Here is a 55785-nt window from a genome sequence, read left to right as displayed (position 1 = left end):
AGGTACATAGGGTGGCTATATAATTTTTCTTGTGGTTTCATCGAGCGAACGGGTCGAGGCGGCGGAGGCGCTGGACGGGATCACCCGCTTTGTCCTCCGGCAGACCGCAGCGCTGCGTGAACTGAGTTTCACGGCGGTGAGCACATTGTCCACGCTGGATAACTCTGGGCGTCATAGGTTGACCGAGCTCGCGCAACAGCAGGGTGTCAGTCAGCCCTCGATGACGACGATGATCGCGCGTTTGCAACGGCAAGGGCTGGTGTGTCGCGAGACCGATCCGATGGACGGCCGGAGCGTGTTAATCGCGATCACCCCGAAAGGGCGAGAGCTGCTGGCGCGTCGCCAGCAGAGTCGGCGAGCATTCTTGTGCAGTCTGATCGGGGATCTGGATGAGTCAGAGGTGCGTGCGCTGGTGGCGGCGGCCGCCGCGTTGCGGAAACTGGTTGATCCGGAAGCGGTGCCGATGGCGCTCGCGGCTGCGAGGGCTGCGATGACCGAATCCATCGACCACGGAATCGACCGCGGCACCGTTGCGGACAGGTCCGGGGAGTCGGGTGCGGCCGGGCGAGATCATGCCGGATCGCTCCGTCGGCGGCATCCCGGTCGCCGTGAGCGGGATGCTGGACGATGCGGGGGCAGTGCCGGTAGCGGTGGTATCGAATGACCAGCCGGACGGTCGAGACGAATGCAACGGAACAGACGACTGGACGAAGGCCCAGCTTCTTGCGGCAGCCACGGTCGGTGTGGGCGGTCGCATTTGCTTGTGTCGTTTCGTTCATGGGGATCGGGCTGGTCGACCCGATCCTGCCGACGATGGCATCCCAGTTGCATGCCTCACCATCTCAGGTCTCGTTGCTGTTCACCAGTTACCTGTTGGTGACCTCGGTAGCGATGCTGGTCACTGGTTGGGTTTCGAGTCGAATTGGCGCGAAGAAAACCCTGGTCACCGGGCTGATCATCATTGTGGTGTTCGCAGCGCTGGCCGGGTTGTCGAGCGGTGTTGACGGCATCATCGGCTTCCGCGCTGGCTGGGGACTGGGCAATGCCCTGTTCATCGCGACCTCGCTGGCGGTCATCGTGGGCGCGGCCAGCGGCGGGTTCGAAGGCGCGATCATGCTTTACGAGGCCGCACTCGGCTTCGGCATCGCGCTCGGCCCCCTGGTCGGCGGTTTGCTCGGTGGGGTCAGCTGGCGTGGGCCATTCTTCGGTGTGGCGGTGTTGATGGCGATCGCCCTGATCATGGTCGTCACCTTGCTGTCGCCAACGCCGAGACCAGCGCAACGGACACCTCTGTCCGCACCGGTCAAGGCGTTACGCCACCGTGGTCTGTTAACCGTTTCCTTGACGGCGCTGCTGTACAACTGGGGATTCTTCACCATCCTGGGGTATGCGCCGTACCCGATGCACATCGGTGTGCACCAGCTGGGTTTCGTCTTCTTCGGCTGGGGCCTACTGGTGGCGATCTTCGCGGTATTCGTCGCACCGCGGGCCGAACGTGCGATCGGTACGGCGCGGTCGTTGTACTTGACTTTGGTGCTGATGGCGATCGACGTCGCCGCGATCGCCATCTGGGTCGAGCGCCCGCTCGTGGTGATCGTCTGTGTAGTCATCAGTGGCGCGTTTATCGGTATGAACAACACTTTGGTCACCGCGACCGTCATGAGCGTATCGCCCGTCGCTCGGCCAACCGCCTCCGCGGCCTACAGTTTCGTGCGCTTTCTTGGTGGTGGTTTGGCCCCCTGGGTAGCCGGAATACTGGCAGCAGCCTACGGCGACCATCTTCCCTTCGGTATCGGAGCCGGCGCGGTACTACTCGGGGCAGTCGTACTCGCGACCGCTCACCGGCTGATCAATTCCGCCGGATACGAGAAACAAAGTGAACCCGAAGAACCCCACAGCCCGGGAGTGGCGCCCCAGGGGGTCTACGGGGCGGGAGAAGCACGGTCGCCATCGGAAGGCAACGTCGTCTACGGCCATGTGCGCGATGCCCGACTCACACCGTTGACCGGGGCTACCCTTACGCTGATCAACCACGATGGTCGACAGCACGCGCTCGGTGTATCCGGTTCGGACGGCCGTTACGCCCTCGTAGGTGCCCCGGACGGATCCTTCGTACTCATCGCGTACGCACACGGCATGCGTCCCGAAGCGAAAGCCGTCCAGTTGCGAGGCGAACCCGTCGCGCTCGAACTCGAACTCGACGGTGCAAGTGTGCTGCAGGGAACTGTCGTCGCTGCAGGCAAGAAATGGGACTCCGTGACCGTCACCTTGGTGGACACGCAGGGAATGGTCACCGATACCGACCGAACCGATCGAGACGGCCGTTATCATTTTCAAGGCGTGCTCGGCGGTGATTACATCGTCACCGCAGCCCCTGTCGACAAACCACCAGCCGTACAGACCGTGACGGTGCCCGAGGCAGGTACTGTCACGGTCGATATACCCCTGCAGGTCCGCACCTCGGTCACGGGCTTCGTCCGCCGCGCCACCGATGCAGCCCCGGTCGCCGAGGCGCTGGTGACTTTGGTCGATGACACAGGCAATATCCACAACAGTGTCATCAGCAATGACAGCGGCGCATACCACTTTCCCGAAGTCGACGAGGGGAACTACACCTTGATCGCCTCAGGGTATCCGCCGGTGAGAAGATCGCTGGCCGTTCGTGCCAACGACACGAATCAACTCGACATAATCCTGCAACACAGGCTGCACCGCACAAACAACACTCCAAAAGGCTCGGTGGATGTCCCGCACCAGGAATCCTGAACGGTAGCAGGGTCCGCCGCCGCGCGCCGTGTGCTGGCGACCGCTGTGGAGGAACTGGCCAAGGTGCGTATCGGTCGCGACCAGCCGAGCACCTCCATCCGGTGGATCGCGGCGACCGCGACGCTGTTCGGCCGTATCGTCGGGGTGCCCGGCGTAGGAGCTTTCACCCCGGTATTGCGCGCATTGGCGAATGAAACCGTGCTCGTGGAGACGTAATTTTGCATTGTGGTGGTCGGCCAGGGCGCCACCGACGGCAGCGCCTCATACTTGCGTGGATGGCGGGGCCGCACCCGCCGGGACGCCGGACGGCCGGGTGTGCGCCGATACGCACGCCGACCGGCAGGGCGACTCGATCCGGCACTGACAAGGCGATCACCACCGGCCGCGTTACGGTCGCCACGGAAACATGGCCGGTTGGAGCGGTGTCGGTTTGTTCACCGTATTCGGGGTCGTGGAAGACCTTGTTGTTGAGCTAGGCTAACTACCTGTGGTCGTCGGTGTAGGTACGCTCTGAAATGCTGGTAGGAATCGGTGTTGTAGGAACCAGGGCCGATGTGAGGATGGTGGCGATGAGCATCGCTTCCGGGAACGGCGTGTGGATTGGCTGACCGCGGCGCGGCAAGGGGCAAGAGCACTGGGCAAACTGTGCTCACCGACGGGGGCAGGGGTGTCGGTGGTGCACAGGGTGGTTGGCGGCGGTTACGGGACTGGCCGGTTCGTCGGCGGCTGGTTGCGCTGATCCTGGTGCCCACCTTGGTGGCTCTGGGTTTTGGTGTGTTCGGGGTCGTCGGTGCGGTTGGCAACGCGCTCGGCGATCGGCATACCGAGGCGCTGGCTCGCCTTGGCGGCTCACTGACCGCTGCCGCGGCGCAACTCGAGGCCGAACAGACTGCTGCCGCTGCCTTCGCGGCGACCGGTCGACCGGCGAACGGGAAGGGGGCACTGCGGTCGGCGTATCGGGGTGTGGACGATGCGTTGACCGGCGAGCTGCGTCGTGCTGACCTCGGGGTGGGTGGGCGCTACCCGGCGCCGGTGCGGGCGCGGGCAGGCACGGCGGCGTTTCGCATCGGTGAGTTACCCAGTTTGCGCAGCACTGTGGAGCAAAGTCGACTGCCAGTCAATGTGGTGATTCAGAAATACACCGACATCATCGCCGATTTGCTGGCGGTGGATGACGAGATCGCCGCGGAGACCGCCGATCCGGGATTGTTGTCCTCGGTGCGGGCACTCGGGGATATTTCCAGGCTGAAGCTGCAGGTGGGGATCCAACGCAGCCTGGTGGGCTCGGCGTTGCGCGCGAAAGGGTTCGAGCTCGGCGGGCTGGCCGAGTTGAACGCGGCCGTTTCGGCGCAGCAAAGCGCTTACCAGCAGTTCCAGGTCGCTGCGACCGGGGCAGAGCAGCAGCGGTACGCCTACGTCGTGACCGGGCAGGATATCGACGAGACACAGGCGATGCTCAATCAGGTCACCAGCTCTGATGGCCGGTGGATCGCCGGTGCGCCGGGCAACGCTGCGCAAACGTGGGCGGGCGCGGTGTCCGGCACACTTGACAAGGTCCGTGTGGTGGAGCGGGGCTTGATCGGGTCGGTCAGCGATCGGGCGGCGGAGCTCGCCGGGACCGCTGTGCGCAACGCGATCATCGCCGGGGTGGTCGCGTTGGCGGTGTTGTTGGTCGTGCTGTTCGCGACGATCATGGTGGCACGGTCGCTGGTTCGACCGTTGCGGAGCCTGCGAGGCGGTGCCATGGCGGTCGCCGACCAGCGGCTGCCCGCGTTGGTGGCCCGCCTGTATTCGGACCAGCCCGGTGATGTGGCCGAGCATGTGGCACCGATCGAGGTCGACTCGGTCGATGAGGTGGGCCAGGTGGCACGTGCCTTCGACGAGGTGCATCGGGTCGCGGCGAGGCTCGCGGGTGAACAGGCGCAGCTGCGCAACCAGATCAACGCGTTGTTCGTCAGCCTTTCGCGGCGCAGCCAGACCCTGGTGGAGCGCCAACTCGAGGTGATCGATGGTCTCGAGAAGCAGGAGCAGGACGCGAACCGGTTGCGGAGTCTGTTCCGGCTCGATCACTTGGCTACCCGGATGCGGCGTAACGGCGAGAACCTGCTCGTGCTCGGCGGCGAGGAACCGAGCCGGCGGTTCACCGAGGCGATGCCGTTACTGGATGTGGTGCGTGCGGCCGCCTCCGAAGTCGAGCGCTACGAACGAGTCGAGGTCGAGCCCGGGCTGCCGGACGTGTTGATCAGCGAGTCGGCGGTGACCGATGTGGTGCATTTGCTTGCCGAGTTACTGGATAATGCGACGACTTTTTCCCCACCGGACCAACCGGTGCAGGTCCGCGCATACCCGGCGGATGCGCAGGGCGGTGTCGCGGTGGAAATCCTCGACTACGGCATCGGCATCGCTGAGGATGAGCGGGCGCAGCGCAACGCGGATCTGGTGGACCCACCGGTCATCCAGCCCGGCGTCTCGCGGCACATGGGGCTGTTCGTGGTGGGGCGATTGGCGCACAAGCACGGCGTCGACGTGCGGTTGGTGCCTGGCCAGCAGCGCGGGCTGATAGCGCTGGCCATACTGCCTGCCACGCTGGTCACCTCGCGGCAACCGGTGCCGCTCACGGAACCACCATCGCAGGCTTGGCCCGGGCAACCGGCCCCCGGGTGGCCGGGCCAGCGCTGGGTGCAGGCGATGTCGGCAACCGGCGCGGCCGCGGGCAGCTGGTTCGGTGACGAGCCATTGCCTGCGATCGATCATCCCAGCAGCGCCAGCGGCGAGGCAGGACCGCGCGCCAGCGCGTCGCAGCACGCATGGCGGGCACCGACCTCGAGGGGGCGAACCTCGATGGGGTTACCGCGCCGCGAGCCGGGCAGCAACTACGTGCCCGGCTCGATGGTCGGACCATCATCCGAGCAGGTAAGCCGACCAGGGCAGGCCGGCCACGGGGAACCGACGTCTCGACACGAGCAGCGCGAGTCTTGGGAGCAGGGCCCGGACGCGTTGCGAAACCGGTTCGCTGCCTACCAGGCTGGCGCGCGCCGTGGACACGCGGAAGCACACCGCGCCGGGTCGGCGCAGCCGGTGTCGCGGCCGTTACCGGTAATGGGCGCTCCCATGAATCATCCGAGCGCGGCAGGACGGACTTCGATGGGGCTGCCGCGCCGTGATCCGGGCGCCAACTACATTCCCGGATCGGCGGGATCCGATCACGTGGCCCTGAACGAGCGCGCGCGACCGCGGGCGCAAGACCGACCGAGCTGGGAACAAAGTCCGGAGGCGTTGCGGGAGCGTTTCGCGGCGTTGCAATCCGGCTCGCGGCGCGGCTATCGGGCGGCGGCTGCGCCAACCACGCCGCCGGGTTTGCGGCGTGATGAGGAAACGGGGAGTAGTTGAGCGACCAGGAGCGAGTTGTCCGGTTCGGCAACGTGCCGGTGTGGAGAGGAGAACCCTGTGCAGGAAGCTAGAACCGCGCCTGCGGACTTGAACTGGCTGGTCACCGACTTCGTCGAGCGGGTCCCGGGCGTCGCGCACGCCGTGGTGGTCTCCTCGGACGGGTTACCGGTCGCGGTCTCGGTGGAGGTGCCCGGTGACCGGGCCGACCAGCTCGCGGCCATCGCTTCGGGCCTGGCCAGCCTCACCGCGGGCGCGTCGCAGGTGTTCGACGGGGACGGGGTGACTCAGACGGTGGTCGAAATGCGCCGCGGCACGCTGTTGCTCATGGCCGTCGGGGATGGGTCGTCGTTGGCTGTGCTGGCCGCCCCATCGTGCGACCTCGGGCTGGTCTCCTACGAGATGGCAGTACTGGTCGAACGCGTCGGTCGGGCGGTGAACCCGTCCCATCGTGCCGAGCTGCCCGACACGTGATGACACCAGGTGAGCCGTCATCGAACCGGGCCAGCCCGCTGGTGCGGCCCTACGTGCTCACCGGCGGTCGCACCGCCGATGAGGTCGTCATGCCACCGGAGACGCTCGTGCGCGCCACCGGACGCAGTCCGGCCGCCTCGTTTTCGGCGCCGTCTGCGGCAGCCTTGTCCGCCTTGCGTGAAGGCATCAGCGGGCCGGTCTTCGAGCCAGGTGACGAGGGCTTCGCGGTCGAGCAAGCGGGCTCGTTCGGCGCACCGGCACACCGGCCACTGGCTGTGGTCGGGGCGCGCACGAGCGACGATGTGCGTTCGGCGGTCGAGTTCGCCGCGGAACACGGCCTTCCGGTCGCGGTCCAGTCCACCGGGCACGGCAACCTGAGCAATACCGATGGCGCGTTGCTGATCAGCACCCGTCGGATGCGCCGGTTGGAGATCGACCGGCGGCAACGCAGCGTCAAGGTGGCAGCGGGTGTCATCTGGCGGGATGTTATCGACGAGGCGGCACCGTACCGGCTGGCACCGGTCTGCGGTTCGGCGCCGAGTGTCGGCGTGATCGGCTACACGCTCGGCGGCGGGCTCAGCCCCCTCGGGCGTACCTACGGGTTCAGCGCCGACTACGTGCGCAAGATCGAGGTGGTCACGGCCGACGGCTACCGGCGGCTCGTCGACGGTGACCACGAGCCGGATCTGTTCTGGGCGATGCGCGGTGGGAAAGGCAACTTCGGCGTGGTCACCGCGATGGAGTTCGGGCTGGTCGACGAACCCGAACTCTACGGTGGCGGGTTGTACTACGACGGCAAGGACGCCGAAGCGGTGCTGCGCAGCTACGTTCGCTGGGCACCGCTTCTGCCGGCGACCATGACCACCTCGATCGCGTTGCTGGGCAGTACGGCCGGTTTGCAACTGCCTGGCGCCTCGGCCGCGTGTCCGCTCGTGCATCTGCGCATCGCACACATCGGCACGGTCGAACAAGGATCCGCACTGCTGACACCGATGCGTTCGGTGGCGACCCCACTGCTCGACACCGTGGCCCAGCGACCGTTCACCTCGATCGCCGAGGTCCACGAGGACCCGACGACGCCGATCGCCGCCGACAAGCGCGGCGGAGTTTTGACTGAGCTGACCGACGATACGGTCTCTGCGCTGCTGACGACCATGAATACGAGCGCAAAACCGGTGTTGTTCGTCGAACTACGTCAACTCGGTGGCGCGTTCCACCGCTACGGGTCGGATATCGGCAGCGTCGGGCATCGTGACGCCGCTTACTCCGTCTATGTGGTCAGCGCCCCGATCGACGCCGGTAGCAGCGTCAGCGGCAGCACACGCTTGCTCGAGGCCATCGCACCGTGGGCCGCCGGTGGGGTACCGGTGAACTTCCTCGGTTCGGCCAACGCCCCCGCTGACGTGGCGCGAGCGTGGGATGCCGACACTCACCATCGGCTGATCGGCATCAAACAAGCCTGGGACCCGGACAACATGTTCCGCTTCGGCTACCCGCTGATCGCGCCGCCCCGCCAGGTGTCTCCCGAAGCCGCCGAGCTACTGCGCCGATGTCAGGAGGCGACCTCGGTGGCCGAACTCGCCGCCAGCCTCGGGCTGCCGCTTGGCGTGGTGCGCGTACTGCTCGCCGACCTCGTCGAAGCGGGAATGGTCAACACATACCGGTTCGACCCCGAACGAGCCGCAGACACGCAGCTGTTGGGAGAGGTGCTCGATGAACTCCGCAAGCGAGTTTGAGCCGATGCGCGGGCGACCGCACGATGACGGTGAGCCGACACCGGTCAAGATCGTGGTCTCCGGCGGGTTCGGTGTCGGTAAGACGACGTTCGTGGGCGCTGCGTCCGAGATCGCGCCGGTGCGCACCGAGGAAGTGCTCACCGACCGCAGCGTCGGTGTCGATGACCTATCCGGCACCGTCGACAAGGCCACCACGACCGTCGCGATGGATTTCGGCCGGATCTCGCTGCGCGAGCAACTGGTCCTGTACCTGTTCGGCACACCCGGACAGCAACGATTCTGGTTCATGTGGGACGACCTGGTGCGCGGCGCGATCGGCGCGGTCATTCTCGTGGACACCAGGCGCCTGATCGACTCGTTCCCGGTGATCGACTACTTCGAACGCACCAATATCCCGTTCGTCATCGCCGTCAACGGTTTCGACGGCGATTTCCCTTACGCGCACGAACATCTGCGCGAAGCGCTCGCGCTCGACGCGCGCCGCCCGATGGTGGACTGCGACGCGCGAGACACCACCTCGGCCACACGGACGCTGATCGCCGTGGTCGAACATGCGCTGGCCAACCGGCACACCGCGGCCCCGGTCCCGGCACCCGGTAGGAACGGATGATCCCCATGCACCGACACGACGCCGTCGCGCAAGGCGAACAACCCGACGCGGGTGCCGAACACCGGGACACGATCCTGCTACTGATCCAGGCGCTCAATGCCCGCATCAGCGGGCTGGACAACGACCCGGCGCCCCCAGGCTGGTGGTTCACCCCGCCCGCGCACTACTTTCAGCAAGGAACCGAATGAGCAGCACCTCCCGGCCCCACTACCGCTCACGCGCCGCCAAACCCACCCTGGCGCTGCTGGCCTGCCTACTGCTTGCCGGCGCGACCGTCGCTTGCGGCAGCCACAGTCACCGCGCGGTGATACCCAGCGGCGAGGACACCGACGTGCACGTGTCTGCTTTGTCTACCGCCGACGATGCGCCGCTCTACATCGCGCAGCAACGCGGCCTGTTCACCGCCCAGGGCTTGCACGTCACCATCGACACGGTGTCACAGTCCAACCTCGCCATCCCCGAACTCAACCAGGGCAAGGCCGATATCCAGGCGGGCGGGAATCTCGGCACCTACTTCCAGGCCGCCGACCGCGGCCAGATCGACCTGCGGGTCGTGGCCGAAGCCGGGCTCGCCGCGACCAATCAAACCGGCGTGGTCGTACCGCCAGACTCACCCATCGACACGCCCGCCAAACTCGCCAACGCGACCGTCGCCATCAACAACCCCGCCCCCAACATCCAAAGCGTCACCCTTGACCGCGTCCTGCGCAGCATGAACATCGACCCGTCCGGGACCCGATACATCGGCATGCCGTTCGAAGACGCGCTGACAAAACTGCACAACCACCAGATCGACGCCGCCTGGTTCCCCGAACCGTTCGTCACCCTCGCCGAACAACAAGGCGCACGCACCGTGCTGAGCCCGTGCAGCGGCCCGACCGCGAACTTCCCACTGGACGGCTACTACGCCACAGCCAGCTACACCAAACACAACCCACACACCGTCGCCGCGTTCCGCCGCGCCATCCAGCAAGCCGCCGGACTCGCCTCGAGCCGCGAACTCGTGGTCGATACGCTCACCAACTACGTCAAAATCCCACGCTCGATCGCGTCACTGATCACGTTGCCGAACTACCCCACCACGTTGCAGCCGCGGCGCCTGCAACGATTGCTGGACCTGATGTACCGCGAGCACGCCATCTACCACCGGCTTGAGGCGGCCCAACTCACCGCGAGGTGACCGCGACACGGCGATCTCAGTACAACGACTGCAGCATCATGGCCTGCGCCCACAGGCAGCCACCACAGTCTGGCTCAGAAAGCTGAACTCCGGCTCGTCGCACATCCGACGCGCCACATCGAAATCAGCGCGCGCCAGCCCAGCCTCGAGCATCTCCGCGCCCAGCTGATCAAACGTCAACTGCCAGGTACGTGCCGCAGTCGTCGCGCCGGAACAAATCCGCGAATGCCCCTGGGCGGTCACCTCGCCGAGCCCGCAGGAGCGCAGCTCGCTGAACAGACTCCGTCCATAGTGGAGATCCATCCCATGGCCCTGCAGCACTTCGTCATGCGCCGCCATCGTCCGCATAAACGCGCCCGCATGCTCATGCGCCGGGTCCGCGGCCACCGACACGAAATCCATCTCCTCGACCACCACCCAGCCACCAGGGCGCACGGCCGCCACCATCTCGCCAAGCGCCCGGCCCCTCTCGGGCAGATGCGCCAAAACCAGCCGACAATGCGCCAGATCAAAGCGCTCGCGCGGCAGTGACTCGGTCGCCAAATCGTGGCGACGTACCTCCAGATTCGGCCCCGCCAACGGCTCGAGGAACCGCGTGTCCATGTCAGTGGCCAGCACAGCGCCGGAATCGCCGACCTGCTCGGTGAGCCACATCGCCACCGAACCACCACCGCCACCGGCCTCGAGACACGACCACCCGGGACCCACCCCACGCGCGGCAAGACAATCCCGGGTGGCCGGATCGAGCCACTGCTCAAGCGAAGACAACCGAGCACGCGCGTCATCCCAATGATTGCTCAACGCGTAGCACGACGAAACCGTCATCGACACCTCCACAGGCCGTCTCTGCGTCAGCCGGGCAGATCCCAGCCTGGGCCAGCATCATCCTGGGCACCGCAAACGACTGTACCGCGCGCGGTATCAAGGCGTGCCTGGCCGTCTATGTAAATGACCGTGGCGGTCTCAGAGGATGCGGATCCGCCCCTCGAAGTATATGAGGAATGCTTGCAGCGCTCGCTTCCAACCTGAGCCGCGTTCGGCCGACGGCAATTCTTGAGGTTGCCGACCGCGAGGTAGAGCACCGTGACCATGGCCTGTTCGAACGGAACCGGCCCTGTTGCGGACCACCTTGCGCAGCCGGAAGTTGAGCGACCCGACCAGGGCGGTCCACGGCGAGCCACTGTGCGACCCGCCCACCCATCGACGCGTCGTACACGTGCGCGGTCCCGAGCCCGGGCGTGTCGAGGACCGCCACTGCATCACGTGCGAATCGGCGGGTGCTCCAGTCCCGGTCGGTCCATGATCTCGGAGAGGCTTGGCGGTTTGCGAATACCGAGCGAGCGGATACCCCGGACCGCGTCGACCAAGTGCTCGGCGAACACGTCGCGAGCCTAGTGGTGCGTCTGTGATTTGGCTTGGTGGTTTGTAGGATGTCGGTATGGTCGCTGCGGCGTTGTCGATGGCGGACGAGCAGCGTGTGGCGTTGGGGCGGATGGCGGGGTCGTCGAGGTTGCCGCATCGGCAGGTGGTGGGGGCGCGGGCGCTGCTGTGGGCGGGCGACGGCGTAGCCAACGAGGTGATCGCGCGACGGTCGGGTGTGGACTCGGATACGGTGCGGCGCTGGCGTTACCGGTTCGCCGAGTCCGGTGTCGCGGGCGTCGGGCGTGTCGCTAAGGGGCGAGGACGTAAGCCCAGTCTGCCGGAGCGCACGGTCGAGCGCGTCTTGCACACCACAGCGCACGAAACTCCCCCTGGCGGGGCGACGCACTGGACCACCCGCTCGATGGCGGCCTGGGTTGGTATCGGGAAGGACTCGGTGGCTCGTATCTGGGCCGATCACGGGCTGAAGCCCTGGAAGGTGGATACCTTCAAGATCAGCAATGATCCGCAGTTCGAGGACAAGCTGGTCGACGTGGTTGGGGTGTATCTGAACCCGCCAGCCCGGGCGGTGGTGTTTAGCTTCGATGAGAAGACGCAATGTCAAGCCCTGGATCGGACCCAGCCGTCGTTGCCGCTCAAGCCCGGCCGGGCGACGACGATGACGCATGACTACAAGCGCCACGGCACGATCGATCTGTTCGCCGCGATGAACATTGGCACCGGCGAGGTGCTCACCGACCTGCGTCAGGGGGCACACCGGCGCGGACGTGTTGCGGTTCTTCAAACGGATCGACCGCAGCGTTCCGCGCGGACTCGGGGTACATGTGGCACTCGACAACCTCTCCGCGCACTCCACGCCGGAGATCCAGAAATGGTTGGCACACAAGGACCGTCGCCGCTGGCACCTGCACTTCACCCCCACATCGAGTTCGTGGCTGAACCTCATCGAGCGCTGGTTCAAAGAACTCACCGACAAGCGCCTGCGCCGGGGCGTGTTCACCAGCGTCTCCGACCTCAAGCAGGCCATCACCGTCTGGGCCGAGCACTGGAACACCTCCCCGAAACCCTTCGTCTGGAAAACACCCGCCGAAGAGATCATCACCAAGACCCAACGCGGTCGCACGACCCTCCACCAAATCAAAACCCAGACAGACCACTAGCGGGCAGTGCGGTGCCAACGCGGTACCGTAGGTGTCTGCCATCGCCGCGATCCGGCGAGTCGCGGAGATCCCGTCGGCATGCGACACATCCTGCTGTACCACGGCGACACCGGCTTCGAGCGCGTGCCGGAAATCTCAACGCGAGTACAACCGCTCACCGGTGGCGATCGGTACCGGTGAGCATCGCACGAGTTCCGGCAGGCGGGCTCCGAGCTCAGGAACCACCGGTTCCTCGACGAAGAGCGGGTTGAACGTCTCGAGCCGGGGCAACAACCTGCGTGCCATCGCCAGCGAGACCCGGCCGTGGAAATCGATCGCCACGTCCCGATCCGGGGCCGAGTGTATCCCGTACGGCGGCCACCCGACCCACCACAGCGGTGACCGCGGACACCGTGTCGATGTGTTCGAGGTCGGATGAGGCGTTCATCTTCACTGCGGTGAAACCGGCCACCACTTGTGCGGCCGCCGCTTCATGCACCGAATCGGGTTTATCGCCACCGATCCAGGAATAGACCGTACCCGCTCACGTACCGGACCGCCAAGCAGCTCGTGCACCCCGGCACCGCGGACCTTGCCCGCGATATCCCACAGCATCTGGTCGATGCCGGCGACGGTCGAGGACAGCACCGGGCCGCCACCATAGAAACCGCCCTTGGTCAGCACCTGCCAGTGATCCTCGATCCGCAGTGGCTCGGTCCCGGCGAGGTAATCGGCCAGCTCAGCGACGGCGGCCGCCACCGTCTCCGCCCGGCCTTCCACTACAGGCTCACCCCAGCCGGTCACGCCGTCGTCGGTGTCGATCCGCAGGAACAGCCACCGCGGGGGCACCAGATAGGTCCGCAGTCCGGTGATCCTCATGCCGCACCTCTTGATATCTCACCCCTGAGCAAAGTGACCGAATGCGGCGGGCAGACCCATTCGGTCGTCGCGGGATCGATCGGCTCGCGGTTTGGCAGTACCCGCTCCGGATGGTCGAAATCGTTGACGGCGTACAGGTCGTCATCGGTCAATGTCCAGCTTTCCCGCCAGCGCACGGCGCCGTGGAGCCGCACCCTGATCGGCGTGTATCGATGTCGGTTCACCAGTGACACGGCGCACCGCCCCTCGTCGACGGCGGCGACCGCGTCCAGGTACGAGGCCCGTGCGGGCAAGCCGGCCGAAACCGGGACATGTCCCGGTTCACCCGGCCGTGGCTCGGGCAGCTCGGTACTCGGCGAGCGGACGTCCAGCTCGATCACGCGCCCTCGCAGCCACGAGCGGTACTGCCGGAAAACGTGGTAGAGCGTGGTTCGCACCAGCTCGCTACCGCGCACATTGAGCACACCGTTGCCGTTGACCAAGAACACGTAGTTCGCCATGCCAACCACCGGGGAGAGCCGGATCATGGAGTTTAGCGCCCCGGCGACGAACACCGCGTCCTGTACGTTGCGTGGGCTCGCCCGGTTGAGCCGATAACCGCCCGCCCCGTCCGTCTCGAAATGCCGGATGTTCCATTCGTCCACAGCGATCCGCACTGGTTCGGCACCGCTGGTCCGATGAAAGTCGTCCAGCACCGCAGCCATCGCGCGGAGCCTTGCTTCGAAATACACTGGGGTGAACGCGACGTTGAGGTACTCCGCACCACTGACCCGATCGGTCGAATAGCCGTAGACATGGTTGGTCAGGTAACAGAGCTTGGCGCCCGCCGCATCGAGCACCGTCCGGTCCCATCCCGGTTCCCCGCCCTCCGAGGAACCGATACCGAGCAGCTCGACCGAGGGGTGGTGACGGAGCGCGAAGTCCGACCAGTTGGCCAGCTTCAGCCCGTACGCCTGGGCCCCCATGGTGCCGGCTTCCCAGGCACCCCAGGTCTCGTTGCCGATCCCCCACAATCCGGTTCGGTACGGCGCGAAACGCCCGTTCGCCTTGCGTCTCAAGACATCCGCGGTGTCCTCGGTCCCGGTACAGTAGTCCATCCAGCGCAACGCCTCGTCCAGGGTGCCGGTACCGAGATTCACGTTGAGGTAGGACGAGGCGCCGATCTCCTCGCACCAGGTCAGGAACTCGTCGGTGCCGAACTGGTTCGGTTCGAGCCCACCCCAGTGCCAGTTCCGCCGCACCGGCCGTTCGGCTCGCGCACCGATTCCGTCCTGCCAGTGATAGACATCCGCGAAACACCCGCCGGGCCAACGCACCACCGGCACGCCGAGTTCTACCGCCGCCGCAATCACATCCCGCCGCAACCCGTGCTCGTCGGCCTGCGGTGACTGCTCGTCCCAGATCGCCGGGTAGATACAGTCCTCGAGATGTTCCAGATACTGGCCGTAGATAAGCGGGCTGATCTCGGCCTTCGGATCGCCGAGGACCACCTCGGCGGCGAACGGTTCCTGGCCGGTCACACTCACCTCCGTACGTCCTCGGTCACCGTGGTATTCGGCGAGCCGCCCACTTCGTCACCGATCCGGTATCGTCGCTGGGCGCCGAGCAGTGCGGCGCCGAGGCCGCTGACCGCGTACAGCACCAACATGTAAATGGCTACCAGCCATGGACTCTTCCCGCCGGCCTGATAGAGCGCAGTCGCCACCAGTGGGGCGGTGCCACCGATCAGCGCAGCGGACAGTTCGCGGCTCAACGCTACCCCGCTGTAGCGTAGTTGGGTCGGGAACGCCTCGGCCAGCAAGGCGGGCTGGGAGCCGAGCATCGCGCCGTCCCCGACCGTCAACATCAGCAGGATCGCCATCGTGACACCGAGCGCGGTACCGGTGTCCAACAACCAGAAAAACGGGAACGAGGTGAGCGCGCAGAACAACGCCCCGGACAGGTACACCGCGCGTCGATTCACCCGGTCACACAACGCGCCGAAGATCGGTGTGACCACCAGTCCGGTGGTATTGGCTACCAGCAAGGCATTCAGCCCGATGCTCTTGTCCGCGTGCACCTGCTGGGTCAGGTAGGTCAGCGAGAACACCGAGGGCACGTATCCTGCGACATTCGGCCCGATATTGGCGAGAAACGACAGGAACAGTGGCTTCGGCGCAGTACGCACCAATTTCAGCATGGGGACCTTTGCGATCCCGCCACGTTTCCTCGTTGCCTCGAATACCTCGCTTTCGGGTACTCGCAACCTGATGATCAATCCGAAACCGACGACCACCAGGCTGGCGAGGAACGGCAACCGCCATCCCCAATACAGGAAATCCTCTTCCGAAAGGGAAGAGACCAAGGCTAATATACCGGTCGCCGCGATATTTCCGAGGCCGATGCCCATCGCGGGAATGCTGCCGAACAAGCCTCTTCTTCGCTCCACGGAATGTTCGGTGGTCAACGCGATCGCCCCGGCGTACTCCGCGCCGGCACCCATCCCCTGCACCGCGCGCAGTATCACAAGCAGCACCGGCGCCCAGAAGCCGATCGACCCGTAGGTCGGCAGCACTCCGATCAGTGTGGTCGCGGTACCCATCAGCACCAGGCTGATCATCAACACCGTGCGACGCCCGATCCGGTCCCCCAGGTTGCCCAGCAGCACACCTCCGAGCGGCCGAAAGAAGAAACCGACGGCGAAGGTGGCGAACGAGGCGAGCGTGCCGAGCACCGAATCATCGCCGGGGAAGAACAGCCGGGCGAACACCAAGGCCGAGGCGGTGCTATAGAGGTTGAAGTCGTACCATTCCAGCACCGTGCCGATGGTGCCGGCGGAGAGAACTCTCTTGTTCATCCGGTTGGTCCCTCTTTCGTCGACGACATTGTCGAACGTGCGACACTCCGCCTCTGGCCAGTAGCCCAGGGGCGTGCGCCACACGATTCGTGCCCGGCCAGGTCACCCCTTAAGTACCAGCCGCACGCTGAGCACCAGCTCCACGTTGCCCCCCGGATTCCCGACGATGCGCAGCCAACCACCGAAATGGCCGACCTTGACGCTGGTCAGCTGGCCCTGCCGGATCTCGAGCACACTTCCCTCGTCGCACCATCGCATCCCGTCCGGCGAGATCTGAACCCTGGCCGAATGCGAGCCGGGATCCCCGCTTTCGCCATGCGCCAGCGCGAAGAAGATCGCCTCCTTCGCCCACGCGGTCTCGTACGGTTCGGTGGCATACGCACCACACAGTGGGCTCTGCCGCTCCAAGATCGCGGTATGACTCTCGATCACGATGTCTCCCGTTCCACCGACAGCAGCACCGAATCCAGATACAAAAAGGACCGGTTGTCCACATCGGACTCAACCCAGAAGCCCACATTGAGCATTTGCCAGAGGTTGGGCCAGGCCGGCATCCTGATCGGCGCCAGCTCACCGTGCGGGAGCACTCGGTCATTGCAGCGCAGCTCGGTGAACCGCCGGGTAACCAGGTCGAAGCCCACCCGCAGGTAGTGCCAGTTCTGCTTCGTCGGCAACTCGTTGTAGCACAGCCGTTGCCCGCCGCCCGGCACGTCCAACCAGCCGTCCGGACCGAGATGGAAATGCGTTCGGGTCTCCCCGCTGAGCTCGGTCGTGGCGGGCCGGTCCCGCTTGTACTGCCACTTGCGTTCCCCCGCACCGCCGGTCGCGTTGGCGTAGCGCAGGTGCGGCATCACGCGTTCGGCATTGTCCTGCAGGTCGAGGAACACGCCGAACGAGCGCACATCGTGTTCGGCCAGCCGCATCCTGGACGCCTCCGGTTTGACGGTGAACCAGGCCTCCAGCCTGATCGGCACCGGTTCGGTGAAAGTCATCCGCTTGATGCCCACCGAGATACTGCCCGGCACCGGCCTTGTCGCCAGTTTCATCGCGTAGCTGCCGTGCAGGGATCCGGCGGAGCCGGTGTCCCACATCGTCAGGTTCGACAGCATCGGCGGCCGGAAGTCACGCTGCTGCGGCAGCAGCGTGCCAAGTGAACGCTCGTAGTTGCCGGTCATCAGTGTCCAGCCATTCAGGCCGGCGTCGAAATCGTCGTGGAAAAGGATGCGTGACAACGGATCGAAGGCGCTCATAGCCGGATCGGTCTCGCGCATGGCCCGTCGCAGTTGACTGAGGTTCACGGTTTCGTGCTTTCTGTCGTCTGTGGAGTGGGTGAGCAACCTGGTTCGAGCAGTACCGCCCTGCCCGGTGCGGCATCGGCGCCGACGAGAGGCAACGGCAGGAACAGCAGCTCGTACTCGCCTCCGACCGCCCCACTGAGCGCGAGCCCTTCCAGCACACGGATTCCGCCACCCAACAGGATGTGATGGGTTTCCGCGCCCGGTGCTCCTGCCGCCTCCACCGAGAGGAAGTCGACGCCCACCAGCCGGACACCGGCCTGCGCGAGATACCGCGCACCCTCGGCGGAGATTCCAATGTAGTCTTCGGTGAACCGGCTCTCGGCCAGCAGCCCACGTTCGGAGTTGGCGGTACGCAACAACAATCGCTCTCCGGCCCGCGGGCCGTGCGTGGCGAGCTCGGTCGGCCCGATCTGCCCGCGGGCATCACGCAGATCCAGCACCCGACAAGGTCCGAGGAAATCCGTGAGCTCCAGTTCGTCGACCGTCTGCCCACCGGCAAGGTGGTGCACTGGCGCGTCGACATGCGTCCCGGTGTGCACGTGCAAGCGCCAGGTGCTGTTGGTAGTGCGCTCACCGGCGCTCGTCCTGGAATGCCAGGTGACCTCGGTAGGGAACCGATCATGCCAGGAGACACTGTCTTCGGAGATCGGTGATGAGATGTCGATGATCCTCATTTCGCGACCACGCCCCCGTCGACACTCAGCGCGTGTCCGGTGACGAAACCGGCTTCCGGCGCACACAGCCACAGCACCGCATTCGCGACCTCTTCCGGGGTCCCGATCCGCCGGAGCGGAGTGTTCGCGGTGTATTCGGTTTCCTTGGCCGGTTCCCGCGCCAACACCCTTTCCACCATCGGCGTGCGGATGTTGCCCGGGCACACCGCGTTGACCCGGATCCCGCTGTCAGCGACCTCGAGCGCGGCGCTTTTGGTCAGCCCGATGATCCCGTGCTTACTCGCCACATACGCGGGCGCACCGGGAACGCCGACCAGGCCGACCATCGAGGACATGTTCACGATCCCACCGCCATCCGGTCCGAACAGCGGGATCTCGTACTTCATCGACAGCCAGACTCCCTTGAGGTTGGTGTCGATCGTGCGATCCCAGTTGTCCTCCGTGCACTCGGTGACGCCCGCCCTGCGCTGCTCGACACCCGCGTTGTTGACCGCGAAATCGAGCCTCCCGAACCGCTCGCGGACCACCTCGAGCAGCTGGCGTACCGAATCCTCCGCCGCCACCGAACACTCGACGAACTCCGCTCGCACACCGTGCTCGCGTGCTCGCGCCGCGACGGCCCCACCGCCGTCACCGTCCACATCGGCCACGATCACATCGCCACCCCTCTCTGCGAAGGCCAGCGCCGTCGCCGCGCCGATACCCGAAGCGCCACCGGTCACCAGCGCGACCTTGCCTGTCCAGTCCCATACCGGAGTCATTTCAGGATCACCTTGCCCGTCCTGCCTTCGTCGAACATGCGGTAGGCCCGCTCCGCGTCCTCTTGGGCGAAGGAGTGCGTCACGATCTTCTCGGCCGCCACGCCGCTGCGCGCGAGGAACTCGAACAGCCCGTTGAGACTGGCGATGTTGCAGACCCAGGAACCCAGCAGGCTGATCTCCTTGTGAATCAGCAGGGGACTCGGCGCGAAGCTGAACTCTCCACCCTCGCCGAGGAACACCACCCGGGCCCGCCTGCGTGCCGCGTACAGGGTCAGCGACCGTCCCTCGGCGGAACCGGTGCAGTCGAAGGCGACCTCGAACCCGTGTCCGCCGGTCTCCTCGTCAAGCAATTCCGCGATGCCCTCACCCGCCGCATACGCCCGGCACTCGAGCGCGGTGGCGGCCAGGTCCCGACGGCCGGGGTTGGTGTCCACCGCGACGACCTGCGCATCGAGCGCGCAGGCAAGCAGCGCGACCCCGAGCCCGAGCGGGCCGAGCCCTACCACCAGCACCCGGTCCCGCGCGGACAGTCCGGTGCGGAGTACCCCCTGGTAGGCAGTACCGAGGCCACAGGAAGCGAGTGCGCCGTCGGCGTAGCTCAGCGGCTCCGGGATCGGCACCAGGCTGCTTTCCTCGGCGAGCAGATACGGCGCGTGACCACCGTCGCGGTGGTAGCCGTAGGCCGAACGATTCGGTGACTCGCACGCGACCTGCCAGCCGGCCCGGCATTCGACACACTGCCCGCACCCGGCGATGTGATAGACAGCGACCCGATCACCCTCTCGTACCGAGCGCACCCCCGCTCCGACGGTGAGCACCTCGCCGGCCGGCTCGTGCCCGGCGATCACACCATCACGATAGGGCGTGTCCTGTCCGGGTTCCCTGCGGTAGATGATCCGCAGCTCCGAGCCACACAGCCCGGAGGCCCGCACGCCGAGCACCACCTGCCCAGGCCCTGGCACCGGGTCGGGCACGTCCCGGAACGCGACAGTCCGGCGACCGGGAAGTACGACTCCGCGCATGACCGCTGCTCCCTCCCCCACTCGACGCTCGAGCGGTGGCGCCGATTTTTAACGCTAAAATGAAGGAAGTCAAGAGAAGATGGATTTGCCGTTGAGGAAAATAATCCTGCATCGTCGTATCGTTACAGTGCCCGACATAGCATCCGATGCCTCCGGCGAAGGGAACGATGATGGTCAGCAGCCTCCGGGATGTCGCGGCACTGGCCGGGGTCTCGGCCATGACGGTCTCCAACGTGATCAACGACCGCGCCACGGTCGCCCCGAGAACGCGCGCCAAGGTCGAGCGGGCGCTCGCCGAGTTGAACTACCGGCCGAACCTGTCCGCCCGTAACCTCGCGGGCGGGCGTTCGGGTGTCATCGCTCTCGGTGTGCCGGAGATCGCCATCCCGTATTTCGCCGAGATCGCGAGCATGGTGATCGAGGAGGCCGAACGTCGAGGATGGACGCTGTTGATCGAGCAGACCGACTCCCGCCCCGAGCGGGAATCCGAGGTACTCAACGGGATCCGGCCCCGCCTGGTGGACGGACTCATCCTCTACCCCTCCGTGCTCAGTCCAGCCGAGATCGCCGAACGAGCCGACGCCACCCCGCTCGTGCTCTTCGGCGGACCAGCGGCAGACAAGAGCACCGACCATGTCGTGATCGACAACCTCGCCGCGGGCCGCACCGCCACTGAACACCTGATCTCATTGGGCCGCACCAGGATCGCGGTGATCGGTCCGCTCACCGAACCGAGAGTGGACGCCGAGAGCCCCCGCCTGGGCGGATACCGGCAGGCGATCACGGCGGCCGGACTCGACTGGCGCGATGAGCTCATCGCACACGCTCCCGCGTACCACCGGCGCGACGGTGCGGAGGCGATGCGGAGGCTACTGACCGGCCCCGAACTGCCAGACGCGGTCTTCTGCTTCTCCGATCTGCTGGCGGCCGGGGCCATGCATGCCGCGCTGTCGTCAGGCGTGCGCATCCCGGAGGACCTCGCCATCGTCGGCTTCGACGACATCGAGGAGGCGAGCTTCCTCACCCCCACCCTGACCAGTATCCGGCCCAACAAGCGACGAATCGCCGAACTCACCGTGCGGCGTCTTGCACTCAGCATCGAGCACGGCGAAACACACAAACCACAACTTGTGGTCGCCGACCACACACTCATCCGGCGGCAAAGCACCATCGGCCAGGGCTGAACACTTAAAGATCTTTCGGCTTAGGGAACACCCGCTTGTAAGTCCAACGCGTACGCCCTGGACTCTTGGCGGCGCCGCGTCACCATGGTCTGCCCCGTGCCGACTTGATCGTTGACGGCCCGGAGTACCTGCTTCAGCCAAACGTACCTGGATGGGCAAGCTCCCACACGCCCTCGCTTGCCCGTAGGGCGAGAGTCAGCGATGCTGGTTGCATGGCGCACGGCACTGTGAAGTTCTTCAAGGCCGAGAAGGGCTGGGGAGCGATCACTTCGCCCGACCTGTCGGGCGGCCACGATGCCTTCGTGCATTTCAGCGCGATCGAGATGGACGGCTTCCGTGTCCTGGAGACCGGCGACGAGGTCGAGTTCGACTACCATGCAGCGCAGCAGGACAGCTTCTGCTTCGTCGCGTCCCGCGTCCGCAAGCTCTGATGTCAGTGTCCGAAGTCGACTGCAGGAGTGCCCGAAGTACTGTGCACGGTTCCTCAACTGGCGCCAGTAGATGCCATGGTTATGAAGTGAACTCGACTTGCACCAACGTGCAGCCGCGTAGAGTGCCCAAGGCCTCCGATTCCGTCGCAATTGTCTTCCGCGCTCTGGAAGTGAGGACGTCGAACGCTTCCACCGTGAGCGACAGCGTGCGCCCGCTCTTGCGCGGGTGCCAGGTGGCGGCCAATCGGCCATCGACGAGCACGGTGCCGGGCTCCCCGACCGTCTTCCAGATCCGGCGGTGCAACGTCTTGTCTGGCACCAGTGATTCTCGGTCGCGCAGCTGTAGCAGCGGATCGCGTGGCGGGAGCATCCGGACCCCCGAGGACTCGGGCGGTGAACGCAGTGTCTCCAGGTCATCGGCAAGCAATCAGCGCTCGCGGCCGTCCACTTGTACCGTGGTGACCTAATCTTCGATCTCCTGCCACCATGACGTCGCGTCACCGGACGCGATTCCCATCCATGCGGCGAGGTCGGCCCGTGATGATGGCCCGTAGCAGCGCAAGTACCGGCGGGCGAGCTCCGCCCGCGCCACCTCAGCGTTTACGTGGCTGGGTTTACCGCCTAGCCACTCCTTGAGCAGGACGAAGGACAGCTTCTTGCCCTCGCGGTTGGCGAAGCAAACTACCCGCTCGAGCGTGAGGATGCGCAGGCAAAAGTGGGTTACCCCCTCGCCGAGCGACTGCGCCTTCGCGTACGGGCCCTCCGAGTCCCAGGCGCGCCGGGGCGCGCTCGGCAGGTTGCCCGCGACCGCCTGCGCCAGCTCGGCACCGAGCTCGTTGATGGCCAGCTGCCGGCACTTCAGCACGTCACTGAGGACCGAGCGGGTGCGGTCGGTGGCCTCTTCCAGGCTCATGTCCAGTCTCTCGCGAGCCGGCACAACCCCGAGAATGAAACGCCGACGTGCCTTCTTCCCCCTGCGGGAGCACCCCCGTTGTGAAGGCCTCGAGATCGGCCGTCGGAAAGAAGAACGGCGATCCGCGCATGGCCCAGGTGTAGAACAGGCTCCGCTCCTCGACACGCTCGTCGAGTGCGTCCGGTCCGACACCATCCACCCTCGCGTGCAGGGCGAGCCACGCCCCCCGGGGGTGTCCTGCAGCGTACAGCGGACGACAGCCTCCAGCACCGATCCCGAGCTCAACCGTCGGTTCAGGTGATGGGCCGCGCCCGGAACGCCATCACCTGGTCGCCGCCGACATCTTGCCGCTTCTTCGTGCGGCGTGTGCTGTCTGACACGTGCTCGACTCCCATCTTCGTGCTGCCCAAGAGCCTGGAACAGATTCTGACGCTCGCCACCGGATCGAGATCGAAACCGAGCTGCCAAGCTCCCGGATCACTCCTCAAACGCCGCAACAGCGGATATCGGAGCGGTTCAAGTCGGTGACGCCACCCGCGCCGCTCGACGTGGATGCACCCTATGGAGCTGCCGGTTAGTGGACGATGCACTGCTCGAGTCGCCTCACCGGCGCCTATGAACAAGCGCGCTGTAAAGCTCAGCTGGGCTGATTGAGGTCGACGCCTCGGACGGCGGCGATGGCTTGGATCTTCTCCGCGTCGTCGGTGGCAATGCACACGTAGGCGTGTAGCCCGTCGTCGTCGCGGCGCAGGATGTAGATGTTGGTGCCGTCGGTGAGCTGACGGCCGTCAGCGTCATGGAACAGCCAGCGGACTCGGACAGTAATGATCGAGTCGGTGACTTGCTCGCACCCGAGCAGCCCGTGACCGACCGAGGCCAGACCGAGCTTGCGATACAGAGGGGAGCCCTGTTCGAGACCGATGACCATGTCGCCCCGAGAGTCGGCGACACTGACGACTCGGTCGTCGAGGATCAGGCCGGGCGTGCCCCAGAGGTCCTCGCCGCGCGCGACGGCTTCTACCTCGCGACCGTCGGGGAGACCGGCTGGCCCTACGTTCAGTACCGCGGAGGTCCGCAGGGGTTCGTGCACGTCCTCGACGAGCAGACGTTCGCTTTCGCCGACGTCCGCGGGAACCGACAGTACATCACCACCGGCAACCTCGTCAGCGACGACTGCATCTCGGCGTTCTTCATGGGCTACCCGAACCGCATTCGGCTGAAGATCCTCGGACGTGCGCAGGTCCGGGACACTGACGAGGCCCTCGCCGAACGGCTCTGCTCGGTTCGCACCGACGGGCGAGTGGAGCGCCTGGTGATCGTGACCGTGCAAGGCGTGAACTGGAACTGCCGCCAGCACATCACCCCGCGCTACTCCGACGCGGGGCTGGCCCCAACGCTCGACCGCATGGCCACTCTCACCAGGGAAAACCACCTACTCGAGCGGGACAACCAGGCGTTGCGTGCCCGCCTGGCCGCCGGCTGAGCGGCCCGCATCTCGGAGACGGGGTGCGGGACAGTACGATCACCGCCGACCCCGACCACGTCCTCGACGCCGCACTCCGCGCCCTGCACCCTCACTGACCCGGGCGCACTCCGCCTCGAGATCCACCAAGCCTGGCAAGACGACCCAGCCACAGCCGTGAGCTTCTGTCTCGTAAGGGGAACCCGGAAGCCGGATTGCTCGACGCTACCGGCTGACGGTCAGCAACCCTTTAAATGTGTCAACTGTGTTTGGCGCCACCGTGATGGCTTGAGCGGGCTCCGGTCTGGGATGCTGTCGGCATGCTGATTTCGACGGCCGCAGCGGTCGGTATGACGGTGACAGCGTTGGGAATGGTCCTGACGCCGGGACCGAACATGATGTATCTGGTGTCGCGCAGCATCAGCCAAGGACGCACTGCTGGGCTGATCTCGCTGGCTGGGACAGGCGTCGGATTCGTGGTGTACATGACGATGGCCAACCTGGGGCTCGCCATCGTGTTCGTGGCGGTTCCGTGGTTGTTCATCGGCTTCAAGGCCGCTGGTGCTGCGTACTTGGGGTATTTGGCGTGGCAGGCGTTGAAGCCCGGCGGCCGCGGGTTGTTCGAAACGCGTGATCTTGAGCGGGACTCGCCAGCGAAGCTGTTCCGGATGGGGCTGATCACCAACCTGTTGAACCCGAAGGCCGCGATCATGTATCTCTCGTTGATTCCGCAGTTCGTCGATCCGCATCGGGGTCACATGACTGCGCAGGGTTTCACGCTCGGTGCGCTGCAAATCGTCGTCAGCCTAAGTGTGAACGCGTTGATCGTGGTCGCGGCAGGAGCGATCGCTGGATTCATCAAGAACCGGCCCAGTTGGGCGGCGTGGCAGCGCAGGATTACCGGAACGTTGCTCGGTGCAGTCGCGGTCCTGCTCGCGCGAGAGGTGCCCGCACGGGCCCGGGTCTGATCGTCAGCTCAGCTTGTGAGCGGTTGTTCGCCAAACGGTAGGACTGGGTGCCGGCTTCGATGATGGTGCCGTGGTAGGTGAGCCGGTCGACGATGGCAGCGCACTACCTGGGGTCGGTGAAGGTTTCTCCCCAGCGACCTGGGGCTGGCACTTATTCGTTGGCGGCCATCTGCCCTGGTGCCTGCGATGATGACCTCGTGCGGCAATCCTTGATCTTTCAGGTAATCAACCGCTATGTTAGGCGCCACCTCAATCAGTCAGGTGTGAAAAAGGTGGCCGGATGGTCGGCGAGCTGCGGGTGATCCCGGGTGGTGGAGTGCCGGTCGAACCGGTGACCACGGATCCGTGGACGTTCCAGGCCGAGTGTGTCGAGGCGTTCGTGGCATCGTGGCAGGCGCGGGGTTTCAGCCCTGTGACCATCGAGAACGACATCGGACTGCTAGAGCGGACGCTGGCCGCGCTGGGTCGACCCGCGTGGGACGTGACGCCAGAGGATGTCGACCGGGTCGTAGGAGATCTCGCCATTGCCGGCCGCAAGGCATCAACGCGGCGGGACTATGTGCAGACCTTCAAGGGCTTCCACCGGTTCTTGCAGGTGCGCAAGGCGGCCGAGATCGAAGCCGGGTTCGGCGTTCGGCTGGTGTGCCCGGTGGACGAGTTCAACGCGTCCCGCCATGTCGGGGATGACTCGCCGGACTCAGTCCCGCCGCCGACACCGGAGCGGGTGACCGAGTTTTTCGACTTCCTGAAGGGCAGGATCGCGACCGCGTGCAAGTATGCGCCGGCCGCGCGGGACTACGCGCTGTTCCGCAGTCTCTATCACGCCGGGCTGCGGTCGGAGGAAGTGTCCTTATTGGACGTTCCGGATGTGCATTTCACTCGTGGGCCGTTCGGCAAGCTGCATGTCCGGTTCGGCAAAGCAGCTCACACCTCCGGCCCGCGGCCACGGTGGGTGCCGATGCTCGACGGCCTGGACCTGGTGCTGCGCTGGTTCCTCAACGACGTGCGCGGCCGATTCCCTGCCTCGCCAGTGCTATTCGAGGACGAATCCGGTGGAAGCCTGCATCGGGGAACGATCCGAAACCGGCTCCGGCGCCTGATGAAACTCGAGGGTCGGCCGCAAACCGAGTGGTTCAGCCCGCATGCCTTGCGGCGGGCCTGCGCCACCCATAATTGCGAGCGAGGCGTGGATCTCGTTGCCATTCAACAACTTCTCGGCCACTGGACTGTGAGCTCGACGATGCGTTATGTCCTCCCGTCGGCGACGTTCATCGAGGACGCCTATCGGCGCGCGGTTTCCAGCACCCTGTCCGAGCTGACCGAAGAGGAGGAGGACCCGGCGTGAAGATCCGGTGGCGGCTGAGGATGGCGGCCGCGCAGCGCGAGGTGTGGACCGGAACTCAGCTGCGCCGACTGCTGGCAGAAAAGGCTGGGCTGGAGATGTCCGCGGTCTCGGTGTCGGCGTTGTTCACCAAGGAGCCCAGCCAAATCAAGATGTCGACCCTGATCGCGTTGTGCACTGCGTTGGACTGCACTCCCAACGACCTGTTCGAGGTGGACACGACTCCCGTCGAGCGGTCCGCGGCGTCACCGCAGTCGATCGCTGCGGAGCCGAAGGCCGTGAGCGATCGTGGCCGGTCGATGCCGCCGTTGTGATCTCCGACGACGAGAAGTATTGACACGATGGGGAAACGTCAGCGCGACTGTGTCGACTGCGGAGCTCCCGTCGGGTTCCTCGAGCGCGAGCACTGCTGCCGCTGCGTCCGCCGTATCCGCGAGGCCGCAGTCAAGGCGCCATGCCCGGACTGTGGCAAGCAACGCGTCCTGCAACCCGACACCGGCCGATGTGTCCTATGTTCCCGGCGCTGCATCCAATGTGGACACCCGGTGCGGTCATCCAGCGCCACGATATGTCGGCCCTGCCGCCGCAAAGCCGAGCTGCTCGCCGCACAACGACCATGCCCACGCTGCGCCCGGCCCGGCTATCTCCGAGCCGACACCGGCTGGTGCGGCCCATGTCGCGGCCGCGGTCATCCAAGCAACCGCCCCGAATCTGCCGGCAATGCGGCCCGCTGCGGCGCCATGCCGGACTTGGGTTGCGCTCACCGTGCTGGCAGCGCCATCCGGATCGGCCCTTCATCCGCGCGGACAGTCTCATCGCTCAACTCGCGGAACCGCCAGGGTGGCTGCGAGAGTTCACCGGGCATGTGGCCGCTGGGTTCTGTTCGAGCCGAGCAGCGACTCTGGTCACCGAGCTGGGCCGGCTGCTGCAAGACGAGCATCCCAACGTCCCCGCCGCGCTGCTTGAACGAGCGCGTCAACCGGGCCGCTCGACGGGCCCGTTAGCGCGAGCGCTGGAGGACTTCTTCACCAATCGACGCCTGGCGCTGCCCAGCGACCAGACCGAACGACTCGCGGCCGGACGACGACAACGCCGCATCGACGAGGTTGCCGAATCATTGAGGCCGGCCGTGGCTGGTTTCGCTGCCTCGATGCTGCGGGCTCGGGAACGCGCCCGCCGGGCAGGAACCCGACCTCGCAGTGACACCACGCTCGAGACAGGACTATCCATCATGCGGGACCTCGCCCGGTTCCTGATCACGAATCGCGGAAAGAATCAGTGGAGCCGCGTCGACATCCACGACCTCGAGGCGTTCCTAGCCACCGGACCCAAGTCCCGCGAACGACGGTTGACCGTGCTGCGCCAGTACTTCCGCTTCGCCCAGAACCAGCGTTTAGTGCTCATCGATCCCAGCAAGAACTTATCCGCCAACGGTTCCAACGCGTTCCGCGGCCGCACCCTCACCCTCGATCAACAACGCGAACTGTTTCGTCGCTGGACCACCGACACCGACGTTCACCCGCACGAAGCCCTCGTCGGGATGCTCGCCCTGCTGCACGGAGCCTCCAGCCAGGAGGCCCGGCTGCTGCAGATCGACGACATCGATCACCACGCCCAAACTTGCCTGCTCGGGAACCGGCCGCACCCGGTCCCGCTCGATCCCGCCAGCTGGGCCGCGCTGCAACGCTGTCTGGCGCACCGCGACCAGCAGCGCACCACCAACCCGCATGTCCTGGTCACCAAAGGAACCAAGGCCGGACGCGGACCCGCATCAAGGGCCTATCTCAGCCATGTACTCGACGACTGCGGAATCTCACCTCGCATGATCCGCAGCACCCGCCTGGTCGACCTGGTCAACACCATGGACCCGAAACTCGTCGCGACCGCGTTCGGCATGGACCCACAAGTGCCGCTGATCTACCTCGCCGACCATGTCGATGCCGGACGGCTGCCGAACCCGACATTTCGGCGCAGCCTCACACACGTTCGCCGAAACATGTGCGCTTTGGAGAACGACTGGTTGGAGGCGATGGCGATGCTGTTGGTTTCTTCGCGTTCGGTGAGCACTTGGAACAGCAGTTCCGCGCCGGCGGCGATCGAGTTCCATGTGTTGCGTCGGAGACGGGACGCCGTGCACCCTTTCGGGTGTCGGTTTTCCCGTCCCCGCCCGTCGAACCGGACGTGCCCGTTGGCCAAGCATCCGACTCTCCACGTGAATCGATGAGTCAGGCGAGGTATTCGCTGACCTGCCCACCGATCGCGACTTGGGCTTGGATGGTGCCACGACCTGCTTCCATGGTGGTGTCGAAGCCGCCTTGGCGAAGACGGTCCAGCAAGGTCGTCTTGCCGGAGCCGGGCCCACCGGTCACCACAAAGAAGCGCTCTGCGGGGTTTAGCTCGTGCATTCGCCACCTCCACGGTGTATGCATTAAGCATTAATTTTGATGTACACTGTATTTATGGGTTCGTTATTGCAGGTCAGAGATGTTCCAGATGAGGCGCGCCGAAAGCTCAAGGCGCGGGCGGCGGCTCGGGGCGAGTCGCTCAATGCCTACATGCTTGAGCTCATCGCTCGGGAGACGGAGCGGCCCACGGTCGGCGAGGTGTTGGAGCGTGCCGCTCGGCGCGCCGAGAGTGCCGACGCCTCCGCAGTCGAGACCATCGACGAGGCCCGCGCGGAGCGGGAGCTAAAGCTGGGCCGCAACGCGTGATCGTCATCGACAGTGCGGCTGCGATTGACGCGCTTGCTATCGCCCCGGGCACCGAGGATTTGCGGGCCTACCTGGCCGGTGAAGAGTTACACGCACCGACGTTGCTCGATTTCGAGATCGTATCCGGCCTGCGCGGGCTTACGCTCGGTGGTCACCTCAGCGCAGCCAGGGCCGAAGATCTGTTGACCGACTTCGACGAGCTTGCGGTGCAACGTTGGCCCTCCGCCGATGGCTTGCGGCGGCGTGCACTCCAGCTACGCCACAGCGTCTCCGGCTATGACGCCGCCTACGTGGCCCTGGCCGAAGCACTGGATTGTCCCTTGCTGACACGTGATGCCCGACTGGCCAGATCAAGCGGACATACCGCGCAAATCCAAGTGCGCTAGCCGCTTCCGCGTGCGCAAAGCGATCGTTTTGGGACTGTGAACTTCCGACTTGAATCGTAGAGGCATGCACTCTAAGGAATCTCAATGATCGTGTCAAGCAGCGATGGGCGGCGCTGATGTGGATTGCGGCGTAGTGGCTTCTTGGTAGCTGGTGCGGTCGCGCAGCATGGCCCAGAGCGTGTTCATGCGCCGTCTGGCGAGCGCGATAACGGCTTGCTTGTGGGACTTGCCTTCGGCGCGCTTTCTGTCGTAGAACGTTCGCGAGGCGGGGCTGTTCTTCAGGCTGGAAAGCGCGGCAAGGTAGCAGGTTCGCATCAGACGCCGGTTGAAGCGGCGAGGGCGGTGGTGGTTACCGTTGGTCCGACCCGAGTCCCGTGGCGCCGGGGCGAGGCCGGCGACGCTGGCGAGCCGGTCGACGGTCTCGAACGCGCTGAGGTCCCCGCCACCGGTGTTGGCAAGGGACGTCGCCGCTGACACGACACCGAAGCCGGGCATGCTCAGCAGGATCGGCGCGTCGGGGTGCTGCTCGAACTGCGTGGCGATCTCCTCGTCGAGCTGGGCAATATCAGCGTCGATCGCCTGGATCTGTTCGGCCAGGCGTGCCACGAGCCGGGCACCCATGGCCTGGGTGAACAGGGTCGTGTGCTGAGCGTTGGCCGCGTCCACGGCCTTGGTCGCGAACGCCGCGGGGTTGCGTGCGCCGCGTTTCTTCAGCCACGCCGCCAGCCTTGAGGCGCCGATCCGCCGGATCCCGTCCGGAGTCTGATAGCCGGCTACGAGGATCAGCGGCGCCTTTTTGGAGTAGTCGAACGCGGCTTCCAGCGCGGGAAAGTATTCCAGCATCGTGGCCCGCAGTCGGTTGATCGCGCGGACGCGATCGAAGATCAGATCCGTGCGCCGGGCAGTCAGCAGCCGCAGATCGGTGCTGATCTGGTCACCACCACGCACCGGTTGCAGGTCGGTGCGCATCCGGGCCTGGTCAGCGATGATCCGGGCGTCCTTCGCATCGGTCTTGCCATCACCACGGTAAGTCGCCGCCGCATGATGGATGATCCGGTCTGGGATGTAGAGCAGCTGTTGGCCGCGTTCGGCAAGCAACGCGATCAGCAGCGCCGCACCACCACCGTTGAGATCGGTAGCCCACACCACATCGGCTCCGTCAGCCACACGCAACACGGTCGCGATCAACTCAAGCAACGCGGCCTCGTCATTGACCACACGTCGAGACAGCAGCACACGGCCGGCAACGTCGATGACCACGCAGTGGTGCCTCCGCTTTCCCGAGTCGATTCCTGCCCATACCGCTGCCAATGTGGCTGCTCACCTCGCGACCGACACCGTGGGTCTCCTTGAACGGCAGCCACGCCGGCACGTCCTTACCCAACGATCAGATCGCGCAAGTCTCAATCAGCGGTCGAGCCACCAACAGAGCAGTGGGCGGCCATTCCCAGCAAGCCGTCACCGACCACAACCGTGACCAGACCCGGCAGGGAGACCTCAGCCATACCCGCTGCCCCAAGGAGAGCGATCAAGACCCTACGACGGCCCCGACATCACCCACCCCCGAACCGTAAGGAGGGTGACCTGCTCATCGGGCTGCAGCGCTCAGCGATCGGGACACTGGTCGAGCGCACCAGCCGATTCACGATGCTGATCCATCTGCCACGCGAACAAGGCTACGGGCTACGTCGCTATGAAGACGCTCCCCCGCCGACACCACGTGATCGACCGGATCGACGCTGGCTGCCGAAGCCACCTACTACGGCTAAAGCATGTTTAGGAAAGATCTTCCGGGTTGCAGACCCTTGTTGGTGCCGATGACGATGTAGCCTGACAGCCCAGCGCACAAATAATCGGTTGCCTATTGGTGATGGTGGTGGGTCCGATGACCGGCATGATCACCCAGGCTCGTGCGCCGCAGCGAGGCGTGATGAACGCGAACCGTCGGCCCCGATCGGCGCGCGTTCCGGACGGACCGCGGCCTCATCGTCCCAGAGGAGACGCCACCCGATGAACACGCCACCATCTCTGTCCGGAGCGGAGCACACAGACAGGTCGTCCGTCCGGCTGGGCGTTCTCGTTCCGCTGTCCCGGCCCGGCTGGGTCGAGGCGGGGCGACATTTGCTCGCGGGACTCGACCTGGCCGTTCGCGACGTCAACGATGCCGGCGGGATCGACGGCAGACCACTGGAGCTGGTGGTCCGGGACACCGCGGCCGATCCGGAGCGGGCCGCAGCGGCCGTGGACGAACTGGCTGGCCTCGACGTGGCGGCCGTGGCAGGCGAATACCACAGCGTGGCCGCCCGCCACGCCGCCGCCCGGGCCGACGCCCTCGGCATGCCGTTCCTCTGTTCGTCCGCGGTGCTCGACGCGCTCACCGGGGAACCGACGGAGTGGGTCGCGCGCCTGGCCCCGGCCCAGTCCCACGGCTGGCGGATCTACGCGGACTTCCTCCTAAGCGCAGGCCGTCGTCGGGTCGCCGTAGCGACCCAGCCGAGCATCTACTGGGCGTCCGGCACCCGCGTCCTGCGAGACCACCTCGCTCCCCGCGGCGGCACCGTCGTCGAACTCGACACGAACGCGCTCACCCCGGATGCGCTGTGCGACGCGCTCGTCGACCACGGTGCGACGGCGCTCCTGCTCCTGGTCGGCCATCCGGAACCGGCGGTGCCGATCGTCAGGGCCGTCCGGGGCGACCGGCGGCTCGCGGAGATCCTGATCGGCGCTCCGGCCGGACAATCGGAGTTCGCCGAATGGGCCGCGGTGCTGGGAGAGGACGGCACCGGGATTCCGTTCCTGCGCTACTTGCCCGAGCGCCTCGGTCCGCTCGGCGAACGCGTCGGGAAGGAGCTCCGCGAGCGGCTGGGCGAAGTGCCCTCCTTCGTCGCCTTCGAGGGCTGGGACACCGTCGCCGTCCTCGCTGAGGTGCTGCGTTCCCACGGCACAGACCGTGCGGCCATCGCCGAGTCATGGCCGCGCGTGACGGTCGAGGGCACCCGCGGGCCGATCGGGTTCTCCTGCACACCGGGTATCAGCGTGTGGCAATGGGCTTGGGCACCGATCCAAGTCGTTGATCGGGACCCGGCGAAACCCGATCGCTTTCGGACCCTCCACGCCGGCTGAGCTCGTTGTTCAACCTCGCCAGTGCGGAGACCTGCTAAGATCAGATGTCTCCCAGACAAAGGCGCAGCTACCCTCACACTTCGAGATGTCCAGCCACCCCGCAGCCGATGCCGTCCCAATTCTCATTCCGCAAGTCCTGATACCTGGGATTACCGGCTTAACAATAGGCTCCCATCCTGTGGACACCATCCGCAGCAGTGTAGGCAGCAGTACCGTTACAACGAGCCTGTCGCGCGCGGTGCGTGGCTATCGCTGAATGTTCTGGCGCGGCCACCAGCGCCCGGCGCCGTTGATCAGGTCGCCGGTGTCTTCGGAGCGTCGTCCGGCACGCGTATGCCTGCGGTATAGATGGCGAAAAGGAAGACTCCTGTGGCGCCGTCGGGGCGCTGGTGGACCCAGTCCCTTTACCGCGCGCCAGCGGTCTTCGCCGTTCCAGATCTCCGCCAGGGTCCTCTTTGCACCCAGGTGTGCGGACATGGGCACGGCAAGGACGCTGGCGATCTTGTAAACCTCAGTATCGCTGCTCCCAAGTCTCGAGGAACACCTCGCGTAGCGCACCCCAAACCCCAGGCCCCGTCGCCGGCGGCGAAGACCGAGGCACGCATCCACTGCGCCCGCAGTCACGCAGGTCCGCCCAAGACTCGGTGGACTCGCGGTAGCCGTCAGCTAGAGCGACAAGCTCCCTGCGGTCTGCGCGCACCTCGATCAGCGCCAGCAGACACAGTTTGTTTGCCTCCACGCGGACATTGACGTGGATCCCGCCCGCCTACAGATACGCAAAGCCACAGGAGACAGATCACACTCACTAAGAACTTATTGCAGAATGAGTTGTTGGAGTCCGTCGGTGGCAGACTTCTCACGCGTTTAGTTGTCAAGCGGTTGCTTGATCTAGCGGGGCGATGGGTAATGGGAACGCGGTGTTCTCGTTGAAGTGCTGGCGTGCGGTGAGGCAGTGGTGGAGACAGCCGAGCAGGCGGTTGAAGAGGTTGCGTTGGGCGGCTGCGTGGCGGTCTCCGGTTTGACGACGGCGGTCGTAGTGCGTCTCGTCAAGTGACCTGGCCCCGCCGGCCGGCATGGATTTTGGCTCCGGAGGTTGGCGGGTTTGGTGGATCGTGTTGACGAACCGGTCCTGTCGGCGGTTCGTGCTGTTGTTGCGCTGCGGGGTAACGCTGTAGTTCGAGTGGGCTTGTGGCTTTTCGTTGGTCGGCGGGCTGGCGCATACTGTGAGGTATGTTCGAGCGGTTCACCGATCGTGCGTTGCTGGTGGTGGCGTTGGCGCGGGATGAAGCCGCCCGTTCGGGTTGCGATTTGGTCGATACCGAGCACTTGTTGCTCGGACTGCTGAGGCGGCCTGACAGCCTGGCGGTGACCACCCTGGTGTCGTTGCACGCGCGGATCGAAGGGGTCCGCGAGCAGCTGTATGGGGCCATCGCGGCTGGTCAACCTACGGACACGGAAGGGCCCGGCTGGAGCCAGGCTGCTGTGCGGGTTTTCGAGTTGAGCCAGCGCGAGGTGGAGCGACTGCAGCAGGTGCAGGTGGATACCGAGCATCTGCTGCTCGGATTGATCGCGCAGGAGGGTGGCGTGGCCGCTGAGGTGCTTGTGTCGGTGGGTGCGGACCTTAACCGGGTCCGGCAAGAAGTTCTTGAGCTGGCGGTCGCGTACCCGGCCGATGCGGCCGGCAGCGCGGTGCGTGGGTATTCCCCGGATCCGATTGTGGCGCTTCTGGTCGCGATCGAGGAACGGGTTGATGACCGGCAGCGGCGCGTCAGTGCCCTTGAGGACGCGATGCGGCCGGACTGATCGGTGTCCGCTGCCGTGGTCAGCGGATCGCTGTAGCAGCGGTAGTTGACCTCTGGCGGATGGACGCCGCAGCGTCTGGGGAGTAAACCCATTTTAGCACTGGGGTACCAATCTATTCTTGTGTTCAGTAAAAAAGGGGAATGAACGTGTTTCGAAGAATCAGGTGCGAAAGAACCAAATCCGTCCTTGCCGTTACAGTTGGTGCCTTGGCGCTTTTGGCGGCAAGTGGGGGCACGGTTTCGGCGCAGCCGAGTATGTATGGGAAACATGATGTGTCGCCGCTGACGCAGCAGGTTGCGTGTAATCACAGCAGCCGTCTGCAGGCGCGTGTCCAGTATGAAAACCCGACCGGTCAACTCGTAACCATTTGTTTCGATGGTCTCGGCGGTCCGGAGTGGTGGGATGTGAATCAGACCAGTGTCGACGGGATCATAACCCAGGACACCTATGGTCAGGCTTACGGTGGAGCCAACTGTGACCAGCAAATCCCGGCGGATAGGCCGAACTGGGGACAGAGCGAGATGCTGGGTGTGCCTGACGGGAAACTGTGCCGCATCCTCGTTTCGAGTCCCGCTCGCTAGTGATTCAGGTGAGCGGAGCTGGTTTTCGGTCAGTTAATTTTCTTGGCGCAGTTGTGGGTTTTTCTGGTGCGTAGCCGGTAGGATTCGGTGCCGGTCTCGAGGTGTGTGCGTTGAACGTGATCCGGTCGACCAGGGCCGCGACGAGGCAGGGGTCCCGAACACGGTGCCCCATTCGCTGAATGGCAAGTTTGTGGCCAGCCTGATCGAGGCGCATTCTTCGCGTTCGGTGATGATCTGGAACAGGAGTTCGGCGCCGCGGGCGTCGATTTGGACGTAGCCGAGTTCGTCCAACAGCAATAGATCGAGACGTCCGTAGCGGGCGACCAGCCGGGATAGGCATCGTTCGTCGGCGGCTTCGACGAGTTCGTTAACCAGTTGGGCGCAGGTGACATACCGGACCCGTTTGCCTTGTTCGCAGGCGGCCAAGCCGAGCCCGATGAGTACGTGCGTCTTGCCAGTGCCGGAATCACCGAGCAGCACGACTGGTTCGCCGGCCTCCAGATAGGCGCCGGAAGCCAAAGTGGCCAGGTGTGCCGGTTCGATGCTGGGCACGGCGTCGGTGTTGAACTCGGAAAGCCGTTTCAAGCGTGGAAATTTCGCCTCGGCGATCCAGCGGGTGCGGCGGCGTTCGCCGCGCTCGTCGACTTCGGCAGCGAGCACTTCGGCCAGGAACGCCAGGTAAGTTTGTCGTTCCCGACCGGCGATCTCGGCCAGCCGGGCTGCTTCGGTCCGAATGGTGGGCAGGTGCAGATCACGGGCGGCGGCGTCGATCGCGGCCTGAGCGGCGGCATCAGAATCGGTCGGCATCAGTTACTCCCAGCCGGTAGGTGGTCACAGGCGCCCAGGGCAGGCGCGGTCGTAGCCGGACCAGCACGCCGATCGGGACCACCGCAGCCATCTCGCTGGCGGCGTGTCGTCGGGCGTCGATGAGCACGATCTGCGGATCCAGCACCCCAGTCTTGACCGCGGTACGCATCGCGGCCAGCAGGGCGTCGGTGAGAAGGCTGCGGTGGGCCAATAACAGTTCGATCAGCGCGCGGGTGCCGGCAGCGTCACCTCGGGCAGAGCGGGCGGCGTCCCAGTAGCGTTGGTGGGTATCGGTGAACACGCCCGCGGCTTTGGCCTGGGCTAACGCGGTCGCGCCCGGCAGGGGTCCGGGTTTGCGCTGCAGGACTTCGAGGTAATGGTCCAGGCAAAGCACCTCGCTGTAACGCTCGACGGCGCGTACGTGACTGGCCACCACGGTCGCGCCGTCGAGCACTTCGACCGTGGCCGCAGACAGGCGCACCGGCAACCGGTGCCCAACCAGCCGTGCCGGCGCCGAGTAGCAGCACTGCCACCCGTGCCCGAGCATCCACCCGCGCGTGCAGCAACCGGGCCGAGTCGAACGGCTCGGCCGGCAGCGGGCACAACTCGGGCAGTTCGGTGGCGGACGTGGTGGCCACGGTGCTGGCCCAGCCGGTGATCACCCGGTCGTCGTCGAGCTGGTCGCCGGCCGCGATGCGCTGATTCAGCGCGGCCAGGTAGGCCACCTCGGGTAGCGGCACGAGGTAGCGTCGGCGGAACCGGCCGATCTCGCCTTCGACGCCGCCCTTTTCGTGCGCGCCTTCCTTGCCGGGCTGGCAGAAGAACGAGTCGTAACCGTACTCAGCGCGATGAACCGCTCCGATTCGGCGCGATCGCGGCCTTTGAGCACCCGCACGACCGCAGGTTTGAGGTTGTCGTAACGGATCCTGGCCGGAACCGCTTGAAAGTGAACGAACGCCGCCACATGCACCTCTAGGAACGCCTCTTGAGCCTGGGTCGCGAACGCGATATGGAAGGCGCGGCCCGAGTAGGACAGGCGCAGCACGAACATCCACAACTTCACCAACACACCCGCGACATAGGCATAGAACTCGCCGAAATCCACCTCCGCCTCGGCCCCCGGTAGGTGGGTCTGCGGCACCGTGACCTCGATTCGATCCAGCTCAAGCTCACCCCGACGGCGACCCACATACCGCGACACCGTCGACGCCGACAACTCCGCCCCGTGTTCAGCCACCAGCCGCTGCCAAACCCGCCGAGCGGTATGGCGCTGTCGTTTCGACACGTCTCGATCAGCCTGTAGCAACCGTCGATGATCTCGGTGTAGGGGTCCAGCGCCGGTCTCGTGCGAGCCGGGTACTGCTTGCGCGGTGGCGGAACTGCGTTCAACAGCGCCTGCCGCACCGTCCGGCGATGCACCCGATGCCGCTCCGCCAACTCCCGGATCGAGCACCCCTCGATCCGCCGATCACGCCTGATCTGCTCGAACAGTTCCACCCTCGAGTACGCCGCCTTCGACCTCCACGCCGACAACAACGACGCGAAGATCACAAACCGGGTGGGGCCAACATTCGGTCCGAACCACCCACCAACCGGGGCCAGCTCAGGTGACCACACTCAGCCGCCGCTAGCCGGGTTGTTGGACCTCTCGCGTCGAGTTCTCGACGTACCAGTTTCCCCATCGCTCGAGTTCGCGGACCAGACTCTCGAGGGTCTTGCCGACGCGTGATGGTGAGTATTCCACGCGAGGAGGAATTTCCGGGTACACCCGCCGACTGATCAGGCCGTCGGACTCGAGCTCTCGAAGCTGACGGGTGAGCACTCGGGCGGTGACGCCGGGCAGCGCACGCTGGAGCTCGGCGAAACGGTGAGTTCGGTCGTAGAGCTTGAGCAGGATCGCCAACTTCCAGCGTCCCCCGACGACGCGCATCGCCACCTCGACCCTACAGTGCTCGGGCTCCACCTCCGCAGGCTTCATACCTGCACGGTATCCAGAAGGTTAGTGCGGGACAATAATGTTCGTACTTCACACGGCACGCGGCTTGGACCACGCTGCTGACATGACCGTCTTGGTGATGACCGCCAGCCCGCGTCGAGATGGCAACTCCACACTGATGGCGCAGGCGTGTGCCTACGGCATACGTGAATCCGGAACGACGGCCACCCTCCTCTCATTGCCCGAAGCGGTGACGGGATTTCTGAGAGACTGCCGAATCTGCAGACAGCCCGACGGCGACTGTGGAATAGCCGACGGTTACGCCAAACTACTACAAGAAGAGCTCATCCCCGCAGAAGCGATCGTCTATGCCACGCCACTGTACTGGTACGGGATGGCGGCATCGCTGAAGAACTTCTTCGATCGCCTCTTCTGCTACACCGCAGCAAGCTATCCCGATTCGGAGCGAGTCGTCGACGCCTTGGCCGGAAAACGAATCGCGCTGCTCATTTCCTCTGAGGAGACCTTTCCCGCGGCGACAAACGCCGTCGTCTCACAAGTCCACGAGGCCTCCCGCTACCTGCGCCAACATTTCGTCGGTGTCGAGCGAGGCATCGGCAACCGGCGAGGAGACGTGGAACTCGACCCCGACGATCCACTCGGCCGCGCACGACGGCTCGGCAGTGAACTACTCACACGGCACCACTCCGATTACACCGCCGCGAGCACCCGCCCAGGATCGGTGTGGGCAGCCCCAAAACAGCACAACAGCCCGAGTCAGGACACATAGTCTCATCCTCGACACCTGCGGGGCGCGACGTCACATCAAGGTTCTTCGTCCTCCCAGGTCGCGGCCAACGCCACCAGCCCAAACTCTGACAGAGTTCCCAACGCATCGTCACCTCGCCGGGCAAGTGGAGCTGAAAACCCTCACGAGGCCGGACTGTGCCAGGAACAGCGGCGCCACTCATCGGACAGTCCCTCATATTGTTATATGAGAATCGGCATAGCAAGACCGAAACGCCGCTACCAGCACAGTCCCAGCGAGGAGACGACGAGCCCCCGACCCCACTCGACAAATCCGCCTTACGCTGGTGTCGGGGACTGTCCGGATGTTTGTGGGCGGCCCGGTGATCGCCTACTAGTTACTGGGCGTTGATGCGGTGATTCGGACAGCGGATCCGTCTGCGTTACGGGTGTTCAGGTTTCTGGCGGATGGTGTTGCCGTCTTGGACGAGGCTGGCGGTGAAAGCCTCGGACATCGCGGTCGGGGTGGAGACGTCGACCAGTGCCCCGTTCGGGTCGGTGAGTAAGAGTCGGCGCTGCCCGTAGAACAGGTCCTGCGGCCCGGCCACGATCGCCAGGCCCTGCTGCTGGGCGCGGACGTGGACTGCGTCGACGTCGTCCACGACAAACGAGAGCACCACCCCGCCCGGCTGCTGCCGGAACCCATCCGGGAGCAGCTCATGATCCCGACGCCAGATACCGAGCTCGCCGGCTGGCGTCCCGTGCCCGTCGTCGAGGTCGAGCGTGCCTGAGGTGAGGTTGACGAACCAATCACTGTCGAACGCGACCGTGAACCCGAGCAGGTTGACATAGAAGTCGCGCGTCCCGGCGACGTCGTCGGTGAGCACGTTGGCGAAGGCCCTCGATACCGTCATGGTGGCCAGTGTGCCGAACAAGCCGCCATGCTCGCACCCATACAGCGCGCCTCTGGCGAGGGAATCTTCGAGAAAGTGGACGGTCCGCTGAAGACCCGTCCACCGTCGGGCTAGGTTCGAAGTCGTGCGGGTGAAGTGGTCGGACGATGACCTGGTGGCGTCGTGGACGCTGGTCATCCGTGCGTTGGCCGTCGATCTGCCGTGTTCACGAACTCGACCTGTGCCGCCGACGCGCCGTGCTTGGTCGGGTCTATTCGGGAGCCAGGTTTCCCGCTTCGGTGTGTAGGGACACTGCCTGCCCCACGGTGACGTCGGTTCCCGCCGCCAGTGTCTGCTTCAGGACCACTCCGACGGCCGGTGCGGCCGTGTAGTCCCGACCGTAGGGAACCAGTCTGGCGGTGCGCACCGTCTCGCAGGCGTCTGCGGCGTCGAAGCCCACGGCATCCGGCACCTCGGCTGCAGGGCCATCCGGCACCGACTCGTCCGGCAGCTCACCGCTCATGTACACCGAGTCCCTGCGCTGTCCCGCTAGAATCCAAGGATCCTTTTCGTACAGGGTCGAACTCTGCCTACCGCAGTGGAGTCTCGTAGATAAGTTGCCGTTCGTCAGTTTGGTCGGACCCCGATGGGGTGGAAGCCTGTCCGTTCGGGGACCTTTCGACTTGCCTGATTATCGGGAAAGACGTAGACACGAAGGGAAGGGGCGACCCCGGCTTCGGAGTGCGTGTCGTACCAGCAGGCCAGGGCGCGAGCAAGTTCGGTGGCGTAGCCCGCACCCCACAATCGAGGCGCGAGTAGGAAGCCAAGTCACGGTGCCGGATCCGGTGCGGATGACGAAAGCCTGGTTGACACTTCGCCTAGGACATTGAGGGGACGGGCCCAAGCCGTTGGGCTTGGCTGGAATGCTGTTTCGTCGGGTGGAGTTCGAAGGTGAAACCGTCACGCCGTAGGTTGCGGAAACTCTGCTGATGCCCCGATGTTCGGGCGGAGAAGCCGGCCGAGTTCTCAGTGAAATCCCTGAGGCGGTTGCTTTCGGCGATGCTTAGGGTGATCGTCATGATTGCGAACCGTTACGTCGCACTCCTGCTCTTCGAGTCGATCAGCAGCGACCGGAACCGCCCTGCGCTGTACCGAGAAGATGTCGTCCTGCTCCGTGCTTCTTCTGATGAGACGGTGCGGCGTCTGGCCGACGCTCACGGGCGCGCTCAGGAGTGCACCCACCGCAATGCCGATGGCGACACGATCTCGACCCGGCTGATGCAGATCGTGGACGTGGCGACGGCCCTGGACGAGGACCTCGACGAGGACGCCGTCGACCTGTACGCGCGACATTTCCGCGACCTCGACTCCTACCGCGTCCTCGACCCGCTCCTTGAGGGTGAGCCCCTCTGACCTCCCTCGTTCTTCGCACCTTTCAGCGGCTGAGGCGCGTTCAGGATCTTCTGGACGACGGCGTGCTCGTGTCGGACTGGGGGCGACTGCCGCCGTTCGAATGCGCCACCTACCCTGCGATTCTTTGCCCATGCCGGCCAACAGCAGCTACGGAAAGCTCGTTGCCAGCTATTGTGCCGGTTGTCGATCCCCTTACGTCGTCGGCTCAACTGCACTGCTGGTGATCGTCAGTCGGTGACGGCAGCGATCGCCTCGATCTCTACGAGCTGATTGTCGTAGCCGAGCGCGGTGACGCCCATGAGGGTGCTGGGCACGTCGTGCTCTCCGAACGCGTCGCGCACGACCTGCCAGGCTGCTACAAGATCGGCTCGCGACGTTGACGCGACGAGCACGCGAGTGCTGATGACGTCGTCAATCGACGCGCCGGCCTCGGCCAGAGCGATACTCATGTTCTCGACGGCGTGAGCAGCTTGCCCGGCGACATCGCCCACGGCAGCAGTGGAGCCGTCCTCGTTCAAAGGGCAGGCACCCGCAAGGAAGATGAGTCGAGCGTCAGCCGGGGCGGTTGCCGCGTAGGCATATTCGGCCACGCCGGACAGGGCGCTGGAGCGGATCAGGCTGACAGCACGAGGCATCGATGTTCTCCAATCGAAACAGCACCGGATGCTCCCAGCATTTCAGCGCTGGCTGTTGATCCCGCCGAGACCGAGCGCATCTCACCCGAGGATCCGCTTGCGAACGTTTGACAGGGGTTTCTCTTGAGACACCGGCTATGTGGCTGTGTCATGTTGCAGTGATACGTCGTGCTGGGCCGAGCGTGTAGGTGGCAAGGGGCGGGATGTCCGCCAGCCGAGAGTTGTCGGTGGTCGCCGCTACGGTCGACGACATGGACTATCGAGACGAGAACGAGAGCAGTTCCTGGCCGAACCCGGTATCGGTACCCTGTCGGTGGTCGAATGGCCCGACCGCGCACCGCTGACGATACCCATTTGGTACGACTACGCGCCGGGCGGCGAGCTGTGGGTACGTACCGGGCCCGATTCTCGAAAGGCGCGAGCAATTCGGGCTGTAGGGCGTTTCAGTCTGATGGTGCAACGGACCGAGCCGACCGTGCGCTACGTGTCGGTGGAGGGGCCGGTATCCAGGATCACCGCAGATAGCCGCGACCAAGCTGTGCAGATGGCTGCGCGGTACCTCCCTGCGGACAGGGTCGAGGACTTCGTGGAATACGAACAGACCCAACTCGGCGAACACGTCACCCTGTACATGCAGCCAGAACACTGGGTCTCCGCCGACCTGGGCCAAGGCTAGCCGCGAAGCAACCCGCGGTCGATCAACACGGCTCACCTCGGCGCGAAGCGATGGGGCGGTGTCTGCAACCCGATCCCGCGTCGCGTCTGCGATGTACGGCATCCTACTCGACGAGGAAGACAAGGTGCGGTCGATACTCGACAGGATAGGCACGGGGCATACGACACAGCCTTTCGGATCGGCTGCCAGTTAGCCACCGAAACTGGAACCTTTCCCGTAGGTCAGGTCACATGCCGGTGGCGAAAATCCGTCGGACATGTCGGCGCGACAGTAAAGTGTCTGCCGGGTGTGACGCAAGGTTTCACTCGGTGGGCGGGTCAGTGGTTATCGGTGATTTCCTCTAGGGGACGGTTCCCAGTTTCCGGGAGGGCGATGAACACGAGGGCAAATGAGGCGGCGGCGAAGCAGGCATAGAGACTGTAGCTGCCTGGCACGGATAGCTCGCGCAGTGTGGGGAAGGTTAGGTTGACAAGGATCCCGGCAACCCAGTTGGCGCATGCGGCCAGCGAAGCGCCCTGCGCGCGCAGCCGGGTTGGAAACATCTCCCCGAGCAGTACCCACACCACCGGGCCCCAGGATACCGCGAACGCCACTACAAACACGTTCGCGGCCAGCAGTGTGACCACGCCCCATCCGTCGGTGAAGCTGACCGCGTCGCCGACCTCGTGGGCTTGGGAGAGGCCGACTGCCATGACGGTTAGAGCGCCGGTCATGCCGATCGAACCGCCGAGCAACAGTCTGCGCCGTCCGATCCGGTCGATCAGCGCAATCGCCACTGTTGTCGCCACGACATTGACGAGGGAGGTGAACGCGGACAGCCAGAACGAGAACTCGTCACCGAACCCTACCTGCGCCCATAGCGACGTGGAGTAGTAGAAGATCACGTCGATGCCGACCAGTGCCTGCAGCGCGGCGATCGCCATGCCGATCCAGATGATCCGCGGCAAACGCCGCAGCATGGTGCGCTCGGGAGACAGCCCGCCGGATGCCGGGTTCGCCAGGTCCGGCGGACTCGCCGGGTTCGGTGGGTTGAGTGCCGCGGCGATGGCTGCGATGTCGTGTTCGGCCTGTGGTTCGGGGATTCGATGCAGGCGTTGCAGGACTCGCCGCGCGGCGTAGTCGCGGCCGAGGGCGACGAGGTAACGGGGCGATTCGGGGAGCGCCACCGCAGCGAGTGCGTAGGCCAGCGATGGGACCGCGCCGACCAGGAACATCCACCGCCACGCAGGCAGACCGGCGCCGAGTACCTGGTCGGCGCCGCCTGCGGCGCCGACCAGGCTCGCGTTGCACACTAGCGCGGCGAAGATGCCGAGCACGATGGACATCTGCTGAGCCGACGCGAGCCGCCCACGTAGCTGGGCGGGGGCGATCTCGGCGATGTAGAGCGGGCCGACGACCGAGGCGGTGCCGACCCCGACGCCGCCGAGTAATCGCCACACGGCCAGCTCTGTGCCGGTGTGTGCAAGCGCGCTGAGCACCGACGTGGCGAGGAACAGCGCACCGGCGAGGAACATAGTGGTGCGCCTTCCCAGCCGGTTGGTCACCCGACCTGCGGTGAAGGCGCCCACTGCGGCGCCGAACAATGCGGCGGCCACGATGGTCCCGAGCAGCGCTGGCCCGATCGCGAACTCCCGTTCCACCGCGTCGACGGTGCCATTGACGACGGCGGTATCGAACCCGAACATGAACCCACCCAGCGAGGCGCCACAGGTCGCCAGGATCACTGCTGTGGTGGCGCGGCGCCGATCGACGGCACTCATGAAGCTCAACCCCGCACCGGGAACGCGATCGTGCTCAGCAACGCGTTAGCCGGCTGGCGCGAGTCGAGACGGGTGTGTTGCGCGATGATCGGAGCCGAGGAGGTGATCAGGGCGGAGAAGTCCGTCGCTGTGGGGACTGGTTCGGGTTCTGTAAGGTTGTTGAGGGTGACGTGGCGGACCCGGCGGGCGGGCACGGTCACAAGGTAGGGGCCCGCCGGCTCGCGGTCGGCGAAGAACAGGTGCAGCTGCACGTACGCGGCCCGTTCTCCCGTGTTGAGCAGGCACAGGCTTTCGTGGCTGCGCAGGGCCGGGTCGTCACCGGTGCTGTAGGGCGGGATCCAGCCATCGCCGATCGCCCAGCAGGTGGTGCCGACGCCGACACAGGGCATGGGTGTCTCTGTGTTCATGATTGCTCCCAGGTAGGGCTCAGGCGCTGATCGAGGACTTGGCCAGGACGCCGCCGTCGCAGCCGACCAGCGATCCGGTGGTGAAGGACGAACGGTCGGAGAGCAGCCATAGCACGCACTCGGCGATCTCGTCGGGACGGGCCAGCCGCCCGAGCGGGACCTCGCCGGCGATCTGGCCGCGCAGCGCGGCCGACTGGGCCGAGGTGACGTTGGCCCACATCAGCGGTGTCTCGGTCGGCCCAGGCAGGACGGCGTTGACGCGGATTCCGTAGCGGGCGTAGTCGACGGCGATGGTGCGGGTCATCGACGCGATCGCGCCCTTGGACGCGCCGTATGCGGTGGCGCCGCCGGCGGCGAAGCCGACCTGGGCGGCGGGGGAGCAGCACAGCACCACGCTGCCGCCGGTGGCCTTCATCGCCCGCAGCGCCTGCTGCACGATCAGGAAGGTACCGGTGGTGTTGATCTCCAGCACCTGCCGGAAGGTCGTAGGGTCGAGCTCATCGGCCGGGCCACCGCGGTCGATCCCGGCGGCCGTGAATACTCCCGCCAGCCGGGGCCCGTCTCCGATCGTGGCGAACAGCGTCTGCACCTGGTCGGCCGCGGTGACGTCGACTCGGTGTGCGGTGGCCTGACCACCCGCGGCGCCGATCAGCTCGACCGTCTCGCAGAGCCCGTCGGGGTCGAGGTCCACGGCGTGTACGTGGTGGCCGTCGCGGACAGCGAGCACGCAGGTCGCGCGCCCGATGCCGGACGCGGCACCGCTGACCAGGATCGCCGTGGCGGTCATCGGTCTGCCCCCAACCGGTCCCTCCCAGGCCGGTCCGGATCGAGGAGGACACTGGGGTCGGCGTAGCGGGCCAGCGCTTCGGGGTCCAGTTCGACGCCCAGACCGGGGCCTTCAGGGATGGTGAGCATCCCATCGGTGTCCAGCGACCATGCAGTGGTGAGGAGGTCGTCGATGTACGGCGAGCCAGTGACGTATTCGACCAGGTCGGTCTCCGGTAAAGCCGAAGCCAGCTGTAGGTCGGTGGCCAGTCCAATGGCGGTGTTCCAGCCGTGCGCGATGAGCCGGATGCCGTTATCGTGCGCGACCCATCCGATACGGCGCAGCTCGCTGGGTCCGCCGACCTTGGTTACGTCCGGCTGCACTATGTCGAGCGCGCCGCGCTGCAACCACGGCCAGAAACTCTGGCGGCGGGTGAGTACCTCGCCGCCCGCGATGGCGACAGGAGCGCGTTCGCGCAGCCGAACGTAATCGTCAAGAGCGTCCGGCGGCAGTGGTTCCTCAAACCACGCGACGTCGTGCTCGGCGAGCATCTGCGCGGTACGGAGTGCCCACTTGTACCCTTGGTGCCAGGCGCTGTCGCTTCCCCCGGCATCGACCATCAGCAGCGCGTCCGCACCGATGGTCTCCCGCGCGGCGGCGACGATTTGCTCGTCGAGACGGTGGCTCTCGCGTCCGAACGGTCCCCAGCCGATCTTGAAAGCGGTCCAGCCAGCCTCGACCAGAACGCGCAAGTGGGCGCACAACCGTTCGGGCCGCTCCATCAGTAGTGAGGCATACGGCCGGACACGATCGCGATAGCGGCCGCCGAGCAGCCTTCCGACCGGCTGACCGGTCGCCTGGCCCAACAAGTCCCACAGGGCGGTATCGACGCCGCTGATGGTGTGGGTGACCGATCCACCGCGGCCGAGCCAGAATGTGGTGCGGTGTAGGCGTTCGGTGACCCGCTCGGGTTCGAGAGCATGCTCCCCGATCAGCAGCGGTCGCAGCAGGTCGAGGGCGGCATGCACCAGGGCCTCGCTGGTGAACACGCTGCCGATGCCGACAGTGCCGGCATCGGTGTGCACCGCGACGAGAGTATGGACCACGTCATCGGGCGCGAGCTCTTCGGTCCAGCCACCCTGTGGGGTTGCCCCGCGCAGACCGGCCGCCCGCACGTCGGTGATCTTCATGCACATGCTCCGTTTCTTTCGGGGGATCGACGCAGGAACCGGCCGGACCGCGTTCCCAGGTGGACTCCGCCGCGTACCACGGCGACGCCGTTGACGAACACGTGCGGCACGCCGTCGGCGTACGCGCCGTGGAATGTCGCCGTGTCGGCACCGGCCAGTACGGCGGTGTCGATCACCGCGAGGTCGGCGTACCAGCCGGGAACCACGCGGCCGCGCCGCACGAGGCCGAACCGGTCAGCGACCATCGAGGTCATCTTTCGCACCGTTTCCTCGACGGACAGGGTTCCGCTGCGCAGTGCGTGATGGGCGAGGTAATGCGTGTGCCCGCTGACGAACAGCGGGTGGCGGGTGCGGGCGGCGAGGGGGCCGTCGAGACGGGTGGTGAAGCCATCGACACCGAGACAGAACAGTGGGTGTGCCACGGCCTCAGCGACGTGTCCGGGGGTGAACAGTCGCCCGAGCAGCTGTACATCCGCCATCTGCGGACCGGCGGCAGCGAGTACGTCGAACAACGCGTCCCAGCAGTCCTGCCCACGACGCGCGGCGATTTCGACGAAGGGCAGGCCCTCCAGCTCCGGCAGCCCGGGGCTGCGCAACAGACCGACCCGGTCCCACTGACCGTGGTGCACGAACCGCCAGTATCGATCGCAGTCCCGGCGTAGCCGGGCCCGGACAGCAGAGTGGGCGAGCTGTTTCGCGGCGGCCTCGTAGCCTCCGTCGAGCACCCACGACGGCAGCAGTCCAATGGCGAGCCCGATTCCGTGGCACAGCGGAGTGATGTCCGCAGCCACGTCCAGCCCGGCCTCCCGCGCCCGGGTCAGCGCGTCCACCGCCTCGCGCCACGCACCAGCGGGCGCCCCGGTGTCGTAACGAACATTGAGGTGTGAGAGCTGGGCGCGCACCTCGTGGGCTCGCGCGACGGTGAGGAACTCCGCGACGGACTCGCTCAATCGAGCGTCGCGGTTTCGGATGTGACTGGCGTAAATGCCGTCGTAGTCACGCAGTGCACTCGTCACCGCGATGAGCTCCGCTATTCGCGCTTCCCTGCCCGCGCCGTACTCCAGCCCGGTCGACAGGCCCAGCGCTCCCGCCTCCAAGGCTTCGCTCAGCAGAGCTGACATTCGTCGCACCGCCTCGGTGGACGCTTGCGGTCCGGACAGGCCCGCAGCTTCTCGGAGCGCGGTGTGGCCGACCAGCCAGGCGAGGTTCTGCGCGGTCCCACCGTCGCGGTCGTGCACGATCTCGAGCAGTTCGGGAAACGAGCGCCAACCGATATCGCCGTCGTACCCGTAGCCGCGCAGCGCACGCCGTGCCGCAGGCACCCCGGCATCAGTCAGTGGTGCGTAGGTGACCCCGCAGTTGCCGACCACCTCGGTCGTCACCCCCTGGCGGATGGTGCTCTGGGCGTCTCGGTTACCCAACACCGACCAGTCGCTGTGGCTGTGCGGGTCCACGAACCCGGGGGTCACCATCCTGCCAGTGATGTCCAGGGTCATTGCGGCAGCCCACCCGCCAGTGCCGACGACCGCGATTCGGTCGCCGCGTACTCCCACGTCGGCGCGCACCGCCGGAGCTCCGGTGCCATCCACGACGTACCCCCCGATGAGGGCGAGGTCCAGGGGATGCCTGGTGCGGGCCGCGATCATCGGGGCAGCTCCCGGTCGTGGCCGCGAGGCATCCGCCACAGGCAGGCCAGCGCAACCAGTGCACCGAACACCAGGTAGTGCGCGGGTGCCATGGTGGACCCAGTCCAGCTGGCCAGCGCGGTGTTCACCAGCGGCGCCGTGCCCCCGAACAGTGCGACCCCGATGTTGTACGACGTGCCGAATCCCGTCGACCGCAGCCTGGTCGGGAAGAGCTCCATGAACAGCGCCGCCATCGGCCCGGACGCCCCCGCGTACAACACGACGAACAGCACCTGCCCCAACAGCACAAGCGGCACCGACCCACTGCCGACCAGCAGGAACACCGGATACACCGTCACCACGAACCCGACCATCGCCACTGTCATCACCCTGGTCCTGCCCACCCGGTCGGACAACGCCCCGGCAACCATGATCAGCGGGACCTCGACTACCAGCGCCGCCGCGTTCGTCGCCAGTGCACTAGTCAGCGGCAGACCGGTCACCCCCGCGACGTAGGACGGGAAACCAGTCGCCGTGTACCCCAAGACCGCGAGCCCGAACACGCTGCCGAACACCAGCAACCAATTCCGCCGCATCGACTCGGCGGGACCGGTGTCGACCGTGAGCGCGGCGCCTCGCGCCCGACGGAACTCCGGCGAGTCCGCGAGCCCGAGCCGGACGAACAAGCCGACAATCGCGACGGCCCCACCGAGCAGGAACGGCACCCGCCAGACGCCATGAGCCACAGCGGCCTCGCCGAGGGTCGACGTCAGTAACGTCACCACCCCGACACCGAGCAGGAAACCGACAACCGTCGCCGCCTGCACGATCCCCGAATACCGTCCACGGCGTCCGGTGGCGGCATGCTCGATCAGGTAAGTCGCGCCCCCCGTCCACTCGGCACCGACCGCGAACCCCTGCGCCATCCGCAGAATGACCAGCAACAACGGGGAGAGCAGACCCGCGCTCGGATAGGTGGGCAACAGACCGATCAGCAGGCTCGCCGAACCGACCACCAGGATCGTGACCGCCAGAGTCGTACGCCGACCCACCCGGTCACCCATCCGACCGAAGACCACCGCACCCACCGGGCGGCAGACGAACCCCACCGCGTACGACGCAAGCGCCACCAGCAACGCGACCGTGGGATCGGCGGCAGGGAAGAACAACCGGGCGATCACCGTAGCCAGGGCCGCGTAGATCGCGAAGTCATACCACTCCAGCACCGTCCCGAGCACCGCGGCCACGGTCACTCGCCTCGGCACACCCGACGGCCCCATTTCCTCACCGGCCTGCGCATCGGCGGCCTGCCCGACCATCCCCGCAGCATCGTCCGTGCTCATCCGTTCTCCTTCACAACCCAGTGAATGGACGGAACAGTAAACCGCTCGATGGCAGATGGTCAACCATCGCCCATCTGTTAAGGTTTGCAGCATGCTTCCGGCTCCCGCCCCACCCGAGTCGCGGCGGAACTGGATCCTGCGCCATCTCCGGCACCGCATCGCCACTGGCGAATTCACTGCGGGCGATCGGCTCGTCGAGCGGGATCTTTCCGCGGCCTACAACCTCAGTCGCGGCCCTGTCCGCGAGGCGATCATGGTCCTCGAACACGAAGGACTCGTGGTCACACATCCCTATCGCGGCGCTGTGGTCGCCGAGATCAGCCAAGCGGAGATCACCGAGATCCTGGTGCCAATCCGCCTGGTCATCGAGCGTGCGGCGTTCCGCGCGGTTGCCGAGACACCACCAGACGGTCTTGTCGAACACCTCAGCGGGATTGTCGCCCGGATGGAGCGCCGATCCAGCTCCGCACTGGACGCCGAACAGCTCGCTGACCTCGACGTTGAATTCCACGAAGCGGTGATCACCGCCGCAGGCCATACCCAATCGCTACAGATCTGGCGCACCCTTCAACCGCGAGTGCGCGCCTACTTCCTACGCGATGCCCCACAACACGGCGAACCCGGCGAGATCGCCCGCCAGCACCGGCATCTGCTCGACGAGCTCCGCACCGAAGAGCCGGAACGCGTGGACGCCGCGCTGACCAACCACGTGCACACCTACCTCGACCAGTCGCGCGCCACCGAACGCACCGGCTGATCGCTTGCCCCGAGCTGTTCAGAGCTGAGATACTTACAGCCAACCCAGCCCTTTGAGGGCAAGCCGCCTTGAGGGCATTACCGGAGACCCGGGGATCCGCCCTGCAGGACGAATCGCCGAGACACCGATCGCCCGTGGAGCGGCTGGGGCTGTGGCCGAAACCGGGCCATCACCTTGGGGTGAATGGGCACCTGTGCGCTCTAACCGCACGCCGCGACCCCACCGCCACTCGTGACAGAGCCGAAAACTCTACAGACCCGCTCGACGTGTCCGCCACGTCCTGGTCGCACATAGAGCACTGTAGGTTGCTGCCCCGGTCCGGTGTCGACCGTGCTCGGGTCAAGCTGAGACGCCGGACGTTACGCCGCTATCGGCTTCCAGTTCCGCCCCGGTTCACCGCTCTGCGACTGGTCGACAAGTGTAGTTGCCGACATCGGCTCCGGCGAGTTCGGTGTACTGACTCAGCCATTCCCGGTACGCGGCGGGGCGTTTGCGCTGCGGCTGAGCCCAAATGTGGTCGGGCACATCGGAGGATGTGGCAGTCGGCAGTGCAGGACCAAGCCGAGCGGCACCGCGTGCCGGGCGGGCGCTTGCGGGGATTTCGCCGGTCTCCTCGGCGAATTCGCGGTCGGCGCGCCCTCGAAGCTCCCACATAAGCCGCATCCGAGCGCGCAGGGACGGGCCGTCGCCGACCATCCGGTGCAGGCGGTCGAGATGGTGCGGCGGGTTCGGTCTAGTCCGCCGCGAGCCGCTGTTCCACCGTCCGGAGTTCGGCACCACCAGAGACGATTTCGACGCGATGATCGCCGAGGGGTTCTGGGAGATTGGCGCCTCAGGCCAGCGCTATAGCCGTGCCTACGTACTCGATATGCTTGAACAGCGCCACCAGCAACCCCACGAAGACCCGTGGTCAACCGCCGGCTTTCACTGCCAACAGATTGCCCCCGAGATCTTCTTGTTGACCTACACGTTGCAGCAGAGCGCTCGCGTCACCCGACGGTCAACGTTGTGGCAGTACACCCCTGACGGCTGGAAAGCACTGTTCCACCAAGGCACCGAAGTCCAGAATGACAGTCCCGTCCGCTGGGTATCGCCCGAGTATCGCCTTCTGCACCCGGGGTTGCCGGCGTGCTGCGGGCCTTGTGGTGCCGCTACTGCCGCCCCAGGTAGTCGCCAATCGTCCATAGGTTGCCCTCGGGATCGCGGGTCGTGAAGGCGTAGGCGCTGGCAGCCCCCCTCGCCGAACTCGCTACGTCCGGGAGACGTCACGATTTCCCCGCCCGCCTCTTGGACACGCCGATGAACCGCGTCGACGTCCTGAGTGATCAGGTACAGCGCTGCGGCCTTGAGGCCCTCGTGGCACCCCACCGGTGTGCTTCGTGCCGCCGAACACCAGGGCGCCGCCACCAGGCCAGCGCAGCTCACCGTGCACGACGTCTCCGTCGTCATCGCGCACCGTCAGCGTCTCGCGCAGCCCGAGCCCGTCGACCAGGAAACGTCGCGCCGCCTCGGTGTCGCTGTAGTGCAGGATCCTCGATGAGACGACGAGATCGAAGCCGTCGTTGTCCCGCGATCGGCGGGTACGCGAGGGGTGATGATGAACAGATGCGGCACAATCCCACGCACGCGGTTACCGATGAACAGGCGGTGCGGCGCCTGATCGTGGAGAATCCGTGAGCGACGTTGGTCAGCGATAACGACGGCGAGCTGATCGCTTCGCGCTATCCCGTGCTGCTCGACGAGGGCTCCGGGGAACTGGCTATCGTCACACACGTGGGCCGGCCCGACGAGCAGGTTCACGGCTTCGGCGAGCGCGAAGTCCTGCTGATCGTTGCCGGCCCGCCCGGCTCTGTGTCGCCGAGCCGGTATGGGCCGAAGGAAACACCGGCCCCAACTTGGAACTTTTCACTGTCGCCCACTGCTACGGCGTGCCCGAGATCATGACCCCGGAACAGAACCTGCGGACGCTGGAGCGCCTAGCCAAGGCGGGAAACCCAGTCCGCGATCGTGATCACCTCCGCCTCGCGTGGGAAGACCTTCTCGGTCAGCACGCGGTGCACCTCCGCGTCGGTGTCATCGCATCCATCGGAAAGCACGATCTGCTCGTACTGCCGCTCGGTAGCATCGCGCAGAGTGCCCAACACCACCCCGCTGGTGCCGAGCCCGGTGAGCACCAAGGTATCGATGTGCCACGCGCGAAGCAGGGTCTCCAGATCGGAGTTGTAGAACGCGCTGATAAACCGTTTCGCCACAACCGGTTCCGCGTCTCGCGGCGCCACCGCAGGATGGATCTCGCTACCAGGATTCGACTCCGTGAGCGTGTCCGTGCCGATCACCGAAGCGAAGAACCTGCCACCCGGGTCCACCTCGGGATGGCCGTCCCGGTGCCGCACGACCACGTGGATCACCGGAACAGTGGCCTCCCGCGCCGCGGAGACGGCACCGGCCAGCCGCGCCGCGTACCGTTGCCCCTCGTTGATCCAGCCGACCACCGTCTGCTGCACGTCCATCACCAACAGCGCCTGCTTCAACACCCCACACCTCCTGCCAGGACCTTCGCCGACGACAGAGACAACCCCGACCTGGTGTGCCGCATTCCGGCCGACCACGCCCCAGGCTTCAGCGCGCCAACTCGTCGTCGGTAACCAGGGGGTGCACGAAACCGACGGCGACCGCGGCACGGGTCGCGGTCTCGCATTCAGGGCCGAAGCTGGAGGTGATGGTCCTCGGCACGGCGCGCGATCGCTCCGCGCTGATCCCGATGACGCGATCGCCGACATCGGCGTACACCGGCTCTCCCGCAGCATCGAAGAGGCGTCCCGAGACCTCACCGTACGCCCCCGTCTCATGAGGTTCCCCGCAGCGGGACAGACGCGATCGAGTGACGTTGGAACCGCTCACGAGGACAGGAACTGCGAGACGGTCGTGTTGAGGTAGCGGCGGAGTGCCTCGCGCGACCGAGCGAGCGTGTCGATGCGCTCATCGAGCCCGCGCAGGCGTGACTGTAGCGTGGCGAGCAGATCGGGGCACGGTTCGAGATCAGGTGCCGCACCGGCGGCACACGGCAGCAGGAGCCTGATGTCCTCGGTCGACAGTCCGGCCTCCAGCAGTTTGCGGATCTGGACCACAGTCAGGACGTCGTCGGCGGTGTACTCGCGGTAGCCGTTCGGCCCGCGGCCCGGCGCGAGCAAACCTTGGGCCTCGTAGTAGCGCAGCAAGTGCGCGCCGACCCCGGTCCGCTGACTAAGTTCCCCGATCCGCACCCGTGCTCCCTTGACCTTCATATCAGTGTGAACGTCGATGATCCTGCCATGACTGTCACCCCTCTGGATGCGCTCGTCCGCGGCCCCGCTTCGGTTACCGGCACCGTGGTGCTGCACGGTGCCGGCGGCACCCCGGAATTCAACGTCCCCTTCCTGGACGACCTGACCCGCAGTGGTCGTGTCATCTGCCCCTACTACCCCGGGACAGGGCCGTCCCCACGGGCGGCAGACGCTCTACAGCTCGACGAGCTGGCAGACCGCACGGTGTCCGCCGCCGACGCCGCCGGCGTGGAACGGTTTAATCTGTTGGGATACTCGCTGGGTTCGGCGGTGGCGGTGCGGATCGCTGCCCGCCATCCAGACCGGATTAGCCGAATCGTGTTGACTGCCGGGCTAGCGCATGCGAGCACGTCGCTGCGTCTGGCGTGCGGGGTGTGGATCGCCCTGCTCAAGGCCGGCGACTCGCTGACCCTGGGCCGGTTCCTGGTCTGGGCATCGAGCTCGGAATCGGAATGGCGCCACCGCAGCGACGATCCGGACGCGATCGCTCTCGAGATCGCGGCCAACGCCCCTGATGGCTCGGCCGCCCAGGCCGACCTCGCCCGACGACTGGACGTGCGCGCTGATCTCTCTCAAGTCCGGGCCCCGACACTCGTCGTGGTCCCCCGCGACGACCGACTCGTCGACCCGGCGCACTCCGCGGAGCTGGCCCACAGGATTCCCGGGGCCCGACTCCTCGAGATCGGTGGTGGACACGTGATCGTGGGCCCGGCCGCCGACGAGTGGCCCCGGGCGGTCTTCGACCATTTTGACCTCGTCGAAGGAGCCCCGACATGCGCATAGACCTGGTCCTACCCAGCGAATCGGCCACCGCCGACACTCGGACGGTGGCCGACCTCGGCGTGACCGCCGAGAACCACGGGTTCGGCGCGGTGTGGTTACCCGACCATCTCCTGCCCCCAGGCGGCTACAACCACACCTATGGCGGAGTACATGAACCCCTGATGACCCTCGCCTTCGTCGCCGCCCGCACACGCCGGCTGCTACTGGGCACTTCGGTGCTGATCACCCCGCTGCGCGAGCCGATCCTGCTGGCCAAACAGACCGCCACTCTCGACGCGTTAGCACCTTGTCGGGTTCTGCTCGGGGTCGGTACCGGCTGGGAACGTTCCGAGTTCGACGCCGTGGGGGCCGAGTTCACCGGTCGCGGCAGTCGTACCGACGAGATCCTCGAAACCGTGCGCGCTCTCCACGCCACCGGGCGCGGTCTGGGCGGCGGAGTCTTTGCGCCGACACCCGCGCGACCCATACCCCTGGTGGTCGGCGGCACGTCGCTCCCCGCACTGCGACGCGCCGCTCGCTTCGGTGACACCTGGCAAGCCGTCGCTCGCACTCCCGATCAGTTCCGCGCCGACCGCGACCGGCTTCGCGGGCTCACCGACCGAGACGTGTCAGCGGGAGCCCGGATCGCCTGGCCCAAAAATGGAGGACTCCCCGCACTTCTCACCGAAATCGACCGATGGCGCCGGGTCGAACCCGCGCATCTTGCGATCTGGATCGGCGAGCTCCCCCACGCCGCCGAACGCATCGCCACGCTGGGCACAGCACTCCAGCAATCACCCATCTGATCAACTCCTGTCCCAGCCAACCCCCAACAACCACAAGCCGGGAGACGAAGACCCTGCGGTATGTACGCAAACGGATCGGCGACTGCACCACAATGCTGGCCATGGAGGAGCACGAGATCGTCGGCCGCGGGTCGATGGACCGGCTGTGGATCGTAGGCGAGACGGTGCGCCGCGAGCGCGGTGCGCATAGCGATACCGTCGCGACGCTGTTGACCCACTTGGAGCGACGAGGGTATCCGTACTCGCCGCGCTACCGCGGTATCGACGAGCAGGGCCGAGATGTGCTGACTCGCTTGCCTGGCGTGCCGGTGCCGACCTTGCGCGGCGACGACCAGCTTCGCGAGGTCGGCGGCGCGATCGCCACCTTCGCCGAAGCGGTGCGCGATTTCCGTGCCCCGCCGGGAGCGCTGTGGCGCAATCCGGAGGACTGGCCGCTGCACGGCGACACGGTGATCCACAACGATATCGCGCCGTGGAACATGCTGGAGCGCGACCAGCGACTGTGCGGGCTGGTCGACTTCGACTCGGCCCGGCCGGGCCGGGCGATCGAGGACGTGGCCTATGCGGCCTGGCACATGACCCCGTTGCATGACGAGCTGATGGGCGACGGTGCTGCCCCACCGGCTCTGGCCGAGCGTCCTCGGCGATTGCGGATCTTTGCCGATGCCTGCGGCCTGGACAGCCAACAACGCTGCCGGTTGCTCGACGAGGTGGCTCGAGTCCAGATCAACCAAGCCGCCCGGGTCGCTGCGGGCGCGCTCGGCCCGCGGGCTGATACCGCGCGGCACTGGGACAGCGGGCGGTTCACCGTCAACATCGCCCGCTCCCTGCTATGGCTCGACCACCATCGTGACCACCTCCAACAGACACTGACCTAAGCGCTACCTCGCAGA

57 protein-coding genes and 8 pseudogenes are annotated in these 55785 nt (G+C 65.9%); 30 read left to right on the top strand and 35 right to left on the bottom strand.

All coding sequences use genetic code 11. The annotated features are described in order from the left end of the window. Positions 1-31: 31 nt before the first annotated feature. The 9 genes from A37U_RS48655 (at position 32) to A37U_RS0128330 (ending at position 10153) form a co-directional block, all read left to right on the top strand. Positions 32-664, top strand: coding sequence for a MarR family winged helix-turn-helix transcriptional regulator (locus A37U_RS48655; RefSeq protein WP_020500066.1), 633 nt, complete (start codon positions 32-34; stop codon positions 662-664). Next, the gene (locus A37U_RS48650) at positions 661-2766 is read left to right on the top strand and encodes an MFS transporter (RefSeq protein WP_083933931.1); all 2106 of its coding nucleotides are present in this window, start codon (positions 661-663) and stop codon (positions 2764-2766) included. Before A37U_RS48655 ends, A37U_RS48650 begins: the two co-directional genes overlap by 4 nt. Before the next feature lie 45 nt (positions 2767-2811). After that, complete coding sequence (locus A37U_RS0128360) at positions 2812-2982, top strand: hypothetical protein (protein WP_169526958.1); 171 nt, start codon at positions 2812-2814, stop codon at positions 2980-2982. 429 nt (positions 2983-3411) lie between these two features. After that, entirely contained in the window at positions 3412-6156 is a 2745-nt protein-coding gene (locus A37U_RS45695) for a sensor histidine kinase (RefSeq protein ID WP_338055080.1), read from the top strand. A gap of 57 nt (positions 6157-6213) precedes the next feature. Next, positions 6214-6627 carry a roadblock/LC7 domain-containing protein gene (locus tag A37U_RS0128350; RefSeq protein WP_040588922.1) on the top strand — a complete coding sequence of 138 codons (414 nt, stop codon included), beginning with the start codon at positions 6214-6216 and terminating at the stop codon, positions 6625-6627. After that, a complete protein-coding gene (locus A37U_RS45690; RefSeq protein WP_083933928.1) occupies positions 6627-8363 on the top strand; it encodes a DUF742 domain-containing protein in 1737 nt (578 codons plus the stop codon). Before A37U_RS0128350 ends, A37U_RS45690 begins: the two co-directional genes overlap by 1 nt. Continuing rightward, the gene (locus A37U_RS0128340) at positions 8341-8973 is read left to right on the top strand and encodes an ATP/GTP-binding protein (RefSeq protein WP_157183080.1); all 633 of its coding nucleotides are present in this window, start codon (positions 8341-8343) and stop codon (positions 8971-8973) included. The genes A37U_RS45690 and A37U_RS0128340 overlap by 23 nt, the downstream gene beginning before the upstream one ends. Before the next feature lie 5 nt (positions 8974-8978). Then, positions 8979-9161 carry a hypothetical protein gene (locus tag A37U_RS51990; protein WP_020500059.1) on the top strand — a complete coding sequence of 61 codons (183 nt, stop codon included), beginning with the start codon at positions 8979-8981 and terminating at the stop codon, positions 9159-9161. Beyond that, a complete protein-coding gene (locus tag A37U_RS0128330) occupies positions 9116-10153 on the top strand; it encodes an ABC transporter substrate-binding protein (RefSeq protein ID WP_169526954.1) in 1038 nt (345 codons plus the stop codon). Before A37U_RS51990 ends, A37U_RS0128330 begins: the two co-directional genes overlap by 46 nt. Positions 10154-10189: 36 nt before the next feature. Here the strand turns inward: A37U_RS0128330 and A37U_RS0128325 are convergent, their stop codons facing one another. Further along, complete coding sequence (locus tag A37U_RS0128325; RefSeq protein WP_026197691.1) at positions 10190-10978, bottom strand: class I SAM-dependent methyltransferase; 789 nt, start codon at positions 10976-10978, stop codon at positions 10190-10192. A gap of 613 nt (positions 10979-11591) precedes the next feature. On the opposite strand from A37U_RS0128325, the pseudogene A37U_RS51020 reads away from it, so the two are divergent. Next, a pseudogene (locus A37U_RS51020) lies at positions 11592-12693 on the top strand (IS630 family transposase). On the opposite strand, the pseudogene dgoD reads toward A37U_RS51020, so the two are convergent. The 8 genes and pseudogenes from dgoD to A37U_RS0128275 form a co-directional block, all read right to left on the bottom strand. Continuing rightward, positions 12691-13551 (bottom strand): annotated as a pseudogene (gene dgoD / locus A37U_RS50240) (galactonate dehydratase); the annotation flags it as partial. The pseudogenes A37U_RS51020 and dgoD sit on opposite strands and share 3 nt — an antisense overlap. After that, entirely contained in the window at positions 13548-15071 is a 1524-nt protein-coding gene (locus A37U_RS0128305; protein WP_086010836.1) for an alpha-L-arabinofuranosidase C-terminal domain-containing protein, read from the bottom strand. The pseudogene dgoD and the gene A37U_RS0128305, both read right to left, overlap by 4 nt. Positions 15072-15073: 2 nt before the next feature. Further along, positions 15074-16387, bottom strand: a complete 1314-nt coding sequence (locus tag A37U_RS45675) for an MFS transporter (RefSeq protein ID WP_020500054.1) — start codon at positions 16385-16387, stop codon at positions 15074-15076. A 102-nt stretch (positions 16388-16489) separates the two neighbouring features. After that, positions 16490-16819, bottom strand: coding sequence for a hypothetical protein (locus A37U_RS45670; protein ID WP_020500053.1), 330 nt, complete (start codon positions 16817-16819; stop codon positions 16490-16492). Further along, positions 16816-17685 carry a DUF6772 family protein gene (locus A37U_RS0128290; protein ID WP_205623047.1) on the bottom strand — a complete coding sequence of 290 codons (870 nt, stop codon included), beginning with the start codon at positions 17683-17685 and terminating at the stop codon, positions 16816-16818. The genes A37U_RS45670 and A37U_RS0128290 overlap by 4 nt, the downstream gene beginning before the upstream one ends. Then, positions 17682-18359, bottom strand: coding sequence for a cyclase family protein (locus tag A37U_RS45665; RefSeq protein WP_020500051.1), 678 nt, complete (start codon positions 18357-18359; stop codon positions 17682-17684). Before A37U_RS45665 ends, A37U_RS0128290 begins: the two co-directional genes overlap by 4 nt. Next, positions 18356-19120 (bottom strand): glucose 1-dehydrogenase, encoded by a 765-nt coding sequence (locus A37U_RS0128280; protein ID WP_020500050.1) that lies wholly within the window; start codon positions 19118-19120, stop codon positions 18356-18358. The genes A37U_RS45665 and A37U_RS0128280 overlap by 4 nt, the downstream gene beginning before the upstream one ends. Continuing rightward, on the bottom strand, positions 19117-20142 hold the full coding sequence (locus A37U_RS0128275) for an alcohol dehydrogenase catalytic domain-containing protein (RefSeq protein WP_026197687.1): 1026 nt from the start codon (positions 20140-20142) through the stop codon (positions 19117-19119). The genes A37U_RS0128280 and A37U_RS0128275 overlap by 4 nt, the downstream gene beginning before the upstream one ends. Positions 20143-20288: 146 nt before the next feature. On the opposite strand from A37U_RS0128275, the gene A37U_RS0128270 reads away from it, so the two are divergent. Together A37U_RS0128270 and A37U_RS0128265 are read left to right on the top strand one after the other, a co-directional pair. After that, complete coding sequence (locus A37U_RS0128270; protein ID WP_240437695.1) at positions 20289-21326, top strand: LacI family DNA-binding transcriptional regulator; 1038 nt, start codon at positions 20289-20291, stop codon at positions 21324-21326. 212 nt (positions 21327-21538) lie between these two features. Beyond that, a complete protein-coding gene (locus A37U_RS0128265; protein WP_020500047.1) occupies positions 21539-21757 on the top strand; it encodes a cold-shock protein in 219 nt (72 codons plus the stop codon). A gap of 79 nt (positions 21758-21836) precedes the next feature. On the opposite strand, the pseudogene A37U_RS53965 reads toward A37U_RS0128265, so the two are convergent. The 3 genes and pseudogenes from A37U_RS53965 to A37U_RS55080 form a co-directional block, all read right to left on the bottom strand. Beyond that, positions 21837-22670, bottom strand: a pseudogene (locus A37U_RS53965) (winged helix DNA-binding domain-containing protein). Continuing rightward, the gene (locus A37U_RS55085) at positions 22624-22869 is read right to left on the bottom strand and encodes a DNA glycosylase AlkZ-like family protein (protein WP_205623045.1); all 246 of its coding nucleotides are present in this window, start codon (positions 22867-22869) and stop codon (positions 22624-22626) included. Before A37U_RS55085 ends, A37U_RS53965 begins: the two are co-directional and overlap by 47 nt. Positions 22870-23307: 438 nt before the next feature. Then, on the bottom strand, positions 23308-23760 hold the full coding sequence (locus tag A37U_RS55080; protein WP_020500043.1) for a hypothetical protein: 453 nt from the start codon (positions 23758-23760) through the stop codon (positions 23308-23310). Here A37U_RS55080 and A37U_RS55075 point away from each other — a divergent pair. The 4 genes and pseudogenes from A37U_RS55075 to A37U_RS0128235 all read left to right on the top strand — a co-directional run. Beyond that, positions 23725-24153 (top strand): annotated as a pseudogene (locus tag A37U_RS55075) (pyridoxamine 5'-phosphate oxidase family protein); the annotation flags it as partial. The gene A37U_RS55080 and the pseudogene A37U_RS55075 overlap by 36 nt on opposite strands. Before the next feature lie 299 nt (positions 24154-24452). Further along, positions 24453-25100, top strand: a complete 648-nt coding sequence (locus tag A37U_RS0128245) for a LysE family translocator (protein ID WP_020500041.1) — start codon at positions 24453-24455, stop codon at positions 25098-25100. A 280-nt stretch (positions 25101-25380) separates the two neighbouring features. Continuing rightward, positions 25381-26445, top strand: coding sequence for a tyrosine-type recombinase/integrase (locus A37U_RS0128240; RefSeq protein ID WP_020500040.1), 1065 nt, complete (start codon positions 25381-25383; stop codon positions 26443-26445). Beyond that, positions 26442-26756 (top strand): helix-turn-helix domain-containing protein, encoded by a 315-nt coding sequence (locus tag A37U_RS0128235; protein WP_020500039.1) that lies wholly within the window; start codon positions 26442-26444, stop codon positions 26754-26756. The genes A37U_RS0128240 and A37U_RS0128235 overlap by 4 nt, the downstream gene beginning before the upstream one ends. 1106 nt (positions 26757-27862) lie before the next feature. Here the strand turns inward: A37U_RS0128235 and A37U_RS53130 are convergent. The 3 genes and pseudogenes from A37U_RS53130 to A37U_RS0128225 all read right to left on the bottom strand — a co-directional run bounded on the left by A37U_RS53130 (position 27863) and on the right by A37U_RS0128225 (position 28847). Further along, positions 27863-28171 (bottom strand): hypothetical protein, encoded by a 309-nt coding sequence (locus tag A37U_RS53130; protein WP_205623044.1) that lies wholly within the window; start codon positions 28169-28171, stop codon positions 27863-27865. A gap of 278 nt (positions 28172-28449) precedes the next feature. Then, positions 28450-28552, bottom strand: a pseudogene (locus A37U_RS50205) (IS21-like element helper ATPase IstB); the annotation flags it as partial. A gap of 115 nt (positions 28553-28667) precedes the next feature. Next, the gene (locus A37U_RS0128225) at positions 28668-28847 is read right to left on the bottom strand and encodes an AAA family ATPase (protein WP_020500036.1); all 180 of its coding nucleotides are present in this window, start codon (positions 28845-28847) and stop codon (positions 28668-28670) included. A gap of 54 nt (positions 28848-28901) precedes the next feature. On the opposite strand from A37U_RS0128225, the gene A37U_RS0128220 reads away from it, so the two are divergent. Together A37U_RS0128220 and A37U_RS0128215 are read left to right on the top strand one after the other, a co-directional pair. Then, positions 28902-29153, top strand: a complete 252-nt coding sequence (locus A37U_RS0128220) for a FitA-like ribbon-helix-helix domain-containing protein (RefSeq protein ID WP_026197685.1) — start codon at positions 28902-28904, stop codon at positions 29151-29153. Beyond that, the gene (locus tag A37U_RS0128215) at positions 29150-29539 is read left to right on the top strand and encodes a type II toxin-antitoxin system VapC family toxin (RefSeq protein ID WP_020500034.1); all 390 of its coding nucleotides are present in this window, start codon (positions 29150-29152) and stop codon (positions 29537-29539) included. Before A37U_RS0128220 ends, A37U_RS0128215 begins: the two co-directional genes overlap by 4 nt. 93 nt (positions 29540-29632) lie before the next feature. On the opposite strand, the gene A37U_RS0128210 is transcribed toward A37U_RS0128215, so the two are convergent. After that, positions 29633-30850 (bottom strand): IS110 family RNA-guided transposase, encoded by a 1218-nt coding sequence (locus A37U_RS0128210; RefSeq protein WP_026197684.1) that lies wholly within the window; start codon positions 30848-30850, stop codon positions 29633-29635. Positions 30851-31549: 699 nt separating this feature from the next. Between A37U_RS0128210 and A37U_RS0128205 the strand changes: the two genes are divergently transcribed. Beyond that, complete coding sequence (locus A37U_RS0128205) at positions 31550-32662, top strand: ABC transporter substrate-binding protein (protein WP_026197683.1); 1113 nt, start codon at positions 31550-31552, stop codon at positions 32660-32662. A 420-nt stretch (positions 32663-33082) separates the two neighbouring features. Here the strand turns inward: A37U_RS0128205 and A37U_RS53955 are convergent. Beyond that, positions 33083-33422 (bottom strand): annotated as a pseudogene (locus tag A37U_RS53955) (IS256 family transposase); the annotation flags it as partial. Positions 33423-33533: 111 nt separating this feature from the next. Then, a pseudogene (locus A37U_RS52710) lies at positions 33534-33701 on the bottom strand (IS110 family transposase); the annotation flags it as partial. 191 nt (positions 33702-33892) lie between these two features. Between A37U_RS52710 and A37U_RS0128200 the strand changes: the two are divergent. Both A37U_RS0128200 and A37U_RS51980 read left to right on the top strand, forming a co-directional pair. After that, a complete protein-coding gene (locus A37U_RS0128200) occupies positions 33893-34465 on the top strand; it encodes a Clp protease N-terminal domain-containing protein (RefSeq protein WP_020500031.1) in 573 nt (190 codons plus the stop codon). A gap of 206 nt (positions 34466-34671) precedes the next feature. Beyond that, positions 34672-35046, top strand: a complete 375-nt coding sequence (locus A37U_RS51980; protein WP_157183079.1) for a hypothetical protein — start codon at positions 34672-34674, stop codon at positions 35044-35046. Between the two features lie 33 nt (positions 35047-35079). Here the strand turns inward: A37U_RS51980 and A37U_RS45640 are convergent, their stop codons facing one another. Beyond that, entirely contained in the window at positions 35080-35853 is a 774-nt protein-coding gene (locus tag A37U_RS45640) for an ATP-binding protein (RefSeq protein WP_240437694.1), read from the bottom strand. Continuing rightward, positions 35837-36334, bottom strand: a complete 498-nt coding sequence (locus A37U_RS53125; protein WP_205623043.1) for a hypothetical protein — start codon at positions 36332-36334, stop codon at positions 35837-35839. The genes A37U_RS45640 and A37U_RS53125 overlap by 17 nt, the downstream gene beginning before the upstream one ends. A 23-nt stretch (positions 36335-36357) precedes the next feature. On the opposite strand from A37U_RS53125, the gene A37U_RS53120 reads away from it, so the two are divergent. Further along, positions 36358-36555, top strand: coding sequence for a hypothetical protein (locus tag A37U_RS53120; RefSeq protein ID WP_205623042.1), 198 nt, complete (start codon positions 36358-36360; stop codon positions 36553-36555). Between the two features lies 1 nt (position 36556). Here A37U_RS53120 and A37U_RS53115 read toward each other — a convergent pair whose 3' ends face one another. Then, positions 36557-37159 carry a transposase gene (locus A37U_RS53115; protein ID WP_205623041.1) on the bottom strand — a complete coding sequence of 201 codons (603 nt, stop codon included), beginning with the start codon at positions 37157-37159 and terminating at the stop codon, positions 36557-36559. A 321-nt stretch (positions 37160-37480) separates the two neighbouring features. Then, complete coding sequence (locus A37U_RS0128175; RefSeq protein WP_020500029.1) at positions 37481-37831, bottom strand: winged helix-turn-helix transcriptional regulator; 351 nt, start codon at positions 37829-37831, stop codon at positions 37481-37483. An 82-nt stretch (positions 37832-37913) separates the two neighbouring features. Between A37U_RS0128175 and A37U_RS0128170 the strand changes: the two genes are divergently transcribed. After that, positions 37914-38579 (top strand): flavodoxin family protein, encoded by a 666-nt coding sequence (locus tag A37U_RS0128170; RefSeq protein WP_026197680.1) that lies wholly within the window; start codon positions 37914-37916, stop codon positions 38577-38579. A 400-nt stretch (positions 38580-38979) separates the two neighbouring features. On the opposite strand, the gene A37U_RS45630 is transcribed toward A37U_RS0128170, so the two are convergent. From A37U_RS45630 to A37U_RS55070, 3 genes and pseudogenes are all read right to left on the bottom strand, one after another. Next, on the bottom strand, positions 38980-39450 hold the full coding sequence (locus A37U_RS45630; RefSeq protein ID WP_063712844.1) for a VOC family protein: 471 nt from the start codon (positions 39448-39450) through the stop codon (positions 38980-38982). Between the two features lie 250 nt (positions 39451-39700). Beyond that, positions 39701-39952, bottom strand: a complete 252-nt coding sequence (locus tag A37U_RS45625; protein ID WP_157183078.1) for a PASTA domain-containing protein — start codon at positions 39950-39952, stop codon at positions 39701-39703. A 104-nt stretch (positions 39953-40056) separates the two neighbouring features. Then, positions 40057-40245 (bottom strand): annotated as a pseudogene (locus A37U_RS55070) (GNAT family N-acetyltransferase); the annotation flags it as partial. A gap of 261 nt (positions 40246-40506) precedes the next feature. Between A37U_RS55070 and A37U_RS0128155 the strand changes: the two are divergent. Then, positions 40507-40842, top strand: coding sequence for a DUF4288 domain-containing protein (locus A37U_RS0128155; protein WP_157183077.1), 336 nt, complete (start codon positions 40507-40509; stop codon positions 40840-40842). 227 nt (positions 40843-41069) lie between these two features. On the opposite strand, the gene A37U_RS0128150 is transcribed toward A37U_RS0128155, so the two are convergent. Then, positions 41070-41477: a RidA family protein gene (locus A37U_RS0128150; protein WP_020500024.1), complete on the bottom strand. Its 408-nt coding sequence runs from the start codon at positions 41475-41477 to the stop codon at positions 41070-41072. 139 nt (positions 41478-41616) lie between these two features. On the opposite strand from A37U_RS0128150, the gene A37U_RS0128145 reads away from it, so the two are divergent. Further along, on the top strand, positions 41617-42153 hold the full coding sequence (locus tag A37U_RS0128145) for a pyridoxamine 5'-phosphate oxidase family protein (RefSeq protein WP_338055077.1): 537 nt from the start codon (positions 41617-41619) through the stop codon (positions 42151-42153). 317 nt (positions 42154-42470) lie between these two features. On the opposite strand, the gene A37U_RS0128140 is transcribed toward A37U_RS0128145, so the two are convergent. The 6 genes from A37U_RS0128140 to A37U_RS0128115 are packed head-to-tail and all read right to left on the bottom strand — an operon-like array spanning position 42471 to position 49244. After that, positions 42471-43913, bottom strand: coding sequence for a sugar porter family MFS transporter (locus tag A37U_RS0128140; RefSeq protein WP_020500022.1), 1443 nt, complete (start codon positions 43911-43913; stop codon positions 42471-42473). Positions 43914-43918: 5 nt separating this feature from the next. After that, complete coding sequence (locus A37U_RS0128135; protein WP_240437693.1) at positions 43919-44320, bottom strand: sensory rhodopsin transducer; 402 nt, start codon at positions 44318-44320, stop codon at positions 43919-43921. Positions 44321-44339: 19 nt separating this feature from the next. After that, positions 44340-45107 (bottom strand): SDR family NAD(P)-dependent oxidoreductase, encoded by a 768-nt coding sequence (locus A37U_RS0128130; RefSeq protein WP_020500020.1) that lies wholly within the window; start codon positions 45105-45107, stop codon positions 44340-44342. Next, positions 45104-46276, bottom strand: a complete 1173-nt coding sequence (locus A37U_RS45620) for a mandelate racemase/muconate lactonizing enzyme family protein (RefSeq protein ID WP_020500019.1) — start codon at positions 46274-46276, stop codon at positions 45104-45106. The genes A37U_RS0128130 and A37U_RS45620 overlap by 4 nt, the downstream gene beginning before the upstream one ends. Next, the gene (locus tag A37U_RS0128120) at positions 46273-47922 is read right to left on the bottom strand and encodes an N-acyl-D-amino-acid deacylase family protein (protein WP_020500018.1); all 1650 of its coding nucleotides are present in this window, start codon (positions 47920-47922) and stop codon (positions 46273-46275) included. Before A37U_RS0128120 ends, A37U_RS45620 begins: the two co-directional genes overlap by 4 nt. Then, complete coding sequence (locus A37U_RS0128115; protein WP_020500017.1) at positions 47919-49244, bottom strand: MFS transporter; 1326 nt, start codon at positions 49242-49244, stop codon at positions 47919-47921. The genes A37U_RS0128120 and A37U_RS0128115 overlap by 4 nt, the downstream gene beginning before the upstream one ends. Positions 49245-49335: 91 nt before the next feature. Here A37U_RS0128115 and A37U_RS0128110 point away from each other — a divergent pair, with 91 nt between their 5' ends. Together A37U_RS0128110 and A37U_RS50175 are read left to right on the top strand one after the other, a co-directional pair. Next, the gene (locus A37U_RS0128110) at positions 49336-50001 is read left to right on the top strand and encodes a GntR family transcriptional regulator (RefSeq protein WP_020500016.1); all 666 of its coding nucleotides are present in this window, start codon (positions 49336-49338) and stop codon (positions 49999-50001) included. Between the two features lie 1683 nt (positions 50002-51684). Then, positions 51685-51945: an FMN-binding negative transcriptional regulator gene (locus A37U_RS50175; protein WP_083933911.1), complete on the top strand. Its 261-nt coding sequence runs from the start codon at positions 51685-51687 to the stop codon at positions 51943-51945. A gap of 32 nt (positions 51946-51977) precedes the next feature. On the opposite strand, the gene A37U_RS0128100 is transcribed toward A37U_RS50175, so the two are convergent. The 3 genes from A37U_RS0128100 to A37U_RS0128090 all read right to left on the bottom strand — a co-directional run bounded on the left by A37U_RS0128100 (position 51978) and on the right by A37U_RS0128090 (position 53264). After that, positions 51978-52535 (bottom strand): cysteine hydrolase family protein, encoded by a 558-nt coding sequence (locus A37U_RS0128100; protein WP_020500014.1) that lies wholly within the window; start codon positions 52533-52535, stop codon positions 51978-51980. 85 nt (positions 52536-52620) lie between these two features. Continuing rightward, positions 52621-52902 (bottom strand): sugar-binding domain-containing protein, encoded by a 282-nt coding sequence (locus A37U_RS54510; RefSeq protein WP_083933909.1) that lies wholly within the window; start codon positions 52900-52902, stop codon positions 52621-52623. Then, positions 52899-53264, bottom strand: coding sequence for a MerR family transcriptional regulator (locus tag A37U_RS0128090; protein ID WP_026197677.1), 366 nt, complete (start codon positions 53262-53264; stop codon positions 52899-52901). Before A37U_RS0128090 ends, A37U_RS54510 begins: the two co-directional genes overlap by 4 nt. A gap of 27 nt (positions 53265-53291) precedes the next feature. Here A37U_RS0128090 and A37U_RS45615 point away from each other — a divergent pair, with 27 nt between their 5' ends. From A37U_RS45615 to A37U_RS48625, 3 genes are all read left to right on the top strand, one after another. After that, the gene (locus A37U_RS45615) at positions 53292-54107 is read left to right on the top strand and encodes an alpha/beta fold hydrolase (protein WP_157183076.1); all 816 of its coding nucleotides are present in this window, start codon (positions 53292-53294) and stop codon (positions 54105-54107) included. Further along, entirely contained in the window at positions 54098-54892 is a 795-nt protein-coding gene (locus A37U_RS0128080) for an LLM class flavin-dependent oxidoreductase (RefSeq protein WP_020500010.1), read from the top strand. The genes A37U_RS45615 and A37U_RS0128080 overlap by 10 nt, the downstream gene beginning before the upstream one ends. 101 nt (positions 54893-54993) lie before the next feature. Then, positions 54994-55770 carry a phosphotransferase gene (locus A37U_RS48625; RefSeq protein WP_157183074.1) on the top strand — a complete coding sequence of 259 codons (777 nt, stop codon included), beginning with the start codon at positions 54994-54996 and terminating at the stop codon, positions 55768-55770. Positions 55771-55785 lie beyond the last annotated feature (15 nt).

The sequence above is a fragment of the Sciscionella marina DSM 45152 genome (assembly GCF_000379465.1).
Taxonomy (GTDB): Bacteria; Actinomycetota; Actinomycetes; order Mycobacteriales; family Pseudonocardiaceae; genus Sciscionella; species Sciscionella marina.
This window is presented reverse-complemented; position numbering and strand designations above follow the sequence as displayed.

Coding starts and splice junctions, on each gene's coding strand:
- A37U_RS45665 (WP_020500051.1), bottom strand. CDS start 18,359: ATGAGGATCATCGACATCTCATCACCGATCTCCGAAGACAGTGTCTCC.
- A37U_RS0128270 (WP_240437695.1), top strand. CDS start 20,289: ATGCCTCCGGCGAAGGGAACGATGATGGTCAGCAGCCTCCGGGATGTC.
- A37U_RS0128175 (WP_020500029.1), bottom strand. CDS start 37,831: ATGAAGCCTGCGGAGGTGGAGCCCGAGCACTGTAGGGTCGAGGTGGCG.
- A37U_RS0128140 (WP_020500022.1), bottom strand. CDS start 43,913: ATGAGTGCCGTCGATCGGCGCCGCGCCACCACAGCAGTGATCCTGGCG.
- A37U_RS45675 (WP_020500054.1), bottom strand. CDS start 16,387: ATGAACAAGAGAGTTCTCTCCGCCGGCACCATCGGCACGGTGCTGGAA.
- A37U_RS0128135 (WP_240437693.1), bottom strand. CDS start 44,320: ATGAACACAGAGACACCCATGCCCTGTGTCGGCGTCGGCACCACCTGC.
- A37U_RS0128200 (WP_020500031.1), top strand. CDS start 33,893: ATGTTCGAGCGGTTCACCGATCGTGCGTTGCTGGTGGTGGCGTTGGCG.
- A37U_RS45690 (WP_083933928.1), top strand. CDS start 6,627: ATGACACCAGGTGAGCCGTCATCGAACCGGGCCAGCCCGCTGGTGCGG.
- A37U_RS0128220 (WP_026197685.1), top strand. CDS start 28,902: ATGGGTTCGTTATTGCAGGTCAGAGATGTTCCAGATGAGGCGCGCCGA.
- A37U_RS0128240 (WP_020500040.1), top strand. CDS start 25,381: ATGGTCGGCGAGCTGCGGGTGATCCCGGGTGGTGGAGTGCCGGTCGAA.
- A37U_RS48650 (WP_083933931.1), top strand. CDS start 661: ATGACCAGCCGGACGGTCGAGACGAATGCAACGGAACAGACGACTGGA.
- A37U_RS0128110 (WP_020500016.1), top strand. CDS start 49,336: ATGCTTCCGGCTCCCGCCCCACCCGAGTCGCGGCGGAACTGGATCCTG.
- A37U_RS0128275 (WP_026197687.1), bottom strand. CDS start 20,142: ATGCGCGGAGTCGTACTTCCCGGTCGCCGGACTGTCGCGTTCCGGGAC.
- A37U_RS0128325 (WP_026197691.1), bottom strand. CDS start 10,978: ATGACGGTTTCGTCGTGCTACGCGTTGAGCAATCATTGGGATGACGCG.
- A37U_RS0128155 (WP_157183077.1), top strand. CDS start 40,507: ATGATTGCGAACCGTTACGTCGCACTCCTGCTCTTCGAGTCGATCAGC.
- A37U_RS0128120 (WP_020500018.1), bottom strand. CDS start 47,922: ATGATCGCGGCCCGCACCAGGCATCCCCTGGACCTCGCCCTCATCGGG.
- A37U_RS0128280 (WP_020500050.1), bottom strand. CDS start 19,120: ATGACTCCGGTATGGGACTGGACAGGCAAGGTCGCGCTGGTGACCGGT.
- A37U_RS53130 (WP_205623044.1), bottom strand. CDS start 28,171: ATGCGGGTTGGTGGTGCGCTGCTGGTCGCGGTGCGCCAGACAGCGTTG.
- A37U_RS0128245 (WP_020500041.1), top strand. CDS start 24,453: ATGCTGATTTCGACGGCCGCAGCGGTCGGTATGACGGTGACAGCGTTG.
- A37U_RS0128340 (WP_157183080.1), top strand. CDS start 8,341: ATGAACTCCGCAAGCGAGTTTGAGCCGATGCGCGGGCGACCGCACGAT.
- A37U_RS0128080 (WP_020500010.1), top strand. CDS start 54,098: ATGCGCATAGACCTGGTCCTACCCAGCGAATCGGCCACCGCCGACACT.
- A37U_RS48625 (WP_157183074.1), top strand. CDS start 54,994: ATGGAGGAGCACGAGATCGTCGGCCGCGGGTCGATGGACCGGCTGTGG.
- A37U_RS0128130 (WP_020500020.1), bottom strand. CDS start 45,107: ATGACCGCCACGGCGATCCTGGTCAGCGGTGCCGCGTCCGGCATCGGG.
- A37U_RS0128265 (WP_020500047.1), top strand. CDS start 21,539: ATGGCGCACGGCACTGTGAAGTTCTTCAAGGCCGAGAAGGGCTGGGGA.
- A37U_RS45625 (WP_157183078.1), bottom strand. CDS start 39,952: ATGAGCGGTGAGCTGCCGGACGAGTCGGTGCCGGATGGCCCTGCAGCC.
- A37U_RS45630 (WP_063712844.1), bottom strand. CDS start 39,450: ATGACGGTATCGAGGGCCTTCGCCAACGTGCTCACCGACGACGTCGCC.
- A37U_RS45620 (WP_020500019.1), bottom strand. CDS start 46,276: ATGAAGATCACCGACGTGCGGGCGGCCGGTCTGCGCGGGGCAACCCCA.
- A37U_RS0128205 (WP_026197683.1), top strand. CDS start 31,550: ATGAACACGCCACCATCTCTGTCCGGAGCGGAGCACACAGACAGGTCG.
- A37U_RS0128170 (WP_026197680.1), top strand. CDS start 37,914: ATGACCGTCTTGGTGATGACCGCCAGCCCGCGTCGAGATGGCAACTCC.
- A37U_RS0128150 (WP_020500024.1), bottom strand. CDS start 41,477: ATGCCTCGTGCTGTCAGCCTGATCCGCTCCAGCGCCCTGTCCGGCGTG.
- A37U_RS0128225 (WP_020500036.1), bottom strand. CDS start 28,847: ATGCACGAGCTAAACCCCGCAGAGCGCTTCTTTGTGGTGACCGGTGGG.
- A37U_RS51990 (WP_020500059.1), top strand. CDS start 8,979: ATGCACCGACACGACGCCGTCGCGCAAGGCGAACAACCCGACGCGGGT.
- A37U_RS0128115 (WP_020500017.1), bottom strand. CDS start 49,244: ATGAGCACGGACGATGCTGCGGGGATGGTCGGGCAGGCCGCCGATGCG.
- A37U_RS45640 (WP_240437694.1), bottom strand. CDS start 35,853: ATGCCGACCGATTCTGATGCCGCCGCTCAGGCCGCGATCGACGCCGCC.